General features: G+C 38.3%; 47 protein-coding genes, 1 tRNA gene and 1 riboswitch. Of the genes, 20 read left to right on the plus strand and 28 right to left on the minus strand.

The features are described 5' to 3' along the window. From M899_RS15980 to M899_RS15990, 3 genes are all read right to left on the minus strand, one after another. The coding region (locus tag M899_RS15980) for a hypothetical protein (protein WP_021272553.1) at positions 1-345 on the minus strand (345 nt) is incomplete at its 3' end. Beyond that, the gene (locus M899_RS15985) at positions 332-1,456 is read right to left on the minus strand and encodes a hypothetical protein (protein WP_021272549.1); all 1,125 of its coding nucleotides are present in this window, start codon (positions 1,454-1,456) and stop codon (positions 332-334) included. The genes M899_RS15980 and M899_RS15985, both read right to left, overlap by 14 nt. 85 nt (positions 1,457-1,541) lie before the next feature. Then, entirely contained in the window at positions 1,542-2,285 is a 744-nt protein-coding gene (locus M899_RS15990) for an RluA family pseudouridine synthase (RefSeq protein WP_021272567.1), read from the minus strand. Between the two features lie 158 nt (positions 2,286-2,443). Between M899_RS15990 and M899_RS15995 the strand changes: the two genes are divergently transcribed. Continuing rightward, positions 2,444-3,304 carry a phosphatase domain-containing protein gene (locus tag M899_RS15995; protein ID WP_021272527.1) on the plus strand — a complete coding sequence of 287 codons (861 nt, stop codon included), beginning with the start codon at positions 2,444-2,446 and terminating at the stop codon, positions 3,302-3,304. 16 nt (positions 3,305-3,320) lie between these two features. Here M899_RS15995 and M899_RS16000 read toward each other — a convergent pair whose 3' ends face one another. From M899_RS16000 to M899_RS16010, 3 genes are all read right to left on the minus strand, one after another. After that, complete coding sequence (locus M899_RS16000; RefSeq protein WP_034730003.1) at positions 3,321-4,034, minus strand: START domain-containing protein; 714 nt, start codon at positions 4,032-4,034, stop codon at positions 3,321-3,323. Positions 4,035-4,185: 151 nt separating this feature from the next. Then, positions 4,186-4,262, minus strand: a tRNA-Met gene (locus M899_RS16005). Positions 4,263-4,357: 95 nt separating this feature from the next. Next, positions 4,358-6,034 carry a carboxylesterase family protein gene (locus tag M899_RS16010; protein WP_021272565.1) on the minus strand — a complete coding sequence of 559 codons (1,677 nt, stop codon included), beginning with the start codon at positions 6,032-6,034 and terminating at the stop codon, positions 4,358-4,360. 104 nt (positions 6,035-6,138) lie between these two features. On the opposite strand from M899_RS16010, the gene tilS reads away from it, so the two are divergent. The 7 genes from tilS to M899_RS16045 all read left to right on the plus strand — a co-directional run bounded on the left by tilS (position 6,139) and on the right by M899_RS16045 (position 14,504). Further along, positions 6,139-7,287, plus strand: a complete 1,149-nt coding sequence (tilS, locus tag M899_RS18085; RefSeq protein WP_021272569.1) for a tRNA lysidine(34) synthetase TilS — start codon at positions 6,139-6,141, stop codon at positions 7,285-7,287. A gap of 143 nt (positions 7,288-7,430) precedes the next feature. Then, complete coding sequence (gene ftsH, locus M899_RS16020) at positions 7,431-9,329, plus strand: ATP-dependent zinc metalloprotease FtsH (RefSeq protein WP_021272531.1); 1,899 nt, start codon at positions 7,431-7,433, stop codon at positions 9,327-9,329. 17 nt (positions 9,330-9,346) lie between these two features. Continuing rightward, on the plus strand, positions 9,347-10,210 hold the full coding sequence (locus M899_RS16025; protein WP_021272542.1) for a dihydropteroate synthase: 864 nt from the start codon (positions 9,347-9,349) through the stop codon (positions 10,208-10,210). Positions 10,211-10,282: 72 nt separating this feature from the next. After that, entirely contained in the window at positions 10,283-11,167 is an 885-nt protein-coding gene (locus M899_RS16030) for a trypsin-like serine peptidase (protein ID WP_021272535.1), read from the plus strand. Between the two features lie 25 nt (positions 11,168-11,192). Further along, positions 11,193-11,576, plus strand: a complete 384-nt coding sequence (locus M899_RS16035) for a hypothetical protein (protein ID WP_021272545.1) — start codon at positions 11,193-11,195, stop codon at positions 11,574-11,576. 334 nt (positions 11,577-11,910) lie between these two features. Next, positions 11,911-12,777 (plus strand): trypsin-like serine peptidase, encoded by an 867-nt coding sequence (locus M899_RS16040; protein WP_021272573.1) that lies wholly within the window; start codon positions 11,911-11,913, stop codon positions 12,775-12,777. 242 nt (positions 12,778-13,019) lie between these two features. Beyond that, a complete protein-coding gene (locus M899_RS16045; protein ID WP_021272543.1) occupies positions 13,020-14,504 on the plus strand; it encodes a S8 family peptidase in 1,485 nt (494 codons plus the stop codon). On the opposite strand, the gene M899_RS16050 is transcribed toward M899_RS16045, so the two are convergent. The 4 genes from M899_RS16050 to M899_RS16065 form a co-directional block, all read right to left on the minus strand. After that, the gene (locus M899_RS16050; protein WP_021272571.1) at positions 14,478-15,560 is read right to left on the minus strand and encodes a sensor histidine kinase; all 1,083 of its coding nucleotides are present in this window, start codon (positions 15,558-15,560) and stop codon (positions 14,478-14,480) included. The two genes, M899_RS16045 and M899_RS16050, sit on opposite strands and share 27 nt — an antisense overlap. Before the next feature lie 45 nt (positions 15,561-15,605). Next, entirely contained in the window at positions 15,606-16,244 is a 639-nt protein-coding gene (locus tag M899_RS16055) for a response regulator (protein ID WP_021272536.1), read from the minus strand. A 140-nt stretch (positions 16,245-16,384) separates the two neighbouring features. Further along, positions 16,385-17,065, minus strand: a complete 681-nt coding sequence (locus M899_RS16060; protein WP_021272574.1) for a response regulator transcription factor — start codon at positions 17,063-17,065, stop codon at positions 16,385-16,387. A gap of 127 nt (positions 17,066-17,192) precedes the next feature. Further along, positions 17,193-18,158 carry a 2-hydroxyacid dehydrogenase gene (locus M899_RS16065; protein WP_021272563.1) on the minus strand — a complete coding sequence of 322 codons (966 nt, stop codon included), beginning with the start codon at positions 18,156-18,158 and terminating at the stop codon, positions 17,193-17,195. A 122-nt stretch (positions 18,159-18,280) separates the two neighbouring features. Here M899_RS16065 and M899_RS18090 point away from each other — a divergent pair, with 122 nt between their 5' ends. Beyond that, the gene (locus tag M899_RS18090) at positions 18,281-19,651 is read left to right on the plus strand and encodes a S8 family serine peptidase (protein WP_052610373.1); all 1,371 of its coding nucleotides are present in this window, start codon (positions 18,281-18,283) and stop codon (positions 19,649-19,651) included. 47 nt (positions 19,652-19,698) lie between these two features. Here the strand turns inward: M899_RS18090 and M899_RS16075 are convergent, their stop codons facing one another. Genes M899_RS16075 through M899_RS18095 form a run of 5 tightly spaced genes read right to left on the minus strand, consistent with a single transcriptional unit; the run spans position 19,699 to position 27,006 of the window. Further along, entirely contained in the window at positions 19,699-20,364 is a 666-nt protein-coding gene (locus M899_RS16075) for a hypothetical protein (RefSeq protein WP_052610374.1), read from the minus strand. Continuing rightward, entirely contained in the window at positions 20,357-23,038 is a 2,682-nt protein-coding gene (locus M899_RS16080; protein WP_021272562.1) for a phosphoenolpyruvate synthase, read from the minus strand. The genes M899_RS16075 and M899_RS16080 overlap by 8 nt, the downstream gene beginning before the upstream one ends. A gap of 10 nt (positions 23,039-23,048) precedes the next feature. After that, complete coding sequence (locus M899_RS16085; RefSeq protein ID WP_021272561.1) at positions 23,049-23,903, minus strand: UbiA family prenyltransferase; 855 nt, start codon at positions 23,901-23,903, stop codon at positions 23,049-23,051. Continuing rightward, entirely contained in the window at positions 23,903-26,266 is a 2,364-nt protein-coding gene (locus tag M899_RS16090; RefSeq protein WP_021272560.1) for an AMP-binding protein, read from the minus strand. Before M899_RS16090 ends, M899_RS16085 begins: the two co-directional genes overlap by 1 nt. Further along, on the minus strand, positions 26,263-27,006 hold the full coding sequence (locus M899_RS18095) for a formyltransferase family protein (RefSeq protein ID WP_021272551.1): 744 nt from the start codon (positions 27,004-27,006) through the stop codon (positions 26,263-26,265). The genes M899_RS16090 and M899_RS18095 overlap by 4 nt, the downstream gene beginning before the upstream one ends. Before the next feature lie 131 nt (positions 27,007-27,137). Here M899_RS18095 and M899_RS16100 point away from each other — a divergent pair, with 131 nt between their 5' ends. From M899_RS16100 to M899_RS16115, 4 genes are read left to right on the plus strand one after another with little or no spacing between them, the layout of a single operon-like run. Further along, a complete protein-coding gene (locus tag M899_RS16100) occupies positions 27,138-28,103 on the plus strand; it encodes a diacylglycerol/lipid kinase family protein (protein WP_021272556.1) in 966 nt (321 codons plus the stop codon). Next, the gene (locus M899_RS16105; protein ID WP_021272529.1) at positions 28,100-29,128 is read left to right on the plus strand and encodes an SDR family oxidoreductase; all 1,029 of its coding nucleotides are present in this window, start codon (positions 28,100-28,102) and stop codon (positions 29,126-29,128) included. The genes M899_RS16100 and M899_RS16105 overlap by 4 nt, the downstream gene beginning before the upstream one ends. Further along, positions 29,121-31,166, plus strand: a complete 2,046-nt coding sequence (locus M899_RS18100) for a hypothetical protein (protein ID WP_021272550.1) — start codon at positions 29,121-29,123, stop codon at positions 31,164-31,166. Before M899_RS16105 ends, M899_RS18100 begins: the two co-directional genes overlap by 8 nt. Further along, positions 31,159-32,253: a DUF3419 family protein gene (locus M899_RS16115; RefSeq protein ID WP_021272572.1), complete on the plus strand. Its 1,095-nt coding sequence runs from the start codon at positions 31,159-31,161 to the stop codon at positions 32,251-32,253. Before M899_RS18100 ends, M899_RS16115 begins: the two co-directional genes overlap by 8 nt. A gap of 48 nt (positions 32,254-32,301) precedes the next feature. Here the strand turns inward: M899_RS16115 and M899_RS16120 are convergent, their stop codons facing one another. Next, entirely contained in the window at positions 32,302-34,659 is a 2,358-nt protein-coding gene (locus M899_RS16120; protein ID WP_021272532.1) for a ribonucleoside-diphosphate reductase subunit alpha, read from the minus strand. Positions 34,660-34,662: 3 nt separating this feature from the next. Further along, the gene (locus M899_RS16125) at positions 34,663-35,631 is read right to left on the minus strand and encodes a ribonucleotide-diphosphate reductase subunit beta (RefSeq protein ID WP_021272566.1); all 969 of its coding nucleotides are present in this window, start codon (positions 35,629-35,631) and stop codon (positions 34,663-34,665) included. Between the two features lie 498 nt (positions 35,632-36,129). Between M899_RS16125 and M899_RS16130 the strand changes: the two genes are divergently transcribed. Then, on the plus strand, positions 36,130-36,525 hold the full coding sequence (locus M899_RS16130; RefSeq protein WP_021272558.1) for a response regulator: 396 nt from the start codon (positions 36,130-36,132) through the stop codon (positions 36,523-36,525). Positions 36,526-36,536: 11 nt separating this feature from the next. Here M899_RS16130 and M899_RS16135 read toward each other — a convergent pair whose 3' ends face one another. Both M899_RS16135 and M899_RS16140 read right to left on the minus strand, forming a co-directional pair. Next, positions 36,537-37,499 (minus strand): tyrosine-type recombinase/integrase, encoded by a 963-nt coding sequence (locus M899_RS16135; protein WP_021272568.1) that lies wholly within the window; start codon positions 37,497-37,499, stop codon positions 36,537-36,539. An 80-nt stretch (positions 37,500-37,579) separates the two neighbouring features. Then, the gene (locus tag M899_RS16140) at positions 37,580-38,635 is read right to left on the minus strand and encodes an acyl-CoA desaturase (RefSeq protein WP_021272539.1); all 1,056 of its coding nucleotides are present in this window, start codon (positions 38,633-38,635) and stop codon (positions 37,580-37,582) included. Positions 38,636-38,853: 218 nt separating this feature from the next. On the opposite strand from M899_RS16140, the gene M899_RS16145 reads away from it, so the two are divergent. Both M899_RS16145 and M899_RS16150 read left to right on the plus strand, forming a co-directional pair. Next, the gene (locus tag M899_RS16145) at positions 38,854-39,282 is read left to right on the plus strand and encodes a hypothetical protein (RefSeq protein ID WP_034730015.1); all 429 of its coding nucleotides are present in this window, start codon (positions 38,854-38,856) and stop codon (positions 39,280-39,282) included. A 7-nt stretch (positions 39,283-39,289) separates the two neighbouring features. Next, entirely contained in the window at positions 39,290-40,633 is a 1,344-nt protein-coding gene (locus M899_RS16150; protein ID WP_021272559.1) for a tetratricopeptide repeat protein, read from the plus strand. On the opposite strand, the gene M899_RS16155 is transcribed toward M899_RS16150, so the two are convergent. Next, positions 40,604-41,380, minus strand: coding sequence for a tRNA threonylcarbamoyladenosine dehydratase (locus M899_RS16155; RefSeq protein WP_021272552.1), 777 nt, complete (start codon positions 41,378-41,380; stop codon positions 40,604-40,606). The genes M899_RS16150 and M899_RS16155 overlap by 30 nt on opposite strands. 21 nt (positions 41,381-41,401) lie before the next feature. Then, positions 41,402-42,523 carry a succinylglutamate desuccinylase/aspartoacylase family protein gene (locus M899_RS16160; protein WP_021272564.1) on the minus strand — a complete coding sequence of 374 codons (1,122 nt, stop codon included), beginning with the start codon at positions 42,521-42,523 and terminating at the stop codon, positions 41,402-41,404. Positions 42,524-42,637: 114 nt separating this feature from the next. On the opposite strand from M899_RS16160, the gene M899_RS16165 reads away from it, so the two are divergent. Both M899_RS16165 and M899_RS16170 read left to right on the plus strand, forming a co-directional pair. Then, positions 42,638-44,125, plus strand: a complete 1,488-nt coding sequence (locus tag M899_RS16165; RefSeq protein ID WP_021272548.1) for a hypothetical protein — start codon at positions 42,638-42,640, stop codon at positions 44,123-44,125. Next, positions 44,109-45,323, plus strand: a complete 1,215-nt coding sequence (locus tag M899_RS16170; protein ID WP_021272557.1) for a hypothetical protein — start codon at positions 44,109-44,111, stop codon at positions 45,321-45,323. The genes M899_RS16165 and M899_RS16170 overlap by 17 nt, the downstream gene beginning before the upstream one ends. On the opposite strand, the gene M899_RS16175 is transcribed toward M899_RS16170, so the two are convergent. The 5 genes from M899_RS16175 to lysC are packed head-to-tail and all read right to left on the minus strand — an operon-like array spanning position 45,320 to position 50,235. After that, positions 45,320-46,525 (minus strand): PLP-dependent decarboxylase, encoded by a 1,206-nt coding sequence (locus M899_RS16175; protein ID WP_021272528.1) that lies wholly within the window; start codon positions 46,523-46,525, stop codon positions 45,320-45,322. The two genes, M899_RS16170 and M899_RS16175, sit on opposite strands and share 4 nt — an antisense overlap. A gap of 16 nt (positions 46,526-46,541) precedes the next feature. After that, positions 46,542-47,306, minus strand: coding sequence for a 2,3,4,5-tetrahydropyridine-2,6-dicarboxylate N-succinyltransferase (locus M899_RS16180; RefSeq protein ID WP_021272546.1), 765 nt, complete (start codon positions 47,304-47,306; stop codon positions 46,542-46,544). Positions 47,307-47,321: 15 nt separating this feature from the next. Then, on the minus strand, positions 47,322-48,209 hold the full coding sequence (gene dapA / locus M899_RS16185; RefSeq protein ID WP_021272554.1) for a 4-hydroxy-tetrahydrodipicolinate synthase: 888 nt from the start codon (positions 48,207-48,209) through the stop codon (positions 47,322-47,324). A gap of 14 nt (positions 48,210-48,223) precedes the next feature. After that, a complete protein-coding gene (locus M899_RS16190; RefSeq protein ID WP_021272570.1) occupies positions 48,224-48,889 on the minus strand; it encodes a 4-hydroxy-tetrahydrodipicolinate reductase in 666 nt (221 codons plus the stop codon). Next, positions 48,886-50,235, minus strand: coding sequence for a lysine-sensitive aspartokinase 3 (gene lysC / locus M899_RS16195; RefSeq protein WP_021272533.1), 1,350 nt, complete (start codon positions 50,233-50,235; stop codon positions 48,886-48,888). The genes M899_RS16190 and lysC overlap by 4 nt, the downstream gene beginning before the upstream one ends. Positions 50,236-50,359: 124 nt before the next feature. Beyond that, positions 50,360-50,532: riboswitch (Lysine riboswitch) on the minus strand. Positions 50,533-50,616: 84 nt separating this feature from the next. On the opposite strand from lysC, the gene asd reads away from it, so the two are divergent. Beyond that, positions 50,617-51,726, plus strand: a complete 1,110-nt coding sequence (gene asd, locus M899_RS16200) for an aspartate-semialdehyde dehydrogenase (RefSeq protein WP_021272544.1) — start codon at positions 50,617-50,619, stop codon at positions 51,724-51,726. Between the two features lie 29 nt (positions 51,727-51,755). Here asd and M899_RS16205 read toward each other — a convergent pair whose 3' ends face one another. Together M899_RS16205 and M899_RS16210 are read right to left on the minus strand one after the other, a co-directional pair. Then, positions 51,756-52,484 (minus strand): iron-containing redox enzyme family protein, encoded by a 729-nt coding sequence (locus M899_RS16205; protein WP_021272540.1) that lies wholly within the window; start codon positions 52,482-52,484, stop codon positions 51,756-51,758. Beyond that, positions 52,471-53,133, minus strand: coding sequence for a hypothetical protein (locus M899_RS16210; protein ID WP_021272547.1), 663 nt, complete (start codon positions 53,131-53,133; stop codon positions 52,471-52,473). Before M899_RS16210 ends, M899_RS16205 begins: the two co-directional genes overlap by 14 nt. Before the next feature lie 242 nt (positions 53,134-53,375). Between M899_RS16210 and M899_RS16215 the strand changes: the two genes are divergently transcribed. Continuing rightward, on the plus strand, positions 53,376-54,152 hold the full coding sequence (locus M899_RS16215) for a hypothetical protein (RefSeq protein ID WP_021272530.1): 777 nt from the start codon (positions 53,376-53,378) through the stop codon (positions 54,150-54,152). The last annotated feature ends 140 nt before the right edge of the window (positions 54,153-54,292 follow it).

A 54,292-nucleotide genomic window follows, 5' to 3' on the forward strand; every position in this document is an offset into this window, starting at 1 on the left:
ATCCATTGTGACGTTTTCGTCCCAAGTAATACATCCTTCTACTGTAGATTCCTTAACTTCTGCTGGGAAGTCGATGCCACTAATAGTGAACTTCTTGTATTGAACTCTTTTCCCAAGTGCGCTTTCTTTAAAACATGCAAAAAGTGTATAGGTTTTTGAAGTAATTGTGTGAAGAGATGTATCGGATTCACGCAATTTTTGGACTGACTCAATTCTAAGGCCTGTTAGAGCAAGACGCTCTGTTTGTGCTGTTGCAAGGGCCTCTTTTTTTTCTTCGACTCCTGCAGAACAACCAAATAGTGCCACAAAGCTTAAACCTAGTAGTAAGCTTTTAGAAAATTTCATATCCCTTCCTTAGTTCAATTTCGATGATTTCTTGTTTATCTTGGTAGAAATTATTGTTGATTGGTGTAGCGTTTAGATATTTTACTTTTACAGTGAGATCATTTGAGATGTTTTTAAAAGACAGAGACGTTAGATTCGATTCGTAATTACCTTCATGGGCCTTGTTCAAGTAAATCGAAGGTGCGGCATCAGATTCTACTTTAATGGCGTTAAAACTAAGTTCGGTTTCCCAGTTTTCTTTTGTGTACTTCGCGCCTAGAATCAGGATTTGTCCCCTGTTTTGACCAGTAGGTGCACCGTTGTTAATACTTTGATGGACACCTAGATGAAGATCCAAGTTCCTCGTTAAATGAAAATCTGCCAGTACAGACATGTCCCAGCCGACAAATGAGTAGTTGAATTCAGCATTCGTTTTTGATTGGCCAAAAACACTATTTCCATAGAACTGTGAATTGTAAGCTGCGTCTGTACTTAGTTTGTCATAGGCAAAGTGACCAACTGTCGCCTCAAGTGTAAGGTCACTTCTTTGGCTTCTTACTGCCACATATTCACGAGCAAAAAATGGTGAACCATCTTCAATTTTTCCAATACCGTCTTTATTTGCTTCTGATTTTGGTTTTGCTTGAGTTGCTCCAGCGAAAACTTCAATTTCGCTGATATTGAATTTAATTTCTTCGTTAATTGCTAGAAATGATTTTTTTCCAACCACTAGAGGGGCCTGTTGGATACCTTGATTAATGGCACCGGCCTTTAGTGAGATGAAGTCCTGGTAGTTGTAAGAAAGATAAGCGTCTCTTAGGCGTGTTCCATCATAGGCAGTGACGCGATTATTTTCGTATACGCTATTTGAAGAACCTGTACCAAAATTTAATTCACCGTTAAAGTTTGCTTTTAAACCTTCGGCCACATTGAAGCTTCCCTCTAAACCAATGCTTGTGTTGATAACACTTGATTTGTTATTCACACTTTCTAGGTTTGTTCCTACCATCGCAAAATTAAATTTCGCATTTTCAATGGTGTCAGTAAGTTTCGTCTGCAGTGTTTGAGAAGTCGCATTGGCGTTAAGAGCGGCCAATGAAAGAGAAGCGAGTAGTAGGTGTTTAATGCTCACGTAATTCCCTGAGAGATAACTAATGTTTGTTATTAGCCTCGCTTATAGCAGAGAATGAGCTTAAACTCTTGTAAACTTGTAATTTTTACAGAGATAATTCGTCTAATTTTTCGCTTAATGGACCCTTTTCGCTTTGCAAATATTCAAAATGAAAAGGATTTTTGTCGAGTTTGGCCAAAACTTCATTGAGTTCTTCATCAAGCGGACAATCTACATCTATGAGCACCCCATTGCTTAGGGTGATTTTAAATTTATGGCAATGAAGAAAAAGTCTGTTGAGTCCGTAGTGTTCTTGGAAGTAGTGGTTGATTGGCCCTCTTCCATATTTTACGTCACCAATAAGATTGTGACTTCTGCGCGAGAAGTGACGGCGAATCTGGTGCTTGCGCCCAGTTTTAATTTCGATATCAACGAGGGTGCAATCTCCATAAGGTCTAATGGGGTCAAATATAGTAATGGCCTTTCTTTTAAAGCCACCTTTTTCTCTAAGTTCAAAATCGTAGACACCAGATACGGGCAGTACACCTTTTACCAGTGCTTGATAACATTTCTTTGTATCTTCACTATGCCAAGCATCTTGGGCCAAGGGCACATATTTTCCTTTAAGAGCAAAGAGAACGGGGCCAGAAACAGGGCCATCCAGACGATGAATGGGGTAGACAAGCTGGCCCACTTTATCGCGTACTAGGGCCATTAAAGAGCCTTCACTCTTAGCTGCGCCTCTGCCCTTATAGGGATGAACGACTAGATGTGCGGGCTTTCTTGCCACAACAAACTCGTCGGACTCATACAAGAGCTCAATATCAGATGGTTGCCAAATCTTTTCCATAGGTCACACTATGGCATAATTTGACAGTTAAAGCGAGGAAATATCAATGTTTTGACTTCTCAAACGGTTACGGGGGCCGTAACTTTTTTATAGGATATATTTTTAATTAACGCTATGTGTTAATTTTTGCACAATTAATAAATAGACATGAGGTTACGATGAAAAAGATTTGGGTATTGCCGCTTGCCATAACGGCCCTTTTACAAATGAGTGTAAACGCTAAAACTCTTATTATTTCCGATATCGACGATACGATTAAAAGAACTCATGTTAAGGGTTCAAAAGTTGATGGTCTTAAATTAACAAATCAATATGAAGGTCTAAGCTATATTTATAATGCTCTTCTTTGCAAAGATTTAGAAGGGGATAAGTTTGAATTTTGTGTAAGCAATCAAGGCCTTGGTCACTCTGAAGAGACTCAACTTGTTTACGTAACAGGGGCCCCTGGGTCTTTAAGATCTCTTGGTCGAGAATTTATTCAAATGTCTGACTTTCCTGTTGGCGTTGTTAAAGGTAGAGAGAGTTCACGCATTTCTACAAAAGATTTTAAAATTGCCACAATTAGAGAAATTTTAAATGCCATGCCTGAGTACAATGACGTTGTCATGATCGGTGATAATGGTGAGTATGATGCTCTTGTATACAACACAATTGAAAAAGAATTTCCAACAAGAAATATCACTTCATATATCCATACTGTTTACTCTGTGTCTCCTTTTGCAAAAGAAAAAGGGGCCAAGTTGTATGAGAATCAAAAGTCATATTTAACTTCGGCAGATCTAGGGCTTAATCTTCTGGCCAGTGGACTTATTAAAGAATCAGAACTTCGAAAGGCCGCTCTAGTTGCACAAAAGGCCATTTTGTCTAACGATGAAGATGAAATTGAAAAAGTGATCCCTGAATGGACAGTTTGTAGCTACTTCTACAAAACTTATGAAGCTCCTTCAGTAAAAATTGAACCTTCACTGCAAGTGATTATCAATACAATTGAAAAACAAGTTAAGAAAATTTGTAAATAATCTTAAAAAAATGGCCCTATTCTTTATGGGCCATTTTTTTTTCTAGAATTTTTCTCAATCTTTTCTCTAAATCAGTAATGCCAGGCAATTGTTCAGGAGAAAACTCATTAGATCTTTTTTCAAGTGACTTTAAAAAATCATAAGGCATCTTCTGTTGCATGATGTTGACAAGCCATTTCGGAATAGAGCCTTTTGGATCAACAAGAATAATGAGTTCAACCCATGTGTTCTTTTCATCTACTGGTCTAAAGGCCATGGTTCCATACTCAATGACAGCACGAACTCTATCTTTTTTTATTGGGGCCCCTGGAAATTCCACTGAGCGAGTCTCAACAATTAGGTATCCTTCTTCTTCATCGAGAAATAATTTATTTGTTAAAACCAAATCGCGATCTGTCACTGGCCAAGGAAGATCATTATCGTTGTAGGTTATGGCCTCTACATCAGAGTGGTTTTTTAATAAAGTTTTCTCTGACATATTTGGTGCCCATTCAATTGTTTTTTCTACTTCACGAAGGTTGCCAAGAATTGGGCCTAGGGGAGCATTTAACACACCTACGGCCTTAAAGACTACGAGGGCACTATTTTTTGGTTTGTGGGAATAAACAGTAATATTATGTTTTTCATAAATTTTATGCCAATCACTATTATCGTAAGGACGATCTTTATAGGTAAGAGCAAGAGCGCTCACAGAGAGCTGTAGTAAAATAAAGGCGAGTATCGTCTTCAAGTTAGGAATCCTTCTTAATGAGTTCGCGTTCATTTTAGCAAAGGGCCTAGGTTTCAAAAAGAAAAAAAGAAAGGGAATTACTTAGCGCTAAATAAAAAAAGCTCCTAGAGAGGAGCTTGATATATAAAGAAAAATTTTGTTTAAAAAGAAATGGTGGCTCGGGGCAGAGTTGAACTGCCGACCTATGGGTTATGAATCCATCGCTCTCACCAACTGAGCTACCAAGCCATTCATTTTGTACATCGGATATTAAAGTTCCCCAGAGTTTCTGTCAACAATAATATTTCAAAAAGTTATGAATTTTTTTATACTTACGCTCTTTGTTAATCCTGATAAAAAATATTGTCGTAGAATTTCTCAATATATTTTATCACTTCACTCAGAGTGTTAATTAATATTGGGTAATGGATATAATCGTTCGAAGAGACGCTCTTCTCGTTGAGTAAAAGTCTTCTGTCTTTTAAAGGCGACATTGTCCACATAGGCCAAGCAATGAGATCCTCTTTTAAATGAGCGTTGGGATTGCCACTTTTAATAAAGCCGTCAATATACGTTGCAAAGTCCTCACGCATTTTTTCACGGGATTCTCTATTGTTTTCATTCCATGCAAAATTAGCGAAGTTAGGTCTATTGTTTTCAAAGTTTCCAAGGTAGAAAATCGCATCCATTCCATGCAAGCTTCCTAGTACTTTGTCCCAAGGTGTTGGCAGTTGATTCCATTCAAAGTGATAGCGATAAAGGGCAGGCACAAAATTGGCCACATACGCGTTGATACTATCGAGTAGTGCATGCAGTGTCGCTGTACCGTTCTGTACAAGAAGAGCATATTCTTTTTGCGACTTCATAGTGATGAGGTCATTAAATTCTAACTCTGGTTTTGTTTCATCAATCATGAGATCAAAAAGTTCTTCGATATTTATTTTTAACGTCGCCCCGGCCACAACGGCCGAAAACTCGTCTTTAGTTGCTCCAATCATAAGAGGGACGCGATTAAATTGTCCTGCAAGCAAAGAGGCCCAGCCACCGCGTGGTAGAACGATACCATCATTGAAGTGTTGAAAGGGAACAGGGCCAAGATCGATGGCCACAATATCGTCTGCAGAAACTGTTTGTAGAAAGTCGTTCATCCACTCTTTTGATTTTCCTTTGATAAATTCTTTGGCATCAATATTGGGATACTTTTTCTCAATGAGCTTGTGAACAATAAGTTCTGATTTCTTTTTGGCCAGTGTCATAGGGTAAGTGTTGGGCAGTCCTGCACTACAGATTGCTTTGTGAAAAAGATCTTTGGCCATAGGGGATTGGATAAGGCCCCAAACGTTCATGCAACCCGCACTTTGACCTGCAATTGTAATATTATTTTCATCACCACCAAAGGCCTTAGCGTTTTCTTTTATCCACTTAAGAGCACTAATAAGATCAAGGGTGACAAGGTTAGGAGAGTGATCTTTTTGTTCTGTGCTCGGTGTGTATTCATTTAAAAATGCACCAAAATGACCAAGTCTATAATTTACAGAAACAAAAACCGCATCGTGGCGATCTGCAAAATAGGCACCTCGATAATTTGGGTCTGAACTTTTTCCTTTATAATTTGAGCCACCGTGAATCCAAAAAAAGATTGGTTTTTTCGCAGATGTCTTTTTAGGCGTCCAGATATTGAGAAATAAGCAGTCTTCACTACCATACGGTTTTGACAGCTCTGAGGAACTTTCTACAGCAAAGATATTTCCTATTTGCTTACATGCGCTTCCATAGTTTTTTGCCATCAAAGGCATGATCCACGGTTTTGTCTGTCTCGGGGCCTTAAATCGAAGCTTGCCAACTGGGGCCTGGGCGTAGGGAATACCTTTGAAACTAATTGTATTGTTCTCATCATCATTTCCTACGATGACGCCCTTTGAGCTCAATACTGTTTTTCTAGAAAAGCTCTGCGCAAAACATGTTTGGCCAGTGGTGAGAGCTGATATTAAAATAAAGAGAGTGATTGCGGTTTTTTTCATAATGTCTTCCTGTGTGTGACCTCATTTAATCCCAATTAAAATAGGCCTGTAAATAAAAAAACCAAGAAATGACACCTCTAGTTTTGCTGTGCTATAAATTCATTATGAGTAATGTTGATCACCATGCTTTCTATGTCCATGAATTTATGACTAAGCACCATTTATATCCTGCCAATGGTCATATTTATCTTGCACTGAGTGCAGGTGTTGACTCTATGGTTTTATTTCATTTACTGCTTCAATTACGAAATTGGGGTAAATTTCAAAAGTTAACCTGTCTCCATGTAAATCACGGCACAAGAAAAGAATGCGATAGCGAAGAGAGCTATATTCGAAAGATTTGTCTCGACAACGATGTCCCATTAAATGTGACCCACTTAAATTTGCAACATGATATGGCCAATTTTGAAATGATGGCCAGAAAGCTGCGCTATGATTTTTTTAATTCGCAAATGACGCCAACATCCCATCTTTGTCTTGGTCATCATATTGATGATTCTTTTGAATGGCATCTCATGAAAAAGTTCTCATCGGCCAGAGAGGTTTTAGGGATGGCCTGTTTGGCGGGAAATAAAGCAAGACCTTTAATGTGTCTGACCAAAAAGCAAATTGTCTCTTATGCCAAAGTTAAAAACATTAAATGGTTTGAGGATAGTTCTAATAGAGATCTATGTTTCGAGAGAAATTATCTGCGCGAAAAAATCATTAAACCACTTGTTAAAAAATATCCAAAGGCCCTAAAAAACTATGTTCTTTGGGCCAATAGCAAAGTGCATAAGGCAACTGATACTGATGTTCATGAATATCTCGCCCCTCATTATTCTTATCTTTTTTATAAAAGAAGTGGGCTTTCAAATAATGAACTTGAACGCCTAAAATCTCATATACAAAGATTATCATCAAAGACAAAGGGGAAGATTCACACTCAATTATTGAAAGTGAACGAAATGATTGCCCATGGCAAGATGGGGCCTTTGCATCTTAGTGGTGGTGTCCGCCTTTATGTTCTTGCCCAGATGATTGTTCTTCTAAAAGAAGGCGAACAATATTCTCTCGTACAAGAAACGCAGATTCCTCACGGATATATTCCGCTATTTGTCACAACAAAAAAAGACTCTGCGTTAAAGAATCATCCGTTAAAAACATTATTAATGGTTCACAATAATCTTTATGTTGAATCATTTGGTCGCCTATATTTCGCACAGCGAAGCTCTAGTAATAATGGGAAAAAAGTCTTCTTTTTTCTAAAATAATTGAAATAGCTCATCTTGACGTTCCTAAATCCGATATCATTTTAGATGAGAAATCCTTGATTCTTCGTGAATGGCCCCATAGAATAGTAGCCAATTACTTAATTTTAGGGACGATTAGAAACTGCAATTTTTTAAGGAAAGAAATGAAACAACAACAAAAAACCGTTCTTATGTGGATCTTCTTGGTTTTGATGATGGCCTTGGTTGCCAAAGTCGCTACTGAAAAACCACAAAACATTAAAGCGATTAAATATCCTGACTTCATTCAGGCGGTTGAATCAAAACATGTGGAAAATGTAACTTTCCGCGGCAAAAATACAATCGTTGGTAAGTTCAAAGACTCTTACGACAATGGTTCTTACTTCCGTTTAACGGGAAGTACAGGTGATGAGACTTTCAAAATTTTGAAAGACAACAGCATCTTTCCTGAGTACGAAGAAGATGAGAAGCCAGGCCTTTTCCAATCTCTTCTCATTAATTGGGGACCGATGATTATTCTTTTAATTATCTTCTTCTTTTTCATGCGCCAAATTCAATCTGGTGGTGGCAAGGCCATGAGTTTTGGAAAGTCAAAAGCGAGAATGCTTACAGCAAATGATAAGAAGGTAACATTTACTGATGTGTCAGGTGTTGAAGAAGCAAAAGAAGAACTTGCAGAAGTTGTAGACTTTCTACGCGATCCAAAAAAATATACTTCTCTTGGTGGGAAAATCCCTAAGGGTGTTATCCTTGTAGGTCCTCCAGGGACAGGTAAAACTTTACTTGCAAGAGCTGTTGCAGGTGAAGCTAACGTGCCTTTCTTTTCTATTTCAGGTTCAGACTTCGTAGAAATGTTCGTTGGGGTTGGGGCGAGCCGTGTAAGAGATTTATTTGAGCAAGGTAAGAAACATGCTCCATGTATCATCTTTATCGATGAGATCGATGCTGTCGGTCGTCACAGAGGACATGGTATGGGTGGTGGTCACGATGAGCGTGAGCAGACACTTAACCAACTTCTTGTCGAGATGGACGGATTTGAATCAAATGAAGGTGTTATCCTAATAGCTGCTACAAACCGAATTGACGTTCTAGACCCTGCTCTTCTTAGACCTGGTCGTTTTGATAGACGTGTAACAGTTGGACCTCCAGATGTTCGCGGACGTCTTGGTATATTAAAAGTTCACACAAGAAAAACACCTCTTAATGAAGATGTTGATCTTGAAGTTATTGCTAAAGGAACTCCTGGTTTTACGGGGGCTGACCTTGCCAATCTTGTTAACGAAGCTGCACTTATGGCCGCTCGTCATAACAAGAAAAAACTTTCAAATAGTGATTTTGAAATGGCCAAAGATAAAGTTCTAATGGGACCAGAGAGAAAATCAATGGTGATCTCAGATGCTGAAAAGAGAATCACTGCTTATCACGAAGCGGGTCACACTCTTGTTGGTATGCACTTGCCGCAGACTGATCCTATTCATAAAGTATCAATTATGCCACGTGGTGGCGCCCTTGGTGTTACACAAACTCTGCCAAGCGAAGATCGTCTTAACCTTACAAAAGAAAAAGGTGAAAACCTGATTGCTTTTATTATGGGTGGGCGTTGTGCTGAAGAAATTGTGTTTGATGAAATCACAAATGGTGCTTCAAACGATATTGAAAAGGCCACTCAAATTGCTCACCACATGGTTTGTTCATGGGGGATGAGTGAGAAAATGGGGCCTAGAAATTACTCTAATCCTGGATCAAATCCATTTGGTGGACGCCAGATGGAATCAATTGGTTACTCTGAGAAGACGGCCCAAGAGATCGACGGTGAAATTCACGCTTTAATTGATAATAACTATAAGCTTGCGAAGCAAATTCTTATTGATCACAGAGGGGCCCTTGATCGTCTTGCTGAAGGTCTTATTGTTTGGGAAACATTAGATCACAAACAAGTTCAAGATCTTATTGATGGAAAAGATATTGGTGTTCCATTAATTGATACAGATACTGTAGTTAATAACAACGCTGAAGCTAGCGATGAAAAACCACAAAGTAAGGACGATCCAGCGATCGCTTAATTATGGATAATTTCAAAATGATGGGAGTGCTTAATCTCACTCCCGACTCTTTTTCTGATGGGGGAGAGTTAAGCTCTCAAGCATCACTTGAAAATAAATTAGACGCCATGATTTCTCATGGCGTTCATGTTTTTGACTTCGGTGCCGAAAGCACTGCGCCCATGAATCACGCCATTTCAAATCATGAAGAATTGGCGCGATTTGAAAACTTACTTTTTAAAACTGTTGAGAAGCGCCCAGATTTGATTAAAGGCAAGCGCATTTCTATTGATTCTTATAGACCATGGGTTTTTAAAAAGGTTTATGATTTTCTTATGCCCTTTGGCCCTTCTGAATTAATTTTTAATGATGTCTCTGGTGTCATTGATGATGAACTAAGAGAACTTTTTGTATCTTGCCCTAAGGCCAATGTGGTTTACAGTCATACTCATGTGCCAACTCGAGAAGAGACATGTGATCATATGAGATATCTTCTTGATGATCTTGAGGCCTCAGATATTTTAGAAACTTTTTCTGTGGCCTGTGAAGAATTTGAAAGAATGGGCGTGAGTGATAGATTGTATTTTGATCCATGTTTTGGCTTTAGCAAATCAAGCGATCAAAATATAGTTCTTCTAAATGAATTGTCACTGTTAATTCGCCATTTCAATGAAGAGCAAGGGCTGCAAAAAAAATGGGTTTTAGGGATTTCTCGCAAGTCTTTTTTACAAGGACTCACCGGGTTGTCCGATAAGAAATTGGCGCAAAAAGATAGTGAGTTTTTTCACTTTGGTCTTTTGACAAAGTGGTTTGAGGATCTTCCTGATGGCAATGAGTATCTCATTCGTCTTCACGACCCAAAAGTCTTTAATTATGCGAAGGCCTTTGTGGAAAATCTGTAATTTAGAGCGTGTAATTTATTCAATTTCACTCTCGTATAGTGTCTATTTTTCATTTTCCTATATGATGGCCCCATGAGAAATTGGGGCCTTTTTATTTTTATTCTTCTTCTTATTCCCTGTCATTTTACAATGGCCGTGAATATTCATAAGGCCATTTATGGCCGAGATGATCGCTATAATGCCAATTCTCCAGTTCTAAAGGCCATGCACCTGCGTACAATTCGTGCAACGGCCGCACAAGTTAATAAACGTATGCTTAAGGATTTTGAACAAACAGCGTTCTATAAATTAACCTCGAAAGACTATAAAACACTTCGCAATCTGTGCCCAGGCGAAGAAGAAATGTTTAAAGATGAGATGTCTGGATTGGATTGTTCTGGGTTTCTTGTTGGTGAAGATACGCTTATTAGTGCAGCTCACTGTTTTAAAAGTTCATTTAAATGTAGAGGCTATTCATGGGTCTTCGACTTTAAATCCGATATCCTTCATACTCGTGGACATGCCTATATTGAAAAAAGAAATGTCTATGACTGCAAAGAAGTCCTCCACAAAGAACAAGATTCTGAAAAAGGAATTGATTACGTTATTGTAAAACTTGATCGCAAAGTTGAAGGTCGCCCTTTTCTTAAACTTCAATCTCATGAGCTTATTAGCGACAATGCTAAGCTGTTTACCGTAGGTCATCCTTCTGGCCTACCTGTTAAAGTCGCGCTTAATGGCCATGTTATCAATAATGAATTTGATCATTATTTCACCACTGATCTCGATACTTTTGTGGGTAATTCAGGCTCACCTGTGCTTAATGAAGACACAGGACTTGTTGAAGGAATTCTTACGCGAGGTCATCTCGATTTTTCCTATGATAAAGATTTGAGATGCAATAAAGTCATTCATTGTACGGCACAAACTTGTGACGGTGAAGCCGTTATGAGAGCAAGCGCTATTTCTGGCCTTTAAAATAATCTCCTGTTAACATTTTTGTATGAGTATTCGTTTTGGGCAACTTGCCCTTTATTCAAAAAATAAAACAGAACTAGCACATTTTTTGTCTGAGCTCCTAGAGATGGAAATTAAAAGTGCTGGTGAAGGCGTACGTCTAATTGCCGATGATATTTCTATAATCATCTTCGATGATCCGCGTTCAAATCCTGCCAATATGAATATGATGGTAGATTTCTTTGTTGATTCCAAAGAAGAGCTCAGTGAACTCGCCAACAAGGCCCAATTCTTTGCTTATCGCTTTGGACTTCTTGCAGAGGGTCAAGATGTAGGGGAGATAGTAGGCCCAATTCGGGGTATAGGCCCACTATCCTATTTTTTTGCCACCGATACCGATGGCCGCAAGTGGAAATTCTCTCACCGCTAAGAAATCGTCTGTCATTTCTGTCATCTTGACTGAAAATTGATCCTAAAACCATGAACAACACTGAACATTAATGACAGAAAATCACATGTCATTTCCAACAATTTATTACATTTGAGCGACTGTTTTTGTCGGTTTTTAAAAGTAAGACTATGGCGAATCTGTCATTTCAAGCACTTGTCACAAAATTTGTGAATGACGCGCTATTTTTAACTATTAGGTTTGTGTTAGTGTTAGGTTTAGTGAAACTAATGTAAGAACTTGTAAGTTGTCATAATCGTGTGCCAACTGTTTAATGCCTCAACACCACGACAATGCTCTATACGGGGAGACACGAATGGCATTAAGGATGATAATTTCAATCGCACTACTAGCAATGGCAACGGAAGCAATCGCAGTAGATAAAGTGATTTACGGAGATGATAACCGTAAAGATCTTTACGAGGTAACTGACCCGTTATACCTCGAACTAGCTGAATCTACAGCAGGTATGGTTTCTGAAAGAAGTATCGTAGAACAAGAAGATGGCACAATCTCTTTCAAGGGAAGAACTCTAGCTCAAAGAGGAATCTGTGCTTCAGAAAAATTTGCAGAACAAGAAACAGTTTCAACATGTTCTGGTTTTCTAGTGGCCCCAGATGTTTTAGTGACTGCTGGTCACTGTGTGAAGAACGAGTGGGATTGTAAGTCACAAAGATGGGTTTTTGGAATCGCTCATAAAGATTCTGCAGATGATAAAATCACAGTAACAAAAGAAGATGTTTACAGCTGCAGCGAAATCATTTCTCGCGACCTAAATAGAGGGACGAAAATGGATTACGCTGTAATTAAGCTTGATAGAAAAGTAGAAGGAAGAAAACCACTAAAGTTAAGAACTGAAGGAGAGATCGAAAAAGAAACAGGACTTGTTCTTATCGGTCACCCAACGGGTCTTCCAACTAAAGTAGCTGACGGTGCTTATGTAAGAAACACTGATAATGAAATCTTCTTCCAAGCTAATACTGATTCTTTCAGTGGGAACTCTGGATCAGCAGTATTCAATGCTGAAACTGGTGAAGTTGAAGGGATCCTTGTTCGTGGTGAAGATGACTATGTTTACAACAAAGATAAAGGTTGTCGCGAGCCAAAGAAATGTGAAATGGGTGAGTGTCGCGGAGAAGATGTTACGCGTATCACGGCCATCGCAGCTCTAAAAAGTCTTTAATTAAAATTCACAAAACAGTTACAGATTTAAAAGGTCAGGTTAATCCTGGCCTTTTTTATTTCCAATTTTATTTCCCATAAAATTTAGTGGTGTCAGACGTTCAACACCAACCACCGACATTTTGACTCTAGGGCCAAGATAATTATGGGTAAATCTTCAATATATCGTGACTTGCACTTGGCATGAAACGTGCTTTAATAAATGGCAAGAGGGACCAGGATGGAACCTTGAAGGATTCACGGATGAAGAATGTTTTGGTATTTGGAATACTCCTTGTTGGTAGTCATTGGTCCACTGAAACGTGGGCCAATACTCTTCCTAAAAAGTTCATTATTAAATACAAAAATTCTGAAAAAATTGTACGCCTCTCCCATGATCCACGTGAAATTCAAAAATCAACTTCAGGATTAATTTCATCGAGCTCTGTGGCCTCTGATGATGTTGAGTATGTAGAAGAGGATATTGTCCTCAATCGTTTTACAATCCCAGGTCAAGATTTTGGTAGTCGTGACACTTACTACTATTCTCAGTGGGCACTTGGTAACTCTGGTGCGGCCATTCGTGCTCCTCAGGCATGGGATATAACAACTGGTAGTTCTTCTGTTGTTGTCGCAATTATTGACTCGGGAATCACGGCCCATTCGGATATTTCATCAAAAATTGTTCCTGGTTATGACTTCATTAGTGATGCTGACATGGCCCGCGATGGAGGAGGACGTGATAGTGATCCTACTGATACTGGTGATTATATAAGTTCAACAGATCCTTGTTACAAAGGATATTATGAGTCTTCAAGCTGGCATGGTACTCACGTTGCTGGTATCGTTGCGGCCAATACAGCTAATGGCAAAGGTGTCGCTGGCGTTTCATGGGGCTCAAGAATTCAACCTGTGCGTGTTCTAGGAAGATGTGGGGGCTACACTTCCGATATTGCAGATGCCATTCGTTGGGCCTCTGGTGGTAGTGTAAGTGGAGTTCCCACAAATTCAACTCCTGCAAAAGTCATCAATCTCAGTTTAGGTGGTCAAGGTACTTGTCCGCAATATCTTCAATCGGCCATTAACGATGCAAGAAGTAGAGGATCTGTTGTTGTCGTCGCGGCAGGAAATAGTTCTTTGAATCTTGATAGCAATGATGTTACCCCCGCCAATTGCAATGGCGTTATTCGTGTGGCCAGTAGTGATAATCAGGGGTCACTAAGTTCGTTTTCAAATTTTGGATCAAATGTTGATATCATGGCCCCTGGTGAAAATATTTACAGTCTTATGAACTCAGGATCGTCTGTTGCTGCTAACGAGTCCTACACTTCTTATTCTGGGACAAGTATGGCGGCCCCAATTGTATCGGGAGTCGTGGCCCTTATGATGTCAGTGAATGATTCTTTGTATCCAAATCAATATAAGTCAATTCTTAAAGAAATTGCTAATCAGAGTTACTCTTGTTACGGCAAAGATTGTGGCGCAGGTATAGTCGACGCTTATGAAGCGGTTTTATTGGCCCAAGACACCGTGGCCGATTCTAGTGTGGGAGACGATACAACAGTTGTTCGCTCTCCATTATCTTCAGAGGCCGAGGTTGTCACCAAGTCATCGGGTGGAGGCTTTTGTGGAAGTGTCGCCTACTCTGATAGTGATAACTTTCCATGGAGCTTTGTGGTTCTTTCTTTTGTTGCCATTTTCATTACTCTCTCAAGAAGAAAATTAGGCCGCGTACAGTCGGGGCAATAAAAGAGCTATAGTTGTCTTGTCTTCATCACAGGTAATATCAATGCTCCCTTGATGAAGTTCAGTGATCGTCTCATTGATTCCCATGTGTCCATTAAAAAGTAAGCTTTTGTCCTTCAAAATATTTTCATTATTTAAATATTTATTGATCCCATAATCTTCAATGATAAATTTATTATGATCCCCATCTTCTTGGAAGCCGATATAGATTGTTCCTTCAGGTGTATGTCCAATGGTATTGGCGATAATTTGTAGTAAGCATTCTCCAAAGTGGGTTTCATCAATTTTTACAGTGGCCTCTCGAGGAGAGTCTCGAAAAATAAGTTGGATGTGTCTGTTGTTTTTATCCAACATTTTATAGGCCCTAGGTCGTAAGTCTCTAAGGAAGTTTTGTACACTTACATCTTTCAATTTTAAAGTCATGTTTCCTGATTCTAATTCAATTGAAGTGATTAAATCATCAACAAGTTCATTGAGAATACGAGCATTTTTCATAATAAGATTGGTGTTATACATAACTTCACTGGCCACAGCACCGCGCTCTCTGGTGAGTCCTGCAAACCCTAAAATGGCCGTCAGTGGAGTTTTAAATTCATTCGAAATTCTAGCAAGAAGACGATTTTTTAGTTTTTCGACATTAAATTTCTCACTTAAAGTTAGCAGAAGCTGTTTGAGTGTAAGGTAGTCTAAATTCGCATGTTGATAGGTTAATTTTCCATGAGGTGGAATTTCTCTAAATACTTCTTCGAGTCTTCCGGGACCATCATTTGAGACAAAAAGAAATTCTATTAGCGTATAAGTATCTCTGATTTCTTTAAGATCTTTCAACTCATCCTCTGTGACATCGAGATTACTAAAGAGGATAATTTCAAATGGAGAGTTGTAAGAGCCAATTTGATTGAGGGCCTCGTTAATATTACTTACGCCTATAGCGATGAACTGATGTATTGTTTCACTACTGCTTGTTGTGAGAAGATCTGTATTGATGATTTTAATTTTTTCTAAATAATCATCAAGAACTTCTTTCTGACTTTCTACAATTAGGATTTGGTGTTTCATAGGAATCTCTTTGTTTTTGGATTCTTTTTCATGCATGTCTTATGGTCAACTTGCGCGTTTGTAATTGTGTCTGCAGGTTATGTGAATGAGATCATCTTCAATTTGGCAATCTTCAACGATGCAATCGAGGACATCTATGTTGCCGGTATAAGGACGTAGACCTCGGCTCTTGAGTTTTATATGTGATTGTAATGGCAACTCTTCTTTAGTTAATAATTCTATATTTTTTTCGTTAAAGTGAACAATTTTAAAATCGTTAATAATGTCAGTCACTTCATAAAGAGTAATGTAGCACTCAGTGGCCTTCATCGGTGAGAGGATATTGTGATTGATTCGCTCTAATAAGCAGGTTTTGTCCTGATTTTTCAAAATATAATCGGTGGCCCCTGACTCAAAAGCATCATTGACTATTTTTTCATTACTACTTGAACTTAAAATTGCAATATTCAGTTTGTTCGTAAGTTGATTTCTTTTTAATTGTTTTAAAAGTTCTAACCCATTACGACTTGGCATCATAACATCAATGAGAATCAAATCTAATTTTGGATTTTGATTCATTTCATTGTAGGCCTTATCAGTATCGTTAAAATAGCAGACCTCATGGCCATCTCCTTCAAGAATTTTTGAAAGGAGTTTAGCGTAATCAAGGTCGTCATCAACAATAAGTATTCTACTTCTTCCCATGATGAGAACTCCTTAGCTATTGATCATATTAAACAAAAAGATCATGTGAACTATGTGAAGAAGTATAAATATGGATTGAAAATTGGAATGTAGAGGGAGTGTTTAACAACTCCCTCAATACAGGCTATTAGCGTATTATTTTAAAGTGAGACGATTTTATATCCTTCACCATAGACTGATTTTATGGCGAAATTTGAAGGACGAATTTTTCTTCTAATACTTGAAATATAGGTATCGATCATTCTATCGTTGACTCTATCATTGCCAGGAGCGATGTGATTAAGAATTTTTTCGCGCGATAGAACTCTTTGTGCATTTTTTAACAACAGGTGAATGATTTTAAACTCACTTGAAGTAAAATGAATTTTTTCACCTTTAATTAATACTTCTTGAGATGGAATATTCAATGAGATGTCATTGTAGTCGACGACCTCAAGTTGAGTGTCGACTTTGAGGTTGCGAAGAACAGTGTTGGCAACTTCTCTTAATTCCTCAGGTTCAAATGGTTTTTCCAAGTAGTGAACGGCACCAAGTTTGTATCCGGTGATTCTTGAATTACTGCCTGTTTTTGCAGAGAGAAAAATCACAGGTACATTTTTTAATTCTTCGTTAGATTTTAGTTGGCTGCATAGTTCGTACCCACTTGAGTCTTCAAGCATGATATCTAAAATGATCAAATTTGGTTTAAATTCCCATGCTTTTTCTAAGCACTCTTCGGCCGAGGCCACGGCCTCTACGGTATAACTAGGATCTAGGATCTTCTTTACAAGGACCCTAACATCTTCATTATCATCGACCACCAATATTTTAGATTTCAACATACATCACATAACCTGTTTATTTTTGTTAATAGTCTTTTCATAAATTATAAATGATTTAATGGCCTATAAAATTAAGAGAACCTTAAAATTTTAACATTTCACTATGTTTCTTATTTATTTTTAGCGTCTAAACTACTGAACATTCGAGTTTTTCGCCATTTAATCCTTGGATGATATTTCTTGCGCAAATGAGGGCCATTTCTTGACGGGCGGTGACCGTGGCCGAGCCAATATGGGGAAGAACAAGACAATTTGGCAGTTTTAAAAGTTCGCTGTTCATACTCATGGGTTCTGGATTGGTGACATCAAGTCCTGCGGCGAAGAGAGTTCCATTTGTTAAAAAATGATGGAGGGCCTTTTCATCATGAATTTCCCCGCGCGCGGTATTGATAAAAATAGATCCTTTTTTCATTAGGGCAAAGTTTTTTTGGTTGAATAGATTGCGTGTATTTTCTGTCAGCGGGCAGTGAACGCTGACAATATCGGCCATTTGTAGGGCCTCATTGAGCTCGACTCTTCTTGCTTGTGTACTTTTTTCAAAGTCTTTTTTATCTGATTGGGCCGTGTAAAGGATGTTCATGCCAAATCCTTTATTTAATATTTCTCCCATGCGCTGACCTATGCGACCAGCACCAATGATAGCAGCACACTTGCCATAAAGTTCCATTCCAAGAAAACCCATTGGTTCCCAATTATTCCATTGACCACTTTTGACATTCTGAGTGGCGCTTTGCAAGTTGCGAGCACAAGCGAGCAATAGAGTCATGGCCAACTCGGCCGTGGCGTGAGTGAGAACATCAGGAGTGTTGCCCACTTGGATGCCTAGGGTTTTAGCAAAAGCACTGTCAATATTGTTGTGACCCACAGCGAAGTTACTGATGACTTTTAAGTGGGAATTGGCCGCAAGAAAATCTTTGTCTATTTTGTCGCTAAGCATCGTGATAAGACCTGTAGAGCGTTGAGCGAGATCGTGAAGTTCTCTGGAGCTTAGTGGTCTATCTTCTGAATTTTCGATGACATTGATGCCTTGCTCCTTCAATTTTTTCATAGCAAGTTCAGGAATTCTTCTTGTGATTAATACACTTTGGGTCATCTTTATATGTCTCCGCGTTAGTGTTAGAAAATGAGAGTTTACATAGCTTTAGCGAGAATGACATAATTCTAACTTGATACACGCAATCTGAAAATCAAGATTATATTCAAAAGGAGCACACTTTGTTGAAATCCCTTTTAACAACACTATTTTTGGCCACAATGAGTACTCAATCTTTGGCCGCTACAATCGCTATTATTGATTCTGGTACTGATATGAAGCACCAAGATATCGCCCCAATTGCATGGACAAACTCTGTAGATACTACTGTGAATAATCGTGATGAAGACCGTAATGGCTACCAAGACGATATTTATGGATGGAACTTCGCTGAAGGTAATAATCTTGTTATCGATTACAAGTACCTAGGTCTTCTAAATGATGACATTAGAAACTTCTTTGCTATTCAAACTAAAATGTTTCTTGGAACTGTAACTGAAGAAGAAATGAGTTGGGTAAGAGCAAAAGTGAATGATGCTGATTTTATCGCTCGCATTTCTAAGTATGGTAACTTTATGCACGGAACTCACGTTGCAGGTATTGCTACTCGTGATATTCAAAGTTCAAAAATGTTTGCTGTAAAACTTATCCCTACAGAAGTTAATCTTCCAGGTGATAAGGCCGCTAGTTTTTTCCCTATGTCTGTAAATTCAACTGATAAGGGACTAGGCGAGAAGCTGGTTAAAATGGGACTTAAGCAACTGGCCAAGGCACAGATGACAATGATGGAAGAGATCGCTGCTTACGTTGATGGACACAAGGCCGATGTTGCCAACGGTTCATTTGGTACAGGATTTAACCAAGCAAAACAAATTGTAGAAATGGTTCTTAAAGATGTTCTTAGAACGAAGCCATCTGATGAACAAGTAGATGAGTATGCAAAATATTTCGTAAATCAACTTGTCGAAAATGGTCGTAAAATGATGGATGCTGCTCCAAATACACTATTTGTATTTGCTGCTGGTAATGATGGTATGAATAATGATTTATACCCAACTTCACCAACAAATATTCAAGCTCCAAATGAGATTTCTGTTGCTGCAACACTTGATTTTAACTCACTAGCTCCTTTTTCAAATTACGGTGAAAGAGAAGTTGATGTTGCTGCTCCTGGTGTTTCGATTGAATCGGCCGTTCCAGGGGATCAATACTTGAAAGTATCGGGAACTTCACAAGCTGCTCCTTATGTAGCGAATGTGGCCGCTCTTATTCTTGAAAAAAACTCGGCCTTAAGGCCTGTTCAAGTAAAAGAAATTATCATGGCGACAGTTGATGTGAAGTCTTGGTTAGGTGGAAAAGTTAAAACTTCTGGTATCGTTAATAAAGAAAGAGCTGTAGTTGCAGCTGAGCTTTCAAAGTCAGTAAGTCTTTCAGAAGCGATTTCAAGATCTCTTAATACTGTTTCTGATGTAGAAAGTGATGAGAAGTCGATGTTTGATATTGAATATATCGAAGGATCTGTACTTCCGCTTCCATCTGAATTTAAATTATAATTTGAGTTTTAAATTCAAAATGAAAAGGCCCTCTAAAAGGGCCTTTTTTATTTTTGAGCCAAATGGTAGACAACAAATTGAGTTTTTGTTGCACCTGCATTTTGATGGCGTTTAGGAACGACAGAATCACCTCTGTTAAGAATTTCAATCGAATAATGATTCTCAAATAAGTTCATGATTTCATCTTCTAAAATTGAAAATGGCGGGCCCACGTCAGGGACTTGAGTCTGTTCATAAGTTTGCATAAGAATCTTTGTATCTCCACTTGAAAGATTGCAAAGATGTTGCGCATACTTTTGTCGCATCTCTTTTGGAAGTGCAACAATACTTGCTCTGTCATATACGTCAAATTTACCAAGATCTTCTTTTGTGAGATCAAAGAAAGAGCCCAAGTACAGAGCTATATTTTTACTTCTATAAATTGAGAATTTTTCATTTTTTTCAATTTCAAAAGAAAGACTGTTTTCAATAAAAAAATCCTCTACGGCCTTTTCTGCAATTTCAACTCCAATGACATTGTGGCCATTCTCTAATAGCCATAGCATATCGAGAGATTTTCCACATAGGGGAACAAAAACATTTTTAGTCTTGTTAAATATCTTTGGTCCAATAGTTGTTAACACTTTATTTGGGGCACTTTGATGAAAACCAGTCATGCCTTTATCCCATGCTTCTATCCAAAAATCTTTTTCCACTTTTAGGCCTTTATTCACTAAGGATTTCGATTAATCCTGTTTCTCCATTAATTTCAACCATCATACCGCTTTTCAATCTCTTTGTCAGATCCTTCACACTTACAATTGTTGGTAGTCCCATTTCCCTTGCCACTATGGCAGAGTGGGAGAGTAGTCCGCCCCTTTCCACAAGGAGGGCACTAATCGATGGATATAGCGGAATCCAGCCTGGGTCAGTTCTTTTAGCGACAACAATTTCTCCATTTAAAACTAAGTCGTCTTCTGGACCGTTGATTACTTTAATCACGCCTCGAATAACTCCTGGGCAGCAGCCGATACCGCGCATTTGATTTTCTTTCAAATCTCCAAGTTCAATAGGTGTTGGTTCTTCAAAAATATTATTGTGCCAATAAACAGGACCTCGAGTATGAAAGCGTGGTTTAGGATCTTCGCTATTTTCATACTCATGAAATTCTTTCTTTCGAATATTTATAAGCGCTCTTAAATCTCGTGTCGGCATTGTTCCTTCAAGTCCGGCCTTAAGTTCTTGTAGAGTAATGAAAAAGATATCTTCGCGATTGTCGATAATATTTCTTTTTGTATAGTCACTGCCAATGGCATAGAACATTCTTCTCACAATTCCATAGACACGTGTGCGACAAAAACGTGTGTTTTCTCTATTCATCACGGCCTTTCTTGCATGTTTTAGCGACCATTTATAGATCAATCCTTTAAGACCAGAAATATTCTTTGATAACATTTCTTCAGCATTGTTTCTGATAGCCTTTTCTCTTTTTTCAAATTCATGTAAATCAGTTTGACCAGAGTTGATGATATTCTTTAGAAATATAAAGAAAAGAGAAGGGTCTTGGTAAAGGTCTTTTTGTTCAAGTTTCATCTCACTCATACATCTAAAACCGTAACGATCAATATAGTCTGTGACAATTTTATGGAAACTTTGAAATTTACTCTGGCGTAAAAGTTCAATTAAAATATCATTGTCATGTTCAAAGAGAAATTCTCTGAGTTCAATGTCTTTTTCAACAACTCCCGCAATCCTTATGAGCTCTTTTGTCGGCATGGCTGATTCAAGATTTCCATTTCCTGCTAGAAGATCATTATGGAAATTTGCCCCTAGGTGTGATAGCCACGTCTCTGTGAGTTTTTTAAATATTCCAAAGTGCACCATACATAGAAAGTCATTAATGATTGGAGCATGCCAGCGCCATAGCATTTCTTTTTCAAGATCATGGTATTTAAGATAGATGGCGTCCGCTGGCATGGACTCAAAATCAATTTTCTTATACTTTTCATAAGTTTTATAGAAATAATCGAGAAAATTATCGACAACATTTTGTGCATTAAGATGGAAGTAAAAAAACTTCATTCCCGTTAAAATTTTTCTAATTTTAGAACCTAAAGTATTTTGAAATGATGGAGGTCTTACTCTGTCAGCGATCTCATTTTGAAGGGCCTCATTTGTCCCCATCATTGTTTCCATAAAGGCCCTGTTGTACTTGTAGCCAGGTAGAATACTTGTCAGTTTGTACCAGTTTAATAAATTGTAATAAACACGACCATTGAAATGTCCGAGCATATTTTTTAAGAAAAAATCCATTTCCTTTATATGCTTGTGTGGGACCATTAAGACTTCACAAAATTGAACATACACTTGGTGATACACATAATGGGCAAAACCAAACGTTAATGGCCTTGTTATGCCTCCGTAGCTTTCGACAATATTGGAGTTGTCCCACATATACAGTTGTCCTTTTGAACAAGCTACTTCTGTCGTAATTGGTCTTGCTTGCAAGATATAGATCTTTCCATCTTTTATGGCCCATTCAATATCTTGAGGGAAGTGATATAAATCTTCAATCCTCATACCAAGTATATATAATTGCCCCAGTTCGGTACTATTAAGAGATGAAGCATCCATTAAAGAGTCAGGAACACTGGCTTCTTTTGGTGCCTGATTTATATGATCAGCGAGGAGTTTCTTTTCTTTTTTTACAATTTCTTGATTATTAAGGGCACCGTTTTCTTTATTAAGTGCATATGTATCGGCATCTAAGAGTCCGCTTACCAAACCCTCGCCAACACCATAAACGGAATTAATAAGCATCTCATCACCACTGGTTGTAACAGGGTTTGCTGTAAACATAACTCCACTTTTATCAGGATCAATCATTTCTTGAATAACAAGCGAGACTTGAATATTTTCATTTTTAAGATTGTTTTCCCTTCTATAGCTTAAACAACGATGACCAAAGGCCGAGGTCCAGCATTTTTTTATGGCCTTTAAGAATTTATCTTCTTCGCTGATATAGAGATGGCTCTCTAGCATACCTGCAAAAGAGTGGGCGCCTCCATCTTCATCGAGGGCCGATGATCTAACGGCGATAACTTTATCTCCAAAGCCTCTTTTAAGTTCTAAGAGAAACGCTGTGAGCTTTTCATCTATTGGAGTTTGATCAATCAATATTTCAATTTGCTTTGCTTTGTCTTCTTCACTTATGTCCATGAGAAGTATGTCCGCTATTTTTATGTCTAGTCCGCTCGTTTTTGCAAAGTGGTTAAAACTGTGTGGTGTAAGTACTTTAAATTCTGGTACTGGAAGTCCTGCTCTTCCAAGAATGTAGAGATTTAACCCTTTTCCGCCACAGTATTTTTTTGCAATAAATGAATCACTGTTTTTGTCGATAATAATCATTCTCTATTTCCTAGAAAGTAAGAGTTATATTTGTAATAAAAAATAAAATTATAAAAATTGAACTAATTGAGCGAAAAAGTTTTCCTGCCCAAATTTTATCTGTCATTAAGTAGGGAAGCATTAAAATGAATGAAGTTAAAACAACGCCAATCAATCTGTAAGATAGTTCATTGTTGTGAGCAAGTGTTACTAAATAGGTTGCGACCAAAATCTGACTAAACGTAAGAATGAAGGCCCCTGCTTTTCCAAAAATATTACTGTAGGTCTGAACCTTCTTCTCTTCAGAATTAGTAAATGTTTTGCGTCCAAATTCGAAAACGTTGAAACAAAAATAACAAGCAAGTGAACTTTGCCAGAAATTTAAAGGATTGTCTGTAAAGGCGCTAAAAGTTCTTAATGAGAGAAGGACAACTACAAATGTATGAGTTAGTGCATAAGTTGTAAGTTTGTTCTCTAAAAACTTTGAGATAAAAAACTCTTTATACATAAGCAGTGAATAGCTCCATGCCAAAAGGGTAAACATCTTGGTTGTTCCAGATTCATTCATTGTTAGTATGAATTCAAATACAAAAGTGGCCACAATGGCCATTCTCACATCTTTTAAAGTTAGTAGCCCTCTGGGAAGTGGGCGAGTAGGGTTATTTATAAGATCCGTTTGATAATCTTTAATTTCATCATAAAGTCTCAGTTTAAAGAAAAATGATAGACAAAAGAGTAGTCCCCATAAACTTTTTGGGTTTCCAAAAAGGCCGATTGCCCCACCCATTGCTAGATGATAGAGAACAAATAGGCCGATCATAACGATATGAATTGCAGGATCAAATCTCTCATTTGTAAATTGAATGAAGGCCCTCATTTTTCCCATTAAAGTATCTCTCTTAGTTTATTGTATTCAACTTTTGAGTGGTGACGTGGGTCCATTGGAATATTTTCTACACAAATAATCTTATCTACTGGAATGGCATTTTTATTCATCAGTCTCATGATTTCTTTGTGGGCCAACTCTTCATTATATTGATCCAAGTTCTTCTCGTTGATCGAATAAACACAATATGTGGCCTCACCTAGTTCACTATGTTCTACACCCAAATAGGCCGCATGTTTAACAAATGGTAGTCTTTTCAAAATCACTTCTGCTCTTACAGGAAAAAGGTATTCACCATCTCTTTGAATGGCATTATGGATGCGCCCTACAAGCCATAGGTTGCCATCATGATCCATTTTTCCCAGATCCCCAGTTCTGTGCCAAATAAGACCTTGATGGTCCTTGATTTTACTTTTCTTAAAGGCGTCTTCATTGTTGTAATAGCGCTCACACACGTGCTCACCTTGAACAATAATTTCACCAACTTCGCCCTGGGCCCTTTCCCATTGTGCCCATTGCTGATCACTATGTATTTCGATAGGTCCTTTTTCAATTTTGATGAATTTTACTTTTAATCCTTCGTCAAAATGACCAACATTGACCCCTTCTTCAACAAATTCTACATCTCGCTCAGAGCTTTCTTTTAACATGTCATTATCTGCAATATGGGCCATCGGTTCAACTTCAGTTGAACCATAAAGGACAAGCACTTGTGCAGAAGGTGCGGCCTTTTTCATATTTCTTACATCATCTTTTGAGACAGGTGCTCCTCCCGTAATAATTCTTCTGATATTTGGAAGAGTTAAATTGTTGTCATTACAAAATTTTGAAAGTCCATTCATTAAGGAAGGTGATAGGGTTGTACAAGATACATTTTGTGTCGATATTTGTGTGTAGAGAATCATGGCATCCATTGGATTTGGCACACCTACATCAATGGCCGGTAAAATAGTTGATACGCCAGCTGCTATATTGTTTAATGAGAAAATTGGAAATGCTGGAATGTCACAATCATTTGTCTCATAAGGGATATGGCGGTTGAGGGCATAGTGTTGTGAGGCCAAAAAGCGATGTGAGCGATCCGCCCCTTTTGGTGTTCCCGATGATCCGGTTGTAAATGTAATGAGTGCTGTATGCTCTTTTTCAACTGCCTCAATATCGGCCCACTCATTACTTGAAATCAGCTTTTCAAAACTAGTTGTGTATTCGTTATCAGTTTGTCCCACTGAAATTTTTGTTGCGATGGCATCAATCGCATTAACGCCTTTTAAGTATTGGAAGGCCTTTTCTATACTAATAATGGCCACGGGATCAACGACCTTTGCAGAAACATCGAGCTGATCTTTTCTGGCCCAGCTGTCTAGAAAGACTGCGATGGCCCCAATCTTTTGTAGCGCAAACATAGTCGTATACATCGGAAACGACATCGGAATAAAGACAATAACGCGATCACCTTTTTTTATCCCAAGTTTTTTTAGTCCACCGGCCACAATTCCAACGGCCTTATGAAGATCCATAAAAGATGCATGCTGATGTTCAAGTTTATCAGCTTCTTTGTGTGCAAATTTTAAAATGTTTTCATAAGGAACCCAAGAAAGAACATTTTTGTCTGGCATTTTTTTGATATGCTCTTCTAGGAATGAGCAGACGTTATTCATCTTATGCTCACCTGGATAATAACCTTTTTTTGGTGCTTCTAATGCGCCATGAATAAAAGATACGCAGGCCTGTGTGGCAGTCCAAGGCAGGGCGTGTCCCATTCCTTCAAGTTTTAATTCATCTGTTAGAACGATTTTTTCTTTTAGTCTTTCAATTTGCTTAGTTGGCATAATTGATTGATCAGCATCACCATAGATGAGATAAATTTTTATTTTATGTTTGTTTAAATTTTTTAATTCTTTTTCAATCTCTTCTAAAGAGACTTGCTTTTCATTGATACTATTAATTAACAGATCGACATCGAGGTAGTTTTTTGAACATTCTCTGTAGCTTTGGGGAACGTCCTGTGGCGAAGCTGTCTTTAAGAGCATATCTTCAATACTTTTATTCATTGCTTTACTAATTAGTGCGCGACCAACTACTGGCATGTTGATTAATGCGAGTTTTAAAGCTGACTCTTTTCTTGGGAAAATATAGGGAGCGATTAATATGAGGGCCTGTGTATTTTCAGGGTTTCGGTTTGCTCTTTTAATGGCGCTCAAGCATCCGAACGAATATCCAAGTTCAACTGTTTGTGTAAGAGATGGCGTTATGTCGTTCTTAGTATTAAATGTTACCTTTGCTTTGAGTTTATCTTTTAACAAGGAAAAGTCATGAGGATGACCAGGGGAGCCGTGGTGGATATTGACTGTAATTTCGCTCATAGTTTTATTTTCCTTTTAATTTTTGTTATTTGTTTTAAAGTTGGTGTTTTGTAATAAATGATATTTTCACTGGTGTTAGTTGTGCCATATAGTTCGCGCTTATTTGAAATGATATCAATGACTCTTTCACAGCAATTTGCTTCTAGCTCCATGCTCTTTTTTTGATACTCAATAAAAGAATGAATTTCATTTTTCTTAGAGACAATCTGTTGTTGGAGAATTCTTCCATCATCAAGTTTTGGCGTCATTTCATGGATGGTAAATCCTGCATCTTTATTTTGGTACAAAGACTGTAGATCACACAATGTTCCCCTTTGATCGGGAAGAAGACCATGATGAATATTTATGCACCCAATAGTAGGGGCCTTCAAAATGGCCTTTTTGTAAATGTAGCGCGTTCTTGAATTGATGATGAGATCAATGCTTTGGTTTTTTACGAAATTTATAAATTCATCGCAATTCACCGTCTTAAATTCATGAAATGAAGCATTGTAACCAATCGCCAACTTTTCTCTTTGTTGGTGATAGTGCCTATTTAAGAGTTGGTTTTTGATTAGATTGGCCCCTGTTTTTCTTGCGCCCGCAAGCATGAGTGCCAGTCCTTTTAGGACATGTTCGTTGGTACTATTATCTAAGACTATGAGGTAGTGAATCTTGCCTGATGCCAAGAGGAGTTCAATAAATTTTGAATAATTGTTCTCTATAAAGGTCACTTTACTCGTAATGAGGGCCGTTTTCATATAATTCCTTTGCCTTATTGTAGCTTCTGGCCGCTTTATTTTTAACCATACAGTAAATTTTATAGGGAGCTGTATCATCTAATTACAGGTTCTTATACAATGGGCCAACACACAGAAACTTGGATACCACCATGCAAGAAATTAGTATTTATATAAATGCAAAGTCGAGCACTTCGGATCGTTTTGATTGGCAAAAAGGCCTTGAAGAAGTTCTTTTTCGCTCTCAGCTCAATTTTAGAAGTCCCACCACGATTGCTGAATTAGAAGAAGGTCTAGAAAGTGATGCCAAAAGAGGTGTTGATTCTATTATCTCCATTGGTGGTGATGGCACAGTTAATACTATGATTCAAAAACTTGCGGGTACTAATTTAAATCTTTACGTTGCCCCAGGGGGAACGGCCAATGACCTTGCAAGCGAGCTTAATTCAAAGCGAGTAATGAAAGATCTTTCACATGTTGTTCGCGCCAAAAATACAAAAAAAATGGATCTCATCAATATTAATGGCCGCTATATGGCCACCAATGGTGGTATTGGTTTTGCGGCCAACGTTGCTGAAAAAATAAATGATCTAAGAAAGAAATTTCCGGCCTTTAAAAGACTTATGGGAGTTACGGGAAGGGCGATTTATCCCTTCATGGCCGCGAGCGAGTTTTTAAGTATTAATTATAAAATTTATGAATTTTATATTGAAAGTGAACAGTTCACAGGCAAAGTGAGATCCCCCCTTATTATGGTGAATAACCAGAAAACAATCGGGCAAACATTTGAAGTGGCACCACAGACTAAAAATGATGATGGAAGCTTTAACGTGACTATTCTCACGCATAATAATAGAGCAAAACTTGCCAATTGTATGATTCGCCTTGCCAGCGGAGCTGATCCGGCCCTTGATCCAAATATTATTACTTTTGAAACGAAGAAAATGTCTATTACAAACCTAACTGATGAAAAACTATCTTTCTTTGGTGACGGTGAGGTTTTTGATAACCTACAAAATACTTCTCACTTTGAAATTAGTGTCCTTGAAAAAGGTCTTAATGTTTTTTATAACGATCTCGATCCCTATGCACAAGGGATGGAGGTTCATCTTTCATGAGAGACTTCCTCTTAACTGGTGCAAGCGGCCATATTGGTGAATCTGTTCTTAATCATCTTCATCTTGTAGATGATATTCGTCTTCATTGTCCCTTACGTCCAAATACATTTGATCGTCTATCTGAGAAGCTAAAAAGCAAATATCCGAGTGTTGAATTCTTTGCCTGTGAGCTTTCAGATATTGAATTAATCGAATATATGGAACAGAAATCTTTTGAAGGTATTATCCATATTGCTGGTCTATATGATTTAGATGCAAATAATGGAGATCTTTATTTGAGTAATGTTGTGGCGTCAATGGGTTTAGTGAATGTTTGTAATCGGCTAAAAATATCTCGCTTCTTACATATTAGTACTGTTGCCGTGGCCGGTAGTATTAAGTCTGAATTAAAAGAATCTCCGCTTAAAAATAAAGACAAATTCTACAATGAATATGAACGAACAAAATATATGGCGGAGGATTTTATTGTTAATTCTCTCCATCCTGATTGTTCACTAACAGTCATGAGACCGGGGATTGTTCTTGGTAGTAGTGATGCTTCAGTTCAAATTAAATTAGACGGTCCATATTTTGTTATTAATTACATTAATCAGTTCAAGAATATTTTAAAAAAATTATTCTTTCTTTATTTTCCCTATAATCCCATTAGTGTGATGCCTTTTTGTAATGTCGACATGGTTACTCAGGCGATCTGTTCATGGATTGTTGAAAAGAAAGAGTATGAAAAATATTATAATATTGTTTTTAACAACAACCCTAATGTTGAAATTTTTCTGAAAGAAGTTCTTGCTGCTTTTGATATTCGTTTAAAACTTATACCAACTAGAAAGATTACACTTTTAAAAAAAGTTTTACCCTATGTGAATATACCAGCAAATCTTTATGATTATCTATTCTATGGACCGACCATTTCTAATGAATTATTTCAACGAGATTTTTCAAAGGTTGCGACCAATTATGAAGATTACTTCGATTCTTTTATTAGTAATTATAAAGCACAAAACAAAGGCCTAGCAGGTGAGTAAAACAATTAAGCACCTTGTCTCTGTCTCTTTTGGGATGGAAGACTATAATTATGATAAAATTGTAGAATTTGGAGGTGAAAAATTTCGTATCACTCAATATTCAACCAATTTTAATCTCGATTCAACTCTAGCTCTTATAAAAAAATATGACGGTAATTGTGATGCTTTTTGTATTTCAGGCATACCTTCGCAAATTACTTATGGAAAAAATAAGTATTTTACTCACCCTCAAAGTTCAAAAGTAAAGGCCAGTGCATTTGAAACTCCAATATTTGATGGACAGGCCCTTAAAGATATTTATATCCCTTATGTTTTAAGAAAAGATATTGTGGCCCGCTCTAATTTTTATCAGGGTCAAAGCTTCGCACTCTATTCAGGTGCCCTGTCGCGCAGAGAGGCCGAAGTCCTATCTGAGTCGGGAGTTTCTTTTACTTTGGCCGATATGTATTTCTTCTTAAAAATACCCAAACTATTAAAGTCACTTTCTTCATTAAATCTTCTTATTGGTTCACTTGTTCCTTTTATGAAGAAAAAAACTCTAAGAAGAAGCCGATTATCATTATTTAGTACAAACACTCCTAATATGAGTGAGTTTTTTAATAATGACGTTTTTGTCGGTACGGAAGCTTCATTTAACTATATCGATCTCACACACCTAAAAGGGAAATCTGTTGTTCTTGACATGGTAACTCCGCAGATTACTCGAAAATTTCAGGCAGCTGGTGTTGCAGATGTTTCTTCCCTCCTAGATCCAAGCATTGGTCTTGATGGCCTAAACTTTTCCATAATTGAGGCCCTAATTTACCTGCAGTCAAAGCAAAGTGAGCTTAGAGAAAAGGATATTTTAAGTTGGATTGAATCTCAAAATACTAAAGTTCACGCCATTGAACTCTCGCCAAAAAGTGTCGATGACAAATCGCGATTCGCGTTTATTATTCATCCTCTTTCTGGTGAATATTTACTGAAGCATCCACTTCTTAGAAAACTTCCTCGCAGTAAGTTTATGACGAAAATGGCCGAAGATGCTTTTTCTTATATGCCTGGTTTTTACTATGGAAGTATTAAAAATATCACTAGTAAAAAAAATGGTAAAACTGTAGAGGGTCTTGTTTACGCTGTGACTGAGACGCCTAAAAAATTAATGCAAAAAAATCCAGAGAGCGTTTATAAAAAACTTGTCTCTCTATCATATGATGCCAAAAACCATGGCGCTTCGATAATAGGTCTAGGAGCTTATACAAAGATTGTTGGTGATGCAGGGGTTACTGTAAACAATAGAAGTCCAATACCTGTGACGACTGGTAATTCATTGTCGGCCTGCTCGACTTTGTGGGCAGCAAAATATGCGATTGATAAACTTGGTTTTGTTCCTAAGGAAGATGGCCGTTATCAAGGTCGTGCCATGGTCGTTGGTGCCACTGGTAGTATTGGGGCCGTGAGTGCGAAAGTATTGTGTAAGAATTGGAAAGAAATTATTTTGGTTGCCCCAAGGGCCCATAAACTTCTTGAACTTAAAGAAGAAATTTTAAAGCTTTTTCCGGCAATGGAAATTCGTATCGGTACTAATCCTGATGAGTTTTCTCATGAAACGGATCTCATTATTACAACGACCAGTGGTCAAGGGGAGAAAATTTTAGACATCTCTCAAGTTAAGGCCGGTGCCGTAATATGTGATGTCTCTCGCCCTTTTGATATTAGCAAAGAAGAGGCCTTAACCAGACCAGATGTTATGGTTGTGGCCTCGGGTGAAGTTCTTTTGCCTGGTGAAGTTGAAATGAAAATTGATATTGGCCTTGAGGGTGATATGGTTTATGCCTGTCTTGCTGAAACGGCACTATTGGCCCTAGAGGGCCGCTATGAATCTTTCACACTTTCGCGAAGAATCGATTATAATAAAGTTATTGAAATAGATCGCATGGCGCGTGAACATGGTGTTCGTTTGGCCACGATTATGGGTCATAATGGTGTGTTAACGGACGAAGAATTTGATTTGTGTCGTGAGCATGCGCTAGTAAAAAGGGAGTCTACTTGTGACTAAAAAGTATTTTAGCGAGCTAAATTACAGTCTAGGTAATGAAGATACACGCCTTGAAGTGGCCATGGTGAAAAAACTTTCGCCTAAAAATATTTTCGCAATTGCTGGATGTGGGTCCCGCGCTTTACCATTGGTTTTAGATGGCGTTAAAAGACTCGTTTGTGCAGATGTCTCACAAAATCAGCTCTACATCACAGAACTTCGTCGTGAGACCATTCGCCATTTTACTTTTCAAGATTTTCTTTTATTTTGGGGTTTTCCCCCTTATGGCTCATATGATTATTCTCACAAAAGACGTGAGCTTTTCTATACCTTGAGTCTGTCAGATGAGGCCAACGTCTATTTTTTAGAATTATTCAAAGATAATGGCTGGAAGTCGATCCTTTACTTAGGTAAGTGGGAGAAGACGTTTAAGGTTCTCGCAAAAATTAATCGTTCAATTTTAGGTAAAAATTATGATCGCATTTTCAATTTTTATCATATTGGTGATCAGGCCCGATATTATGAGAATGATTTTCCATTTAAGAAATGGCAAATGGTGCTCTTTGTTTTAGGTAATAAAGCGATGTTTAATGCTCTTTTATATAAGGGAGACTTTATTAAAAAGAACGTTTCCGAGAGCTACCTTGATTATTATCAAAATGCTTTTGAACACCTTATGACTGAACAGCTGGCCCGCGAAAGTTATTTCATGCATCTTTGTTTTTTCGGTGAAATCTCTCATGCTGATGGTAATCCTGTCGAGGCCACTGAGGAAAACTTTAATACTGTTAAAAAGAATCTCGCAGAGGCAAAAGTCGATTTAGTGGCCACAGATATGGTGAGTGCCATTAAAAATGAAGGGCCTTTTGACTTTTTGTCTTTATCTGATGTTCCAAGTTATTTTGCAGGGGATCTCGAGAAGAATTTTCTCCAAGATATAAGGCCAGGTTTGGCCCCTGGGGCCGTTTTAGTGATTCGCTCATACCTTCGTATACCTGAGGCCGATGAATCGGGCTTTGTGGATATTACGCCTCAGTTTGGACCTGAGATATTCGATGAAAAGGTTCAAATGTATAAAGTTAAAGTTTTAAAATTTACTGGTGAATAAAAAAAGGCCTCCCAATGGGAGGCCTTATTATTTGCATAGCTTTTTGAATTATGATCCACACATCTCGCATGACTCTGGATTATCCAGTGAACATACAAGTGCTGCCATATTTTCTTCTACAGTCTTTTTCTTGTTTTCAACTGTGAACTTAACAGCGTTAACAGCAGCGCGTGATCTCAGGTAGTACATACCTGTCTTTAGACCAGCTTTCCAAGAATAGAAGTGCATAGAAGAAAGCTTACCAAAGTTAGGGTCTTGCATGTGAACGTTTAATGATTGTCCTTGGTCGATGAATGGTGCACGACCTGCTGACATGTCAATTACAGCTCTTTGCTTAATTTCCCAAACAGTTTTATATAGCTCTTTTAGATCCTCAGGAATTGCTTGAATACTTTGAATTGAACCATTGTTTGCAATGATTTCAGTTCTGATTTCTTCATTCCATAGACCAGCTTCAATTAAATCTCTTACTAGGTATTTGTTAACAACGGCAAACTCACCAGAAAGAACACGTCTAACATAAATATTAGAAGTGATCGGCTCAAAACACTCGTTGTTTCCAAGAATTTGAGAAGTTGATGCTGTTGGCATTGGAGCAACAAGTAGAGAGTTTCTTACTCCGTGCTCAAGTACTTCGCTTCTTAGTGCTTCCCAGTTCCAACGACCACTTTGTGGTTTTACACCCCAAAGATCAAATTGGAATTGACCTTGAGAAATTGGAGAACCTTGGAAAGTCTCGTAAGCACCATCTTTGATCGCCATATCTTTTGAAGCTGTTACCGCTGCAAAGTAGATTGTTTCAAAGATGTCGTTATTTAGTGTAAGGGCCGCTTCAGACTCGAATGGAAGTCTCATCATAAAGAATGTATCAGCAAGACCTTGAACACCAAGACCAATTGGTCTGTGTCTCATATTTGAGTTACGGGCTTCAATTACTGGGTAGTAGTTGATGTCGATAACTCTGTTAAGGTTTTGAGTCATTCTGTAAACGATATTGTATAGACCCTCGAAATCGTAAACAGGCTTTCCTTCTTCAATTTTAACAAATTTGTTAAGAGCAACTGAAGCAAGGTTACAAACTGCAACTTCATCTGGTGAAGTATATTCCATGATTTCTGTACAAAGGTTAGATGACTTAATCGTACCAAGATTTTTTTGGTTTGATTTTTCGTTAACTGAATCTTTGTAAAGCATGTATGGGTAACCAGTTTCAATTTGTGATTCAAGAACAGCAAACCATAGGTCTTGAGCACGAACTGTCTTTTTACCTTTTCCTTCTTTTTCATAACGAGTGTATAGAGCATCAAATTCAGCCCCATAACAGTCTGATAGACCTGGACACTCGTGAGGACACATAAGAGTCCATGGACCATCTTCTTCAACACGCTTCATGAATAGGTCTGGAATCCAAAGACCGTAAGAAAGATCTCTTGCTCTTTGCTCTTCCGCACCTGTGTTTTTTCTTAGTTCTAAGAAATCATGAATATCTGCGTGCCATGGCTCAAGGTAAATCGCAAATGAACCTTTACGCTTACCACCACCTTGGTCTACATATCTAGCAGTGTCGTTGAATACTTTAAGCATTGGAACAATACCGTTACTTGTTCCGTTAGTTCCTTTGATGAAAGAACCTTTTGCTCTAATATTGTGGATAGACACCCCAATACCACCGGCCGATTGAGAAATAAGCGCCGTTTGCTTTAGAGTATCGTAAATACCTTCAATAGAGTCACCTTTCATTGTCAGAAGGAAACAGCTTGAAAGTTGTGGCTTGTTTGTTCCAGAGTTAAATAGTGTCGGAGTTGCGTGAGTAAAAAGCTTCTTCGACATACCTGTGTAAGTTTCAAGGGCCGCATCAAGATCATTCATGTGCATACCAACAGAAACTCTCATTAGCATTTGACCTGGTCTTTCAACAATTTTACCGTCCATTTTTAGGAGGTATGATTTCTCAAGTGTTTTGAAACCGAAGTAATCGTAGCTAAAATCTCTTTTATCAACAATTGCTTTATCAAGTCTTTCTGCGTTTGCCATAACTGTTTCGTAAAGTTCTTTAGAAACTAGGGGAGCGTGCTCACCGTTAGCTGGGTTTACGAAGCTGTACATAGCTTTAATATTTTCAGAGAAGCATCCCTTTGTTTCTTTGTGTAGGTTAGAAACAGCTATTCTACCAGCAAGGATAGAGTAGTCTGGGTGCTTCGTCGAAAGATAGGCCGCAGTCTCAGCAGCAAGCTTATCTAGCTCTTGAGTTGTGATTCCGTCGTAGATTCCTTCGATTACTTTTTGAGTAATAAGAGTCGGGTCTACAAAATTTCTGTCTAATTTGAATGATAGAGCTTCAATTCTATCAGTAATTTTATCAAATTTGATTGGCTCTCTTTCACCACTTCTTGTTATAACGTACATTTTTTAGAACTCCGCATCTAATGTAAAAGTTTGTTGTTGTTTGTCCCCAAGAACACCTGGTCTTTGGTACTCAGATACTCTTTTTTCGAAGAAGTTTGTTTTTCCTTCTAAAGAGATAAGCTCCATCCAATCAAATGGATTCGCAGTACCGTAAACTTTCTTACAACCAAGTCTTTCTAGCCAGTAGTCGGCCACAAACTCAATGTACTTGGCCATCATGTCAGCGTTCATACCAATAAGTGATACTGGTAGGGCCTCAGTGATGAATTCTTTTTCAATTTCTACGGCCTCAGTAAGAATCTGAGTGATTGTTTCTTTAGTTGCTTGTTCTTCTTCTGATAGAAGTGAGTGGATCAAACAAGCGAATTCGCAGTGAAGACCTTCGTCTCTCGAAATAAATTCGTTAGAAGTACAAAGACCTGGCATTAGTCCACGTTTTTTCAACCAATAGATAGAACAGAAAGAACCTGAGAAGAAGATACCTTCTACTGCTGCAAAACCTACAAGTCTTTCTGCAAATTTGTTTTTAGAACCAATCCATTTCATGGCCCATTTTGCTTTCTTAGAAACACAGTCAAAGTGTTCTACGGCGTGGAAGAGTTTGTCTTTTTGAACCGCGTCTTTAACATAAGTGTCAATTAGAAGTGAGTATGTTTCTGAGTGGATATTTTCCATGGCTATTTGGAAACCATAGAAGCATCTCGCCTCAGGAATTTGAACGTCGTTGTAAAAACGAAGAGCAAGGTTTTCATTCACGATACCGTCACTCGCTGCAAAGAATGCTAGAACGTGAGTAATGAAATGCTTCTCGTTGTCGTTAAGCTTTTCCCAGTCTGCAAGATCTGGAATCAGGTCGATTTCTTCTGCTGTCCAGAATACTGCCATGTGTTTTTTGTACATTTCCCAGATTGATTGGTATTTAATTGGGAAAAGAACAAAGCGGTCTTCATTTGGAGCTAAAATTGGATCCACAATGCCTCCTTACGTGTGTCTCTAATGTCTGTGTATCTCATTAATTTTGTCGTGTGTGTAGTTGACTGAAAGAGTTGGTTGCTGTTGTGTTTTTTCGCAATCTTAATTTTTTCTAGTCATAGGAAAAGAGTAGCAGGAGATCACAATTTTTCAACGATAAAAGTCTGAGAAATTGTATGTGCATAGGGTTAAGTTAAAAATAAATTTTTATTTTTCCCTTTACATGCTCTAAACCCCTGTATTTATCGGTATTGCAAGCATTATTATTTTTTTATTAGCACTGTAAAAATTTTTTAAAATTTCCTTACTTTGTTCAATATTTAGGCGTTTTCGGTGCGTCTAGCGCATTGTGTTTATACAATATGTAGAGGTGGCGCAAGGTGTAAGGGCACTAGATATTGTGTTGTCCAAGTTTTGAAGGGCCCAATTTGAAGAAAATTAAACCCTGCGAAATAAAAACCGATGAGACAATTAACCAAAACCTGAAGGATGAAGTTAATGGAAAGGCCAGACTTAATTATCGTTGATGATGACAAATTTATGGGCAAAGTTTTTAGTTCAATGCTCAAAGATCACAAGTTAAATTATACTTTTTTCAGTGATCCAGAACTGGCCCTCGCCGCTATTTTAGAGCATAGACCAAAGTGTGTTCTCATTGATTTCAATATGCCTGTTCTAAACGGTCAAGACTTAATCGTTAAACTTAGTGAAAATCATATTTTTCAACATTCTTCCATTTATCTCATCACAGCTGATTCCCTTACACAAATGGATAAGGTGCGAATGATGACTCTTGGTTTTGAAAAGATTATTGATAAGAATTCATTACAAAAAGATACTTTTTTGGATGCTCTTAGCGAAGTTTTAGGCGAAGTTGAGAAGAAGGCCTCTTAGTTTTTGAGGCCCTAAAAATCCAGTTTATGCACTGGAGAGTCGGATAATTTCTTTCTTCTTTTGTCGTATTCTTGAGTTGTTTTAACAGAGGAGTGGTTTACTTCTCTGGCAACGGTATAAATATCCACACCGAGTTCAAGTAATTCTCCGATGAAAGTCGCTCGACAAGAATGGGGGCTTACTTTGAAAAAGATGCCAATCTTCTTAGCGTAATATTGCAAGATTTCGTTGATGGTCTTTGGATTAAGAGGCCTATTAAGGTTTTCTGGGTTGCTAGGGTTCTTAGTTGGTTGAAACAACCAGTCATTGTCTTCTAACTTTCTACCAACATTTTCCATCCACGAAAAATAGCTTTCTAGCGCCTCTATTGCACTTGGGTGTAGTAGCTTTTGTCCTAGCTTTCCACCTTTACCTTTGAATTCAAGAATTGTATTGGGGCCGATACGCTTATAGTTTTTAAACTTTAAGTTTAACACTTCACTCTTTCTTAGACCTGTCGTAAAAAAGGTAAGAAGAAGTGCTCGATGCATAGGGCCTGCGTGTTTGTTTTGATCGATTGAACCAAGCAGTTCTCGAACTTGATCCCCTGTGAGAGCATTGGTCGGTGTGATCACTTCTGTGCGAGGTCTTTTTACACTGGTGGCAGGATTAAATTCACTTTGTCCGCGCTCCACAAGATAATGAAAGTAGCTTGAAATACTCGCTAGCTTTCGACCAATAGTTTTTGGTGCACAAGCACTGCCATCGCGACCACCGGCCTCGGTTAAATAGTTTCTGTACTTAATAATATGGATGCGTTCAATTTTTTTATAATCAGAAATCTTAAAATAAAAATTAATCCATGACAAAAATTGTTCAATATCTCTCATGTAATTTGAACGGGTGTGCTCGGAAGTGAAGTTTTCAAAAAACTCTTCGAAGAGAATAAAATCGTGCTCTTTTTCTTTTGCTTGTTTTGTATGTACCTGGGCCATACTAAAATTTTACATGGGAAAAACACAAGGGCAAAACACATGGGGGGACGGTAAAAATATCCCCCTTTGTGAATGATTATTTAGGCCGGACTTAGGTTTCTAAAGTGATCTAGCAGATAAGAGTACTGTTGGCACAATTGTCCAAGAGTGTCGCTATCGCCTAGGCGACGAGAGCGCTTTTGTTCCATTAAGTTAGTGCGTAGTTGCTCAAAAATTGTCACAAGTCTATCGTTTAGGCCGCCATTTTCACTGCTCACAAGTTTTTTCTCCATTTGCACTTGTAGCTTGGCCAACTCTATATCTTCTACGGCAGTAATCTTTAAATTTTTGGCCAGACCAAGCTTACTCAGTGTCCATATGATCCATTTGCTTGGATCAAAGTGAAACCACTTGATACCATTTCGGTAGTCTGTTTGAAATGTGTGGTGGAAATTGTGGTAACCCTCTCCGTATGTGAATATGGCCATGATCCAACTATCTTTGGCCGTGTGCTCACTAGAATAAGTCACACTACCAACCATGTGACAAAGAGAGTTGATGAAAAATGTTGCATGGTGAACAAAAACTACTCTAAATAATCCTGCGAGTACAAAACCCTGAAGAAAACTTCCGAAGGCCATACCGATTAACCCTGGAAGAAAAAGTCCCATGAATGCGCATAGGGGTAGGTAGTATTTGTGCTGCCACATAACAAGCTTGTCATTGACCAAATCCTTTGGAAATTGATTCATGTACTTTTCTTTTTCTTTTAAAAGTACCCAACCAATGTGAGCGTAAAAAAAGCCTTCTCCAATATTGTACGGGTCTTCTTCTGTATCAACATTTGTGTGGTGGCGACGGTGGTCTGTGGCCCACTTCAAGCAAGAATTTTGAAAAGTTGCTGCTCCGAAAAGAAGAAAAAAAAGCTTAACACTCCAATGGGCCTTGTACGCCCTATGGGCAAATAATCGGTGATAGCCAGCTGTAATTGAAAATCCAGTCGCAAAGTAAAAGAAAATCAGTAAAGCATACTGAGGCATACTCACTGTTTGAGTTAAGAAGATGTAAGTCGTCAGTGTAATGGCCAAAATTGGTGTCACAATAAGGAACACTGTATTGGTCAAGTTTAAGTTTTTAAGCTGATAGCGCGTATTCATTGACACTCCCTTAGTCTGAATCACTTCTTCTTCATGGTAGCAAGCTGTGATGGCTTCGTTTGTAAAAGAATTGTAAAAGGGGGGGCAAATGTCTGAATTTAATAGAATAATCATTCAGTAAAGAATTTTAATGTTTGTTTGAGTTAATCTTACGCATAAAAACGACGAAATGGTGGTTAAAATCATTTAGGAACATAATAATTATAATAATTTAACCTATGAACAAAAAAAACATAATCCTCATCTCTAAAGAACAAACAAAAGACTACGTGGTCTTTCATAACCAAACAAGTAAGCAAGATTGCTTTGAGTACGATCGTATGCAATTTACTTCCTTAGACGACTGGGGCTTTAGTCTTCTTTGTACTAAAGGCAAGTGTGCAGTTGGGCATGCTCTTGATTTTTTCGTTTTTGATAGTGATTCATCATTAAAGAAAATGGGAAAAATGCCAAAGAATCACGATCTATTGAAGGCCGACTTGGATTTTCTTGCAAAAGTTGTGGCCGTAGAATCTGTTGATGATGAAATGGTCGAAATATCTTTTGAACTTCTCGATTGTAAAAAAGAAAAATGGGATGCCTTCTTAAAAAAATATAACTGGAAACAAGACAAAATCAATTACGTCTTTGATAAATTCCGTATCTGAGGATTGTATGGATCAAAAGCTTATTGAACTTATTAAGACATATGTGAAAGGGAAGAAATTTTTAGTGGTCGACAACACTAATGTTGGTAAGGCCTCTATTAAAAAAATGCTTCAACAAACGGCCGTGAGCAAAAAGAATATTCTTACGGCATCCAACTTTGATGAGGCACAAGAACTTATTAAGCACCACAGACCTGAGTGGATTTTTTCTTGTTATATGTGTTCTAATGAATCGTACGAGGGTATTTTGGACCTACATATGAAGGTTCGTCCTGAGAGATTAAATGCTGGCTTTATACTTCTTTCAGAAAATGATTCTTTGGAAATTGCTGTTAGAGTTGCGCAAAGTGAAGTCGATAAGCTGATTCTCATTCCGTTCACTGTGACTAATTTACAGCAAGAGTTTATTAAAGTCATGATCCCAAAGGCAACGCCAACTCCATATCAAGTTCATGTGGAGCTTGCGAAGCAATTCTTTTTAACTGATCCAGATAAGGCCTATAACTATCTTCAAAAGGCCAAGGCCCTCGATCCAAAGCCTGCGGCCGCGTTTTATTATGAAGGGATGATGTATTTAAAAGATAAATCGCTTGATAAGGCCCGAGCAAGCTTTGAACATGCTCTCAAATATCAGCCACTTCATTTTCAGACGTTAAGTGAGTTGTTTCAAATACTCGTTGTGCAAAAAGACAATCAAAAGGCCTACCGTATAGCTCGTTGTATGTTGGATAACTATCCTGTAAATCCAGAGCTTATTCCAAAGCTTAGTTGGCTATCTGTTGCCTGTGCAGAATACGATGATGTTTTTGAATATCACGATGCTTATAAAAAAGTTAGAAACCCTGACAAGGAAATGAAAAACTATATTGCGGCCTCGCTCGCTATTTTTGGAAAGAAGGTTATTCAAGATAAATTTCGTCATCAAAAAGAGACGAGTACAGAGCTTTATTCGAAGGCCTTACAAGTTATTGACATGGCCAGTGCTATTTGTGAAGATCGACCTTTAATCTTTGCTGCACTTGTAGAGGCACTTAATGAAGCAGGTGAGGCCGATAAGGTAGATAAAGTTTTAAGCCGTGCGCTTGAGCAATTTCCAGAATCTCGAGAGTTGAAAATATTAGACATTATTACTTCAGATCTTAAAGCTCCTGCAGGAGAGAGTTTAAAAAGAGCAATGGATACGATTGGAACTGGATTGAAGGCACCAGAGCTTTACCATATCGTTTTAAACCGAGCGATCGAAATGAAAATGAATAAATCTAAGTTACAAGAACATTTTGAAAATGCTTGTCGCGATTTTCCCGATAAGAAAGGTGAATTTTCAGAAATTGTCGCGAGTTATCTCGTCTAAGATATAACTTGCGGCAAACATCCCAAAGCTCGCTGTGATAAAGCTTGCAGTTCCAAATCCTGTCTGGCAATCAAGTCTTGTGTCCGTTGCACTCATTGGTTTATGACAAGTTTCTCCATCTGCACTAGGGTACACTGCTCTTTCGAAAGAGTAGACACAGGGAATGTGAAATTTGCGATTTCTTGGAAAGTTGTGTTCGGTTCTAAGTCTTTTTCTTACGCGCGCAAGTAATTTGTCGTTGTAAGAATCACTGAGATCATCAATTTTAATTTTCGTGGGATCTTTTCTACCACCTGCTCCACCACAAACAAATAGGGGAAGCTTTCTCTTACGACACTCTACTATCAGATGAATTTTTGCTTCAAATGAATCGATGGCATCGACAATATAGTCATACTTTGTCTCAAGAATTTTATCGGCATTCTTCTCACTGTAGAAGGCCTGAATTTCATGGACAGTGCATTCTGGATTAATAGAATGAATACGCTTTTTCATGATCTCTGTTTTCATGTGACCTACAGTTTCAGAAAGTGCATGAATCTGTCGGTTGATATTGCTCGTGCATAAATCATCGAGATCAATTAGAGTTATTTCGTTAACTCCACTTCGCGCTAAGGCCTCGGCCACCCATGAGCCAACGCCACCGATACCAATAATGGCAACGTGGGATTTTTTAATCTTGTCCATGGCCATAGTTCCATAGAGTCGTTTTAGGCCAGAAAAGCGGTAGTCGTAAGAAGTATCCATGATGCCTTAGTTAACACTTATTCAATCTATTTTCCAGTAATTTTCCATGACTTGATAAAGCTCCATACCGTCGCGAATATTGCTAGATGTGTTGTGGTTGATAACTAAACAATCCTTATAAGCTTTATAGGGTGTCACAAGATTATCTAGATCATTGAAATTCAGAATCTCAAAAAGGGTTGTGTCTTTTTTTACAAGTTCTCCCACTTTCTTTGTGTAGTTTACAAGTCCACCTCTTGGGGCATAGTAGGTTTTGTAATCTTTTAGATGACAATAGTACTGATCGCCAACGGTTGGTGTAGAAAATGGATTTTTTGTTAATACTTTTTTGTAGACTAAATATTGGCAAATTTTTGAGGCCTCAATTTTAGCTCTTTCCAGATCTATTAATTCTTCACCCTCAAGTTCTACTGTATAAGAGCTGAAGGGGATCTTGTAATCAATTTCATGTTCTTTGAGGGCCTTTTGCAAATGTACCCAAGGCATAAATGTCGCTTCATCCATCGCTGTGCCAAATTCATTTGGGATGATGAGCATATGGTTGAATCCTAGGTGTTTTGATTCTTCTTCAAGAAAGGCGGGGACATAAAGGTAGTTTGTCGCAATTGGTCCCGTATGCAGATCGAGTACGATATCGGCGTCGCTGGCCAATTCCTGCAGATTTAAAAAGTGAATTGAATTTTCATTAGGACCATATGAACTGAGCGATTGTTTCATGGCCTGTATTTTTTCTTTGAGAAGCTTTTTTAATTTTTTTGATGTTGTAGCATCGTCTTTATGTTCTTTTGCTAAAGTGTTAAGGGCCTCTTCATTTTTTAAAACATCTTTATACATGCGATTCCAATTGTCGCCTGTAATGGGATTAAAGCGCCCATAAGTCCATGTTCCCACCTTTTGATTTGAGCCAAGGGGGTTGGCCTGAGGAACGAGAACGATTTCACCTTGGATCAAAGAAAGGTTGTTTCTTAGGGCCTCAATGAGATGGTAAATCACAGCATTTCCTTGAACTTCGGCCCCGTGGACATTGGCCTGAATATAAACTTTTTTAGAGTTATCTTCGCATATTCCTTGCAGCTTTATTATTTTCAAAGAAAAATTATCGCCAGAACCAAGTTCATTTGTAATGAGTTTTTCCATTTTCATAATACACCCCTTGATCATCTATTATGGCCTAGGGCGAGAGTCTAGGTCACTAAAATTATTTGTTATTTAAATTATTGGATAAAATTAGTTGGAAATTATGCCGATACGAACAGCATGAGAGAGCTAACTTTATTTTTATCACTATCATTGTTAATTAATTTTTTCGCTCATGCTGAATCAGCGTCAGGGAAGCGAAAAAGTGATGACAAAAATGATAAAAGAGAACATTTCGTTATTTATAATAATCCAAAAAATATGATCTCAAAGGGCGTTGTTCTCTCATATAGTGAAACCTCCGATGAGTACACATTCATTATTCGTGGAAAGGCATATCGTTATCCGCGAGATGAGTATAAGCGTATGCTAAAGCGTCATATGTTCGATGTTAATTCTGAAGATTATGAACAGCTCGAAAAAACTGTCGCTAAGCATGCGGCGATCTATCGCGTTCAAAATCCAAGTGAGAGAGAGTTGTTAGAAGAAGCGTTTCAAGTGCGTGACTATGCTCTTGGTCAAGTTGAGGCCAGAACAGGGGATTGCGATCCTAGCGCTGTTCAAAATCAAAAAGATCCGAGTTATACAAATGTCGTTTATTCTGCAGATGCTGCAAAAATTGAAGAAGATAATGAAAAAATCATAGAAGCTGCTCTTGCGAATAGAGGATTTTTTCCTCTTGGAGAGTTGAGCGGAATGAAAATAGAGATCATGACCTCAAATGACAACTTCCTTCATGGAGCACTTTCAGAAAACGGGCTTGGTCTCACTCAATCGGGGAAAGGGATTGAAGGCGACGACCGCGGTAAAACTTTTGGCATCCAAGGAGAAGTTGCTCTTGATTTCACAGAAGGTGGAATTGCTATCAGAAAATATGCAAAGGGCTATGGAAAGAAAGTTCCGCAAGCAGAAGAAATTAAAATCGGTCAGCAAGTTTTTAAAACACAATTTAAAGATAAAGATGGCAGCGGTAGATATTACCAAGAGTTTCTCTCAATTGATGGTGTAGAGTTTGAAGTCGTTAAGAGTTTTCCTGCTCACAATGTTTACTTGAAATTTATTGGTAGACGTGAAGTTTTAGACGATCAGAGTGGACTTGCGAAAACGATGCAAGAAAATTGGCACAAAAATGCTTCTGTTAAATATAATTATCTTGATCACAGAGATAAAGAGACTCGCTATTCAGCTGAAATTGGTGTTGGAAAAAGTTTTGATCTTGTGAAAAATGACAATTATTCTGTATCAACGAGTTTGGAGGCCACAAGAAATTTTTCAACATACGGTTCGAGTGATCAATATTATCGAGTAAAAGGAGACTTGAAGGCCGTTTATCTCGATGAAAATTCTAAAGGTGAAAAATTTCCTTCATGGGAGGCCAGATTCTATGTAGAGGGCAAGGCCTATGATGATAAAGAAGTTGATCATAGTTATGGCGTTGAAGTAACAAAGCGATTTAATGTCACTGATAATGGCTATCTTTATATTAAAGGTGGTGTGGCCCACGAAGATGATCGCTACTCAAGACAATATGCCGATGAAGAGATGAGACGCAAAGGGAGTCTAGATCTTCAGCATTATATCGGAGCGGGTTTTGAATATCGCTTCTAAAACGCTAGTCATATCAGTTCTTTTAGTTAGTATAAGTGCTTTTGCCAAGACGCAAACGATCTTGAAGAAGAAGAATTTTGTCATTACCTATGATGAAAGTCTTGATGAATACAAAGTTAAAGATGGTGCTAAATTCTACTATTACAGCAGAAGAAATTATGAGCGGCTTTTACAGCGTCATTATTTTTCGGTTAATCAGCATGAGTACGAAGAACTTCGCGACTCCCTTAAAAAGTTTCATTTATTAAAAAAACTGACTAATCCAAGCGATGAAGATTTATTGAATGATGCCTTCACGATGCGTGATCAGGCCTTTATGGTCCTCGATCGAGAGGTTACTAATCCTTGTAATCGAAAATTAGATTTGAATTATAAACCTAATGTTGTTCTTACCATGAAGGGTGAAACGACATCTCTTGATAAATTGTATAACGATACTTTTCAAGAAAAAATATTCAATAATAAAGAAGGCTATATCCTGTTAAATGATTATTTTAAAGGCCTTAAAATTGAAGAGAAAAAAGATGAAGGGATTTCTTTTACATTAGGGCAAGGTCAAATTTATCAGGCCCATATCGAACAAGTCAGTGACGATGGCCCTGAGCAAACGAGAGAAACAGTAGAAATTTCTGGAACAAAATTTGAAATACGCCGAGGTCAAAATAATCAAGATATTTATCTAAGAGTTATCGGTAAGCAAGGCGCCAACAATATGGACTCAGACAGAGAACTTAAAAAGGCACTGGACGATCAATCTTTGACAGAGGTCGATCACGATGAAATCAGAGGTAAAATAAATGTCGCAGCAGAGATTAACTTAGGCAATAGATTTAGTCTTTTTGAAGATGGTACAAATGAAGTTGTAACAGACTTTTCGGTTGGTAGACAAGTTGGACTTGTAGGAGAGACTGAAGGTTATACGCGTATGCGTGGTGATATTCGCTATCGCTATGTCCAACGTGATGAGAATAAAGAAGAGGTCGCTTCAGTTGAGGCCCGTATTTATTATGATAAACAGTATTATGATTCTAACGAAGAGTCCTCTCCTTATGGTGTTGAGATTAAAAGATCCTACAAAGTTGGCGAAAATAGCAACTTCTATATTGAAGGTGGGCTTCATCGCAGGGAAAATAGCGCCGATAGAGGAAAACTCCATTGGGACAAATCACTTTCAATTGGTTATGAATACAAATTCTAAACCAGCCAGTCTGAACTCGTTTTAATCGTTCTAGGCGTCATCATATCACCGTTATAGTATACAACTTCGGCCGGCAGGTCATGGCATAGGAAAAATGGCATGGCCTCTGTAAAGCCATAGGCACCACACTGAGAGAAAACTAGCCAATCACCTTCACAAATATCTTCAGGCAATTCAAAAGTTCCAAGCATATCAATTGCCGTGCATAGCGGTCCATGGATTTGAAAACTCTTTTTTGGGGCACTACTATCTCTGAAGAGTTCACAAGGAAAACCTTGGTGAACTAGTGCCGGACGTGCAATGTGATTAATACCACCATCAAGAACTAAAATATTTTGACCACGAACAATTTTTTTATCAACGACTTTTGTCATGTAGTGACCTGAACCACCTACAGCATAGCGACCGAGCTCCATCCAAATTGTTTTGAGTTGGTATTTCTCTTTGATACGTTGAAGAATTTTTGTGACGTCTTTGAAGTCTAATGATCTTGTGTCATTTTCATAGGCGATGCCAAGTCCGCCACCAAGATCAATGATATTGAGGGGGATTTCCATTTTTGATGCGAAGGCCACCATGTCGCTGGCCGTGCGATCCCAAATTTTTTCAAGCTTATCCAGCTCAAGCAAATTTCCCCATTGGAAAACGTGACATCCTTGAATATCTAGATGGGTCACTTTTGAACGATCTAATTTCAACCACTCACTCTCATCAAGTCCAAACGGAGTTATGGCATTACCTCCGAGAACGGATTTGCCTTCATCCCACGCAAGTTGTACGCGAAGAAGAACCTTTGGTTTTACATTCGATTCTTTTGCAATCTCATCAAGCCAATAGGCCTGATTAAGAGATTCTAAGACGATGACATTAATCTCATTATCAATAAGAGATTTTAAATAGGCCTTGCCTTTTGCTGGACCTGTCGAGAGTATATCTTCTGGTTCAACACCTGAAGAGAGCACTTGATCAAGCTCTCCAAGGCTTGCTACGTCAACTCCGAAATTGAGATTGCGAAAAATTTTAAGAATGGCCGATAACGGATTGGCCTTACAGGCATACCAGAGCTTCATATCTGAGTCTTTAACCTCATCCATATAAGTGAGATGGGCCTTAAGATGATCAAGATCGTAAAAGAAAAAACTAGAATCGAGTCTTTTCATGACTTTTTCGAGTTTCTTTTTATGCTCTGGCCTTAGATACATGAACTTTCCTTATCTTTTATCTTAAAAAATCTTCGAGCTTAAGTGAACTTTCACTTTTCTCGTCTCTATATTTAATAATCATGGCGCAATTAAGTGAAAGACCCATTTCTTTTGCCCAAGAAAGTTTGTCGTTAACAGGTCTTGAACCAGGAACTACGATAGCATTTTCAGGAATTGGTTCTCCTTGTTCAAGAACTCTGCCATTGACACAGTCATAAACTGGAATTGATTTTGAAAGTACAACACCAGGAGCGATAACAGCACCTTTTAGAACCTGTACACCTTCAACGATAACAACACCCGCACCAATGAAAGCACCATCTTCAATAACAACTGGGGCAAGACCAATAGGTTCAAGAACTCCACCAATTTGCACACCTGCAGATAGGTGGACATTTTTGCCAATTTGAGCGCATGATCCAACAAGGGCATGTGAATCAACCATTGTTCCTTCGTCAACAAATGCGCCAATATTAATATAGGCAGGAGGCATGATGATGACACCCTTAGAAACATATGCACCACGTCTTACACTTGATCCCCCTGGAACCATGCGAACTCCACGCTCTGGCGTGAAAGTTTGTGGCATAATATTGTGCTTATCCACAAATCCTGGATAGTGGTGAGAAGAGGCCTCAATATTTTCACCGGCCTTAAACGCTGCAAGAATGGCCTGCTTCACTTCTACGTTTGCAACCCACTTTCCATCAACTTTTTGTGCAGCTCTTACTTCACCTTTTTCAAGCTTTTCTAGCATTTCTTTCCAATTTAAATCACTCATATTGAATCCTTTTATTTAATTATTGTTGGCATACCATTGTTTAACCATGCGATCACACTCCATGATTGGGGCCACATCTGCAAGGTCTCTTGCATCAAGGGGTAATCTCATTGTGTTGTTCTTAATAACGCCTGTAGCGTTCATAAGAGCTTTTACTGGCACTGGATTTGATGCGAGAAAAAGCGAGTTGCATGAGTTCTTCCACATTTTTTCATCACTACCGAGTGTGTTGTTTAAACATTTTTTTACAAATAGATTTGTTTCTTTTGGCCACGAATTACCCGCTACAGATACAAGACCATAAGCGCCAAGAGGAGCGTAGTCAGGCATTAGACCATCATCGCCAGAGAAGACCTTCCCCTTTCCTGAACACGCGCTTACATACTTTGCAAATTTTTCAGGACTACCACTGGCCTCTTTAATGGCCCAAAAGTTTTTATGATCGCGCAGCATTTCTACTGTTTTGTAAGAGAGTTCTCCACCTGTTCTGCCTGGAACATTATAAAGCATTACTGGACGAGTTGATCTATCCATGAGCGCTTTGAACCATTCATATTGTCCCATAGTTCCCGGCTTTGCATACATTGGAGTTACCATGAGGTAAGCATCAAGTTTTAACGTTTCTAGGTAAGAAACCCAATTAAGAGTCTCCCTCATATTAACGCCACCAACTCCACACATGATAGGATTTCTAAGTCCCAGACCTAGTGTAAAATTAAGAATATCTTTTTTCTCATCTTCATCTAAATTGAGCGCTTCACCAGTAGAACCAAGAATAAGAATTCCGTTGTTGGCCTCATCTTGAAGTCTTAAAACTTTTTCAAGTGAAGGATAGTCGACACTTGAGTCGCTATTCATTGGGGTAATGACTGCTGTCCAAAGCGTAATATCGTTTAGTCCCATAATTCTCTCCATGATTATTTCAGTAATTCTTTTAATGATAAACTTTGAAAGTTGTGTAGGCCAATATTTAAGTCTCTAACTTTTTCACAGGCCCACAGGGCACCTTCAGCAAAGATCTTTCTATCTAAGGCCTCATGGCGCAATGTGATTTTCTCGTTTGCAGTTGTGAAGGTTAGGATATGATCTCCAATAACATCACCAGTGCGCTCTGAAGTAATCTCTACATCATCATTAACCCAATCTTTCCATGTGAGTGCTGTCCCCGAAGGGGCATCGAGTTTTTTCGTATGATGAACTTCGTGAATTGAAAAAGAGTAATCGTTAAATAAGTTTCTTGCTTTTGATAAGGTGTTTATCATCTCGTGCACAAGGTTCATCCCGAGGCTGAAATTAGTTGCATAAACCCACGGTGCTGTGAGACCCTGAATGAGTTCATCAGTCCATTTAAAACCAGTTGAACCTGTAACTACGGGGATTCCTGAGCTTTTGATTATCTCTATATTATCAACAAAGACATCACCTGGTAAAAAACTTAGAATAACGTCGTGTAAGCGAAGTTGTTCCACTGTCATTGGGTTAGAACGATCAAAAACGGTATAAGTGTGGGGGAGGTTGTTGTCATTGATAAGCTCAATAACTTTTCCTCCCGTTTTTCCTTTGCCTAAAAGTGCAATTTTCATGAAATGAATTCCCTGTGTAATCTTCTAATACTTTCATCGGCCGATTGAGAATCGACAGCAAAACAAAAGTTGTGCTTACTAGCGCCCAGACAGATCATACGAACGTTGATATCGCCTAGTGATTTGAAAATACGAGCTGCTAATCCTGATGTGTGATTAATATTATTTCCAATTAACGACACAAGGGAAAGGTCTTTTTCAATTTTAATATCACACAACTCTTGAAGCTCATCTAAAAGGTCTTGATTAGAAGCTGTCGCATTATCAATTGTCAGGGCCACAGAGATTTCAGATGTTGTAATTGAGTCAACACTCACGCGATGTGCATTAAAAATTTTAAAGATTTCGTAGAGAAAACCATGAGCATGAAGCATTTTTGGTGTTGATAAAGTAATGAGTGCCTGTTCTTTTCTTGTGGCCATAGCACGAATAAGAGGAGCATCCGTTGTCGATTTTTTTATCCATGTTCCTTTTTTCTCGGCCTCATAACTAGAACCCACAAAAACAGCAACATTGGCGCGAAGGGCCGGTGTAAGTGTTGTCGGATGGAGGATCTTCGCACCAAATGTTGCAAGTTCTGCGGCTTCTGAAAATGTAATTTCATCTAATAATTTAGCTTCGGGAACAACGCGTGGATCGGTTGTGGCAATACCTGCAACATCAGTCCAAATTTGAAGAACATCTGCACATACCCCTTCGGCCACGAGTGCAGCAGAATAATCACTACCGCCACGGCCTAGAGTTGTCGTTTCTCCATCGCGAGTTGCTCCGATGAAGCCTTGAGTAACATAGATAGTTCCACTTTTAAGTCCTGTAAGATATTGCTCACAAAGATTTCTAATGTCATTTGGTAGTGGCGTCGCCTTTCCAAATCTGTTATCTGTGCGAAGAACCTTTCTTACGTCGAGTAATTCTACTTTATTATCTGTCGCAACTTGGGCCATGGCCTCTGTAAAAAGAAGAGAACTCATTCTTTCGCCTAATGCCTGAATACTATCAAAGGCCTTATTCGTAAGATCGCGAAGTAAGTTGATCCCGCGAGCAAGTGTTTCAAGTTCAAAAAATAGACCTTTGAGGTTCTCAAGAACATGATCATTTACTTTAAGATCAGCTGCTATTTGCAAATGTTTTTCTTTGATTTCACTAATGAGTTTTTCAGCATCATCCCACTGACCACTTTGTGAGAGTTTAGCAACTTGAATGAGGTTATTTGTTGTTCCATAAGTGGCCGAGACGACCACGATATTTCCCTTATGCTTCAATGCAACCTGCGCGCTTCTTAACATACATGTTGCATCGGCCATAGATGACCCACCAAATTTAGAAACAATCAGCTCATTTTTCATGCTGCTCTCCTTCAAGCAATTAAAATCATTGTCCAAAGTAGTCTAGCGATGAATGTGGAATATTGAAATAGTGGAGGTTGAAATAAAGAGAAACAGTTTTTAAAATTGACTGCGTCTTAAGTTGACCCCCCAAAGTTCTCCACAATATCTCTTGTGACAGTCCTAGGGATTCAGCCCTAGTAACCAACAAGTATTTAACAACCTTAAAAACTTGTTTCGGCACGCTCTCCCTTCACTTGATGTCATCGACGGTTGATCTCGATCAAGCTATCTGAAGCATGCGCCTCTTTGGTATTAGAAAAATGATAGGGTGAATAACTAGACTTGACAACCCCCAATGTACACAGAGTATCTTATTTTCATGACAAAAAAGGAGTCATTATGAAAAAAGTTGGTTTAATCGGCTGGAGAGGTATGGTGGGAAGCGTTCTTATGGACAGAATGCACGCAGAAAATGACTTCTCTCATTTCGATCCGTATTTCTTTACGACATCGCAATTTGGACAAAGTGGTCCTGAAATAAATGGTAAAAGCAATCCATTAAAAGATGCGAATAATATTTCTGAACTAACTCAAATGGATATTATTCTGACTTGTCAGGGTGGTGATTATACAAAAGAAATCTACTCTAAGCTTAAAGAGACTGGTTGGAGTGGATATTGGATTGATGCGGCATCGACACTGAGAATGGATAATGAGGCCATTATCATTCTTGATCCCGTAAACCAAAATGTAATTGATAAAGCTCTTAATGATGGTGTTAAAACTTTTGTTGGCGGTAATTGTACCGTTTCTTTAATGCTCATGGGTCTTGCTCCACTTTTTAAAAATAATCTCGTCGAGTGGATGACAAGCATGACTTACCAGGCGGCCTCTGGAGGTGGTGCACGCCATATGAGAGAATTGTTAAAGCAATTTGAAATCATCGGCAATGGTATTAAAACTCTAAATGATGATCCAAAAAGTGATATTCTTGAAATCGAAAGAAACGTATCTTCGATGTTAAGAAGCGGTGAACTGCCAACTGAAAACTTTGGAGTCCCACTTGCCGCAAACCTTATTCCTTGGATTGATGTCCCTCTAGAAAATGGACAGTCAAAAGAAGAATGGAAGGCCATGGCCGAGACAAATAAAATTCTTGGCAATACAGGCAGCAATATAGTTCCCATTGATGGAACTTGTGTTCGAGTTGGTGCCCTAAGATGTCACTCACAGGCCATTACAATTAAGCTCACTAAAAACGTCGATATTAAAACTATTGAAGAGATGATTGCAACTGGTAATGACTGGGTTGAGTTCGTACCAAACGATAGAGCTTTAAGCGCTCAAAAACTAACTCCTGCTTATGTGTCTGGAACCATGAAAATTCCTGTGGGCCGTGTTCGTAAAATGAATATTGGACCAGAGTATTTGAATCTATATACATGTGGTGATCAGCTTCTTTGGGGGGCCGCGGAACCATTGAGAAGGGTTTTAAGACAAGTTCTTTAATATGTAGAGGGGCCACTCGGGCCCCTTTTTTAATGCATACTGCGTGATTGTCTCTTATCAGCATACTCTTTCTTTTTAACAGAAAGATTGTCGGCCAACAGAGCATCAGCTTTTGCAAAGGCATCCGTCACCAAATCGGAATAGAGCTTCGCTGTTACACTCACAGCGTATTTCATCTCTTCTAATTCTTCTTGTGTTTTAATAAGGCCATCAATATATCCATGCATCATCTTTATGTGACCTTGATCGATTTTATGATGATCTTCAATAAATGATAGTGCAGTATCAGGAACGCCAATTTCTTTAAAGGCCGCAATATACTCAGCTCCATATTGAGTTGGCATATACTCTAGATGAAAAAGATAGCCTAAGTATCCAATTGGATTTCTAAATTGAATTTGATAATAAGCATAGGCCAAAAGCGCTGTCGTAATTGGTAAAGGATAACCCTCTACAATATTCTCCGTTTCATATCCCAGTGCTTTGATATCATCTAAGGCCAATTGATCATGCCCAATCTCAGAGATGGCATGTTTATAAAAAGGCTTAATTTGCGATCTTTGATGATATTTAAAAAAGGCCGTTGCAAAAGTTTGAATCTGTGGATTCTCTCTTGTATGGTGATAAATCTGCTCCATCATGGCAGCATAATGCATTGGTGTCATTTCACGATCAAGGATACGTTTGAATCCTGTACTCGCGTGAACTTTTACCATTTCTTCTTTCCAAAAATTAAAAACCTGATCAAACATAGACATGATTAGACTCCATTATATTATTGTTAAACACATGAAGAGGACTCTCCAAATTGTGTGACTTTTCTTGCATGAGTACATGATAAAAAGGCGAGTTAATTGCTTTGAAGTAATCTTCATCAAAATTGTTGCAAACAAAGATATTGATATCACCATACTCTGGATGGTGTGCTTTGTGAGAATGTACTAGACCATGACGAGTAAAGAATTTTACAAGATGGTCGTTACAATCAATAAGCATATAAGGCGTATTAAATTTGAAATTCAATCGAAAACACTCTTCCATCAACATAAGGGGTGCTTCCAATAGCTGATTCTCTCTATCTGTAATGAGCTTACCGCAAAAAGAAACATCACCCCCACAAAAGTGATGGTACTGAGTGAAGTGAAAAATCTCATTGTAAGGAGCAATTGTTCCGCGCTTAATTTTGTTATAGCGAACGACACCAATGAGTTGATCATTTTCAAATATTCCCAAGTTCAAATTAGGAACATGATCCCATTCATCAACAATTATTTTGCGCTCATGATCTACATTCTTAAGGCCAGGACGGTTCATTTGTTCAACATAAACTTTGTAGCGAAAGCGATAAACCATGGCCAACTCAGCTGGAGTTGTTAGGCGATAGACGTGATGATTTAAATATTTCACTGAATCCTCCGTGTTTCTAAAACTCGATGGACATAGTGTTCACATATTAAAAGGCCTAGGCCATATGGCCCAAGAACAAAGCGTTCGCTAGTAAAGAAGAGCATTATATTTCTCAAGAAACCTTGATTTTGAAGACCGTCGCCTAATAAAATGGACAGTTAAAATCTGTATTAAAGCGTCCAATTCGTTGAAATTTTGTTTAGTGTGCCATCATATTCCCGATAAGTAATATTATGGAAAGCATGAAAACATTATTTTTTACCCTTAGTTTATTCCTTACTCTTAACCCAGTTTTGGCCTCGGATGAAATCGTTGATTCAATGTCCGAAGAGCAAAAAGAACAATTTGTTCTGTGTGCTCATCAGGATCAAAAATTTAATCATGGCCTTGGCACGCTCTACAATTTCTACGAAAAATACTACGATCGTTTTGTCGAGTATGAAGAGAGTCTTATTGCTAAGGGCAAGCTTAAACCTAGTCAAAGCTTTTCAAATATCGTTGCTCGCGGGGCCTACGACGCTGAAGAAGGACCACGCCAAGTTCCAACTAAAAAAGGTAACGGCGGTAAAGGATTCGCTTTTAGAAATGATCTCGCAGGCGGAGCTTACGACGCTGAAGAAGGTCCAAGACAAGTTCCAACCAAAAAAGGTAATGGTGGCAAAGGCCTCGTTTTTAGAAATGATCTCGCCGGCGGAGCCTACGACGCTGAGGAAGGGCCAAGACAAGTTCCAACTAAAAAAGGTAACGGCGGTAAAGGCCTCGTTTTTAGAAATGATCTCGCCGGCGGAGCTTACGATGCTGAAGAAGGTCCAAGACAAGTTCCAACTAAAAAAGGTAATGGTGGAAAAGGCTTCGTTTTTAGAAATGATCTCGCTGGCGGAGCTTACGATGCTGAGGAAGGTCCAAGACAAGTTCCAACTAAAAAAGGTAATGGTGGCAAAGGCCTAACAGTTTTCACTGAAGATACAACTCCACTGGTAAAACAAGTGCAGGTGAGAAGACTTTTTACTTTTAAATAGATTTATTCGAAAACGGGAGTTAGCGAAACCGCCAATAAGTAAGGTCTGACTTCGCTTGAATCAGTATGTTTAGCATTGGCCTTTTGAATTAGCTTCGCACGAAACTCTCCAATATAATCTTGGAGCTCGGCCAAATCACT

This window comes from Bacteriovorax sp. BSW11_IV (genome assembly GCF_000447755.1).
Taxonomy (GTDB): domain Bacteria; phylum Bdellovibrionota; class Bacteriovoracia; order Bacteriovoracales; family Bacteriovoracaceae; genus BSW11-IV.

Bases quoted from the DNA above. Each gene is read 5' to 3' on its own strand.
- M899_RS15990 (WP_021272567.1), bottom strand. From the start codon at position 2,285: ATGGAAAAGATTTGGCAACCATCTGATATTGAGCTCTTGTATGAGTCC.
- M899_RS15995 (WP_021272527.1), top strand. From the start codon at position 2,444: ATGAAAAAGATTTGGGTATTGCCGCTTGCCATAACGGCCCTTTTACAA.
- M899_RS16010 (WP_021272565.1), bottom strand. From the start codon at position 6,034: ATGAAAAAAACCGCAATCACTCTCTTTATTTTAATATCAGCTCTCACC.
- tilS (WP_021272569.1), top strand. From the start codon at position 6,139: ATGAGTAATGTTGATCACCATGCTTTCTATGTCCATGAATTTATGACT.
- ftsH (WP_021272531.1), top strand. From the start codon at position 7,431: ATGAAACAACAACAAAAAACCGTTCTTATGTGGATCTTCTTGGTTTTG.
- M899_RS16025 (WP_021272542.1), top strand. From the start codon at position 9,347: ATGATGGGAGTGCTTAATCTCACTCCCGACTCTTTTTCTGATGGGGGA.
- M899_RS16030 (WP_021272535.1), top strand. From the start codon at position 10,283: ATGAGAAATTGGGGCCTTTTTATTTTTATTCTTCTTCTTATTCCCTGT.
- M899_RS16035 (WP_021272545.1), top strand. From the start codon at position 11,193: ATGAGTATTCGTTTTGGGCAACTTGCCCTTTATTCAAAAAATAAAACA.
- M899_RS16040 (WP_021272573.1), top strand. From the start codon at position 11,911: ATGGCATTAAGGATGATAATTTCAATCGCACTACTAGCAATGGCAACG.
- M899_RS16045 (WP_021272543.1), top strand. From the start codon at position 13,020: ATGAAGAATGTTTTGGTATTTGGAATACTCCTTGTTGGTAGTCATTGG.
- M899_RS16050 (WP_021272571.1), bottom strand. From the start codon at position 15,560: ATGAAACACCAAATCCTAATTGTAGAAAGTCAGAAAGAAGTTCTTGAT.
- M899_RS16055 (WP_021272536.1), bottom strand. From the start codon at position 16,244: ATGGGAAGAAGTAGAATACTTATTGTTGATGACGACCTTGATTACGCT.
- M899_RS16060 (WP_021272574.1), bottom strand. From the start codon at position 17,065: ATGTTGAAATCTAAAATATTGGTGGTCGATGATAATGAAGATGTTAGG.
- M899_RS16065 (WP_021272563.1), bottom strand. From the start codon at position 18,158: ATGACCCAAAGTGTATTAATCACAAGAAGAATTCCTGAACTTGCTATG.
- M899_RS16080 (WP_021272562.1), bottom strand. From the start codon at position 23,038: ATGATTATTATCGACAAAAACAGTGATTCATTTATTGCAAAAAAATAC.
- M899_RS16085 (WP_021272561.1), bottom strand. From the start codon at position 23,903: ATGGGAAAAATGAGGGCCTTCATTCAATTTACAAATGAGAGATTTGAT.
- M899_RS16090 (WP_021272560.1), bottom strand. From the start codon at position 26,266: ATGAGCGAAATTACAGTCAATATCCACCACGGCTCCCCTGGTCATCCT.
- M899_RS18095 (WP_021272551.1), bottom strand. From the start codon at position 27,006: ATGAAAACGGCCCTCATTACGAGTAAAGTGACCTTTATAGAGAACAAT.
- M899_RS16100 (WP_021272556.1), top strand. From the start codon at position 27,138: ATGCAAGAAATTAGTATTTATATAAATGCAAAGTCGAGCACTTCGGAT.
- M899_RS16105 (WP_021272529.1), top strand. From the start codon at position 28,100: ATGAGAGACTTCCTCTTAACTGGTGCAAGCGGCCATATTGGTGAATCT.
- M899_RS16120 (WP_021272532.1), bottom strand. From the start codon at position 34,659: ATGTACGTTATAACAAGAAGTGGTGAAAGAGAGCCAATCAAATTTGAT.
- M899_RS16130 (WP_021272558.1), top strand. From the start codon at position 36,130: ATGGAAAGGCCAGACTTAATTATCGTTGATGATGACAAATTTATGGGC.
- M899_RS16135 (WP_021272568.1), bottom strand. From the start codon at position 37,499: ATGGCCCAGGTACATACAAAACAAGCAAAAGAAAAAGAGCACGATTTT.
- M899_RS16140 (WP_021272539.1), bottom strand. From the start codon at position 38,635: ATGAATACGCGCTATCAGCTTAAAAACTTAAACTTGACCAATACAGTG.
- M899_RS16145 (WP_034730015.1), top strand. From the start codon at position 38,854: ATGAACAAAAAAAACATAATCCTCATCTCTAAAGAACAAACAAAAGAC.
- M899_RS16150 (WP_021272559.1), top strand. From the start codon at position 39,290: ATGGATCAAAAGCTTATTGAACTTATTAAGACATATGTGAAAGGGAAG.
- M899_RS16155 (WP_021272552.1), bottom strand. From the start codon at position 41,380: ATGGATACTTCTTACGACTACCGCTTTTCTGGCCTAAAACGACTCTAT.
- M899_RS16160 (WP_021272564.1), bottom strand. From the start codon at position 42,523: ATGAAAATGGAAAAACTCATTACAAATGAACTTGGTTCTGGCGATAAT.
- M899_RS16165 (WP_021272548.1), top strand. From the start codon at position 42,638: ATGAGAGAGCTAACTTTATTTTTATCACTATCATTGTTAATTAATTTT.
- M899_RS16175 (WP_021272528.1), bottom strand. From the start codon at position 46,525: ATGTATCTAAGGCCAGAGCATAAAAAGAAACTCGAAAAAGTCATGAAA.
- M899_RS16180 (WP_021272546.1), bottom strand. From the start codon at position 47,306: ATGAGTGATTTAAATTGGAAAGAAATGCTAGAAAAGCTTGAAAAAGGT.
- dapA (WP_021272554.1), bottom strand. From the start codon at position 48,209: ATGGGACTAAACGATATTACGCTTTGGACAGCAGTCATTACCCCAATG.
- M899_RS16190 (WP_021272570.1), bottom strand. From the start codon at position 48,889: ATGAAAATTGCACTTTTAGGCAAAGGAAAAACGGGAGGAAAAGTTATT.
- lysC (WP_021272533.1), bottom strand. From the start codon at position 50,235: ATGAAAAATGAGCTGATTGTTTCTAAATTTGGTGGGTCATCTATGGCC.
- asd (WP_021272544.1), top strand. From the start codon at position 50,617: ATGAAAAAAGTTGGTTTAATCGGCTGGAGAGGTATGGTGGGAAGCGTT.
- M899_RS16205 (WP_021272540.1), bottom strand. From the start codon at position 52,484: ATGTCTATGTTTGATCAGGTTTTTAATTTTTGGAAAGAAGAAATGGTA.
- M899_RS16215 (WP_021272530.1), top strand. From the start codon at position 53,376: ATGAAAACATTATTTTTTACCCTTAGTTTATTCCTTACTCTTAACCCA.